At 38.8% G+C, this 41,197-nt stretch carries 42 protein-coding genes, 2 tRNA genes and 1 pseudogene; 21 read left to right on the forward strand and 24 right to left on the reverse strand.

Annotated features, from left to right (window positions below):
• Positions 1–391 precede the first annotated feature (391 nt).
• A complete protein-coding gene (gene patD / locus AN486_RS14325) occupies positions 392–748 on the reverse strand; it encodes a heterocyst frequency control protein PatD (RefSeq protein WP_168634821.1) in 357 nt (118 codons plus the stop codon).
• A gap of 291 nt (positions 749–1,039) precedes the next feature.
• On the opposite strand from patD, the gene AN486_RS14330 reads away from it, so the two are divergent.
• Entirely contained in the window at positions 1,040–3,313 is a 2,274-nt protein-coding gene (locus AN486_RS14330) for a bifunctional (p)ppGpp synthetase/guanosine-3',5'-bis(diphosphate) 3'-pyrophosphohydrolase (protein ID WP_168634822.1), read from the forward strand.
• A gap of 90 nt (positions 3,314–3,403) precedes the next feature.
• Here the strand turns inward: AN486_RS14330 and AN486_RS14335 are convergent, their stop codons facing one another.
• On the reverse strand, positions 3,404–4,762 hold the full coding sequence (locus AN486_RS14335; protein ID WP_053538615.1) for a cysteine desulfurase-like protein: 1,359 nt from the start codon (positions 4,760–4,762) through the stop codon (positions 3,404–3,406).
• 74 nt (positions 4,763–4,836) lie between these two features.
• On the reverse strand, positions 4,837–5,727 hold the full coding sequence (locus AN486_RS14340) for a DUF4922 domain-containing protein (protein WP_053538614.1): 891 nt from the start codon (positions 5,725–5,727) through the stop codon (positions 4,837–4,839).
• A gap of 329 nt (positions 5,728–6,056) precedes the next feature.
• Here AN486_RS14340 and AN486_RS14345 point away from each other — a divergent pair, with 329 nt between their 5' ends.
• The gene (locus tag AN486_RS14345; protein ID WP_290601219.1) at positions 6,057–6,668 is read left to right on the forward strand and encodes a Uma2 family endonuclease; all 612 of its coding nucleotides are present in this window, start codon (positions 6,057–6,059) and stop codon (positions 6,666–6,668) included.
• 63 nt (positions 6,669–6,731) lie between these two features.
• On the opposite strand, the gene AN486_RS14350 is transcribed toward AN486_RS14345, so the two are convergent.
• Positions 6,732–7,235, reverse strand: a complete 504-nt coding sequence (locus AN486_RS14350) for a pentapeptide repeat-containing protein (RefSeq protein WP_290601220.1) — start codon at positions 7,233–7,235, stop codon at positions 6,732–6,734.
• Positions 7,236–7,249: 14 nt separating this feature from the next.
• On the opposite strand from AN486_RS14350, the gene AN486_RS14355 reads away from it, so the two are divergent.
• Positions 7,250–7,690, forward strand: a complete 441-nt coding sequence (locus tag AN486_RS14355; RefSeq protein ID WP_168634826.1) for a YraN family protein — start codon at positions 7,250–7,252, stop codon at positions 7,688–7,690.
• 52 nt (positions 7,691–7,742) lie between these two features.
• Here the strand turns inward: AN486_RS14355 and AN486_RS14360 are convergent, their stop codons facing one another.
• The gene (locus tag AN486_RS14360; protein ID WP_027402361.1) at positions 7,743–8,132 is read right to left on the reverse strand and encodes a hypothetical protein; all 390 of its coding nucleotides are present in this window, start codon (positions 8,130–8,132) and stop codon (positions 7,743–7,745) included.
• Positions 8,133–8,406: 274 nt separating this feature from the next.
• On the opposite strand from AN486_RS14360, the gene queA reads away from it, so the two are divergent.
• Positions 8,407–9,543 carry a tRNA preQ1(34) S-adenosylmethionine ribosyltransferase-isomerase QueA gene (gene queA / locus AN486_RS14365; protein WP_190382314.1) on the forward strand — a complete coding sequence of 379 codons (1,137 nt, stop codon included), beginning with the start codon at positions 8,407–8,409 and terminating at the stop codon, positions 9,541–9,543.
• 277 nt (positions 9,544–9,820) lie between these two features.
• Positions 9,821–10,885 carry a tetratricopeptide repeat protein gene (locus AN486_RS14370; RefSeq protein ID WP_242032223.1) on the forward strand — a complete coding sequence of 355 codons (1,065 nt, stop codon included), beginning with the start codon at positions 9,821–9,823 and terminating at the stop codon, positions 10,883–10,885.
• A gap of 116 nt (positions 10,886–11,001) precedes the next feature.
• Here the strand turns inward: AN486_RS14370 and AN486_RS14375 are convergent, their stop codons facing one another.
• Complete coding sequence (locus tag AN486_RS14375) at positions 11,002–11,697, reverse strand: TrkA family potassium uptake protein (RefSeq protein WP_027402359.1); 696 nt, start codon at positions 11,695–11,697, stop codon at positions 11,002–11,004.
• Positions 11,698–11,891: 194 nt separating this feature from the next.
• Complete coding sequence (locus AN486_RS14380; RefSeq protein WP_027402351.1) at positions 11,892–13,247, reverse strand: TrkH family potassium uptake protein; 1,356 nt, start codon at positions 13,245–13,247, stop codon at positions 11,892–11,894.
• Positions 13,248–13,529: 282 nt separating this feature from the next.
• Between AN486_RS14380 and AN486_RS14385 the strand changes: the two genes are divergently transcribed.
• From AN486_RS14385 to rpiA, 4 genes are all read left to right on the forward strand, one after another.
• A complete protein-coding gene (locus tag AN486_RS14385; protein ID WP_290601221.1) occupies positions 13,530–14,372 on the forward strand; it encodes a methyltransferase domain-containing protein in 843 nt (280 codons plus the stop codon).
• 165 nt (positions 14,373–14,537) lie between these two features.
• Positions 14,538–15,479: a homogentisate phytyltransferase gene (locus AN486_RS14390; protein ID WP_290601222.1), complete on the forward strand. Its 942-nt coding sequence runs from the start codon at positions 14,538–14,540 to the stop codon at positions 15,477–15,479.
• A gap of 4 nt (positions 15,480–15,483) precedes the next feature.
• Positions 15,484–15,945, forward strand: coding sequence for a tetratricopeptide repeat protein (locus AN486_RS14395; RefSeq protein ID WP_053538607.1), 462 nt, complete (start codon positions 15,484–15,486; stop codon positions 15,943–15,945).
• 164 nt (positions 15,946–16,109) lie between these two features.
• The gene (rpiA, locus tag AN486_RS14400; RefSeq protein ID WP_027402347.1) at positions 16,110–16,820 is read left to right on the forward strand and encodes a ribose-5-phosphate isomerase RpiA; all 711 of its coding nucleotides are present in this window, start codon (positions 16,110–16,112) and stop codon (positions 16,818–16,820) included.
• A gap of 686 nt (positions 16,821–17,506) precedes the next feature.
• On the opposite strand, the gene AN486_RS14405 is transcribed toward rpiA, so the two are convergent.
• Together AN486_RS14405 and AN486_RS14410 are read right to left on the reverse strand one after the other, a co-directional pair.
• Positions 17,507–17,580, reverse strand: a tRNA-Pro gene (locus AN486_RS14405).
• A gap of 122 nt (positions 17,581–17,702) precedes the next feature.
• Positions 17,703–18,068: a DUF1818 family protein gene (locus AN486_RS14410; RefSeq protein ID WP_168634828.1), complete on the reverse strand. Its 366-nt coding sequence runs from the start codon at positions 18,066–18,068 to the stop codon at positions 17,703–17,705.
• A gap of 245 nt (positions 18,069–18,313) precedes the next feature.
• On the opposite strand from AN486_RS14410, the gene recA reads away from it, so the two are divergent.
• Positions 18,314–19,390, forward strand: a complete 1,077-nt coding sequence (gene recA / locus AN486_RS14415; protein ID WP_053538605.1) for a recombinase RecA — start codon at positions 18,314–18,316, stop codon at positions 19,388–19,390.
• Positions 19,391–19,902: 512 nt separating this feature from the next.
• On the opposite strand, the gene AN486_RS14420 is transcribed toward recA, so the two are convergent.
• The 3 genes from AN486_RS14420 to AN486_RS26685 form a co-directional block, all read right to left on the reverse strand.
• Complete coding sequence (locus tag AN486_RS14420; protein WP_053538604.1) at positions 19,903–20,538, reverse strand: HAD-IA family hydrolase; 636 nt, start codon at positions 20,536–20,538, stop codon at positions 19,903–19,905.
• Positions 20,513–21,487 (reverse strand): tRNA epoxyqueuosine(34) reductase QueG, encoded by a 975-nt coding sequence (gene queG, locus AN486_RS14425; protein ID WP_168634829.1) that lies wholly within the window; start codon positions 21,485–21,487, stop codon positions 20,513–20,515. The genes AN486_RS14420 and queG overlap by 26 nt, the downstream gene beginning before the upstream one ends.
• 227 nt (positions 21,488–21,714) lie before the next feature.
• A complete protein-coding gene (locus tag AN486_RS26685; protein ID WP_053541223.1) occupies positions 21,715–21,915 on the reverse strand; it encodes a hypothetical protein in 201 nt (66 codons plus the stop codon).
• A 268-nt stretch (positions 21,916–22,183) separates the two neighbouring features.
• Between AN486_RS26685 and pgsA the strand changes: the two genes are divergently transcribed.
• Genes pgsA through AN486_RS14445 form a run of 3 tightly spaced genes read left to right on the forward strand, consistent with a single transcriptional unit; the run spans position 22,184 to position 24,659 of the window.
• A complete protein-coding gene (gene pgsA, locus AN486_RS14435; protein WP_027402315.1) occupies positions 22,184–22,696 on the forward strand; it encodes a CDP-diacylglycerol--glycerol-3-phosphate 3-phosphatidyltransferase in 513 nt (170 codons plus the stop codon).
• A gap of 21 nt (positions 22,697–22,717) precedes the next feature.
• On the forward strand, positions 22,718–23,995 hold the full coding sequence (locus AN486_RS14440) for an AAA family ATPase (protein WP_190382321.1): 1,278 nt from the start codon (positions 22,718–22,720) through the stop codon (positions 23,993–23,995).
• A complete protein-coding gene (locus tag AN486_RS14445; protein ID WP_231939854.1) occupies positions 23,973–24,659 on the forward strand; it encodes a DUF4276 family protein in 687 nt (228 codons plus the stop codon). Before AN486_RS14440 ends, AN486_RS14445 begins: the two co-directional genes overlap by 23 nt.
• Before the next feature lie 98 nt (positions 24,660–24,757).
• Here the strand turns inward: AN486_RS14445 and AN486_RS14450 are convergent, their stop codons facing one another.
• Complete coding sequence (locus AN486_RS14450) at positions 24,758–24,928, reverse strand: ssl1498 family light-harvesting-like protein (protein WP_053538602.1); 171 nt, start codon at positions 24,926–24,928, stop codon at positions 24,758–24,760.
• A gap of 344 nt (positions 24,929–25,272) precedes the next feature.
• Here AN486_RS14450 and cas8a1 point away from each other — a divergent pair, with 344 nt between their 5' ends.
• The 4 genes from cas8a1 to AN486_RS14470 all read left to right on the forward strand — a co-directional run bounded on the left by cas8a1 (position 25,273) and on the right by AN486_RS14470 (position 28,329).
• Positions 25,273–26,091: a CRISPR-associated protein Cas8a1/Csx13 gene (cas8a1, locus tag AN486_RS14455; RefSeq protein WP_053538601.1), complete on the forward strand. Its 819-nt coding sequence runs from the start codon at positions 25,273–25,275 to the stop codon at positions 26,089–26,091.
• Positions 26,088–26,573 carry a CRISPR-associated protein Cas5 gene (gene cas5, locus AN486_RS14460; RefSeq protein WP_290601225.1) on the forward strand — a complete coding sequence of 162 codons (486 nt, stop codon included), beginning with the start codon at positions 26,088–26,090 and terminating at the stop codon, positions 26,571–26,573. The genes cas8a1 and cas5 overlap by 4 nt, the downstream gene beginning before the upstream one ends.
• A gap of 488 nt (positions 26,574–27,061) precedes the next feature.
• Positions 27,062–27,628: a hypothetical protein gene (locus AN486_RS14465; RefSeq protein WP_234413344.1), complete on the forward strand. Its 567-nt coding sequence runs from the start codon at positions 27,062–27,064 to the stop codon at positions 27,626–27,628.
• Positions 27,629–27,744: 116 nt separating this feature from the next.
• Entirely contained in the window at positions 27,745–28,329 is a 585-nt protein-coding gene (locus AN486_RS14470; protein ID WP_290601227.1) for a Uma2 family endonuclease, read from the forward strand.
• Between the two features lie 57 nt (positions 28,330–28,386).
• Here the strand turns inward: AN486_RS14470 and AN486_RS14475 are convergent, their stop codons facing one another.
• Positions 28,387–28,563: a hypothetical protein gene (locus AN486_RS14475; RefSeq protein WP_199308373.1), complete on the reverse strand. Its 177-nt coding sequence runs from the start codon at positions 28,561–28,563 to the stop codon at positions 28,387–28,389.
• A gap of 347 nt (positions 28,564–28,910) precedes the next feature.
• A tRNA-Val gene (locus AN486_RS14480) sits at positions 28,911–28,983 on the reverse strand.
• A gap of 156 nt (positions 28,984–29,139) precedes the next feature.
• Between AN486_RS14480 and AN486_RS14485 the strand changes: the two genes are divergently transcribed.
• From AN486_RS14485 to AN486_RS14495, 3 genes are all read left to right on the forward strand, one after another.
• Positions 29,140–29,724, forward strand: a complete 585-nt coding sequence (locus AN486_RS14485) for a metal-binding protein (RefSeq protein ID WP_290601230.1) — start codon at positions 29,140–29,142, stop codon at positions 29,722–29,724.
• 4 nt (positions 29,725–29,728) lie between these two features.
• On the forward strand, positions 29,729–30,529 hold the full coding sequence (gene mazG, locus AN486_RS14490; RefSeq protein ID WP_290601231.1) for a nucleoside triphosphate pyrophosphohydrolase: 801 nt from the start codon (positions 29,729–29,731) through the stop codon (positions 30,527–30,529).
• Between the two features lie 165 nt (positions 30,530–30,694).
• The gene (locus tag AN486_RS14495) at positions 30,695–31,813 is read left to right on the forward strand and encodes a transglutaminase domain-containing protein (protein ID WP_290601233.1); all 1,119 of its coding nucleotides are present in this window, start codon (positions 30,695–30,697) and stop codon (positions 31,811–31,813) included.
• A gap of 114 nt (positions 31,814–31,927) precedes the next feature.
• Here the strand turns inward: AN486_RS14495 and AN486_RS14500 are convergent, their stop codons facing one another.
• From AN486_RS14500 to AN486_RS14515, 4 genes are all read right to left on the reverse strand, one after another.
• Positions 31,928–32,311, reverse strand: coding sequence for a hypothetical protein (locus AN486_RS14500; RefSeq protein ID WP_168467311.1), 384 nt, complete (start codon positions 32,309–32,311; stop codon positions 31,928–31,930).
• A gap of 287 nt (positions 32,312–32,598) precedes the next feature.
• Complete coding sequence (locus AN486_RS14505; protein ID WP_290601236.1) at positions 32,599–34,452, reverse strand: AAA family ATPase; 1,854 nt, start codon at positions 34,450–34,452, stop codon at positions 32,599–32,601.
• A gap of 232 nt (positions 34,453–34,684) precedes the next feature.
• Complete coding sequence (locus AN486_RS14510; protein ID WP_290601238.1) at positions 34,685–36,562, reverse strand: ArsA family ATPase; 1,878 nt, start codon at positions 36,560–36,562, stop codon at positions 34,685–34,687.
• A 249-nt stretch (positions 36,563–36,811) separates the two neighbouring features.
• On the reverse strand, positions 36,812–37,492 hold the full coding sequence (locus tag AN486_RS14515; protein ID WP_271822646.1) for a GvpL/GvpF family gas vesicle protein: 681 nt from the start codon (positions 37,490–37,492) through the stop codon (positions 36,812–36,814).
• 197 nt (positions 37,493–37,689) lie between these two features.
• On the opposite strand from AN486_RS14515, the gene AN486_RS14520 reads away from it, so the two are divergent.
• Positions 37,690–37,959, forward strand: a complete 270-nt coding sequence (locus tag AN486_RS14520; protein ID WP_367142439.1) for a gas vesicle protein — start codon at positions 37,690–37,692, stop codon at positions 37,957–37,959.
• Between the two features lie 435 nt (positions 37,960–38,394).
• Here the strand turns inward: AN486_RS14520 and AN486_RS14525 are convergent, their stop codons facing one another.
• From AN486_RS14525 to AN486_RS14545, 5 genes and pseudogenes are all read right to left on the reverse strand, one after another.
• Positions 38,395–38,754: a gas vesicle protein GvpG gene (locus tag AN486_RS14525; protein WP_039203147.1), complete on the reverse strand. Its 360-nt coding sequence runs from the start codon at positions 38,752–38,754 to the stop codon at positions 38,395–38,397.
• An 11-nt stretch (positions 38,755–38,765) separates the two neighbouring features.
• Positions 38,766–39,101: pseudogene (locus tag AN486_RS14530) on the reverse strand (GvpL/GvpF family gas vesicle protein); the annotation flags it as partial.
• Positions 39,102–39,127: 26 nt separating this feature from the next.
• Complete coding sequence (locus tag AN486_RS14535; protein ID WP_039203149.1) at positions 39,128–39,595, reverse strand: gas vesicle protein K; 468 nt, start codon at positions 39,593–39,595, stop codon at positions 39,128–39,130.
• A 95-nt stretch (positions 39,596–39,690) separates the two neighbouring features.
• Complete coding sequence (gvpJ, locus tag AN486_RS14540; RefSeq protein WP_234413342.1) at positions 39,691–40,389, reverse strand: gas vesicle protein; 699 nt, start codon at positions 40,387–40,389, stop codon at positions 39,691–39,693.
• Between the two features lie 343 nt (positions 40,390–40,732).
• The coding region (locus AN486_RS14545; protein WP_290601247.1) for a hypothetical protein at positions 40,733–41,197 on the reverse strand (465 nt) is incomplete at its 5' end.

Raw genomic sequence — 41,197 nt, forward strand, 5'->3', positions numbered from 1 at the left:
GACAAGTAGAATTATTAACAGCTTTTTCTATTGTTATAATTATTCCTGCCCCTTCGATTTCTTGAAAATCTAACACTTTCATATCTGGGAGATTGAGAATTTGATCTACAGAAAATTTCATAGCTATCACCAAAACTTTTGTATTTTATAATTATCATTATATCATCATTGCTATCTGAACATATTTAAAATCTTGTAATCTCTTGCTGGTACTGAAGTCTGAGACTTAATGAATATAAATTTTAGGTACTAAATTTTAGTTATTTGAGTTTCCACCATAAAAGTACCGCAAGAGCCACTTTAGTAAACTTTAGCTATTAGCCCGGAAATTCATTTCTGGGCGGGTGTGGAAGCCAAACAAATAAGGTAACTAATGGCGTGAGACAAATTCCTACTTTGATTCCTGCGCTTCCGTAGGTTGAGTAATAGCTTGACAATATCTAATTAAAGTATCAATGCGTTCTTCAATAGTTTTCAACCTAGCTTGCAATGTCGTTAATTGCTTTGCTCCTTGGAGAAACATCATATCTACTTCCAATAGTCGCAACTGCTTACTTATTTCGGTTTTATAGGATTGTTCTCGTGAATTAGCATCAACCAAAGGAACAATTTGCTGGCTAAAAAACGCCTGTAATTTGGCTAAATGCGGACGTAACTCCCCAGCATTGAGTTTACCTGCTGTTACATTAGTCCGAAACTCGTCTAGAAATGTTGCCAATTCCTGATATTTATCACAATTAAAAGACATCTGTTGCTAGTTAAGATAGTATTAATGTCAAGAAAATTTTCTTATATCCCCAAGCTTTCCATTGTTCCTGCTCAAAATCACAAGTCTCAAATTTTATTTGGAGGCTTGATTTACCGTCAATAGGTTTTTGATTATGTTTGAAACAAACCTACAATGGATGATGACCACAGGCAATTAGGACATCATCTCTCCAACCTTGTCTCTAAACCTTCAGTCAACAGCATCTATTTATAGAAATGCTGTTATTTTTGCTTATCTCTGAACCTATCCACAAATTACCTTTTTTATTTTATGAGTAGTGTAGCCGTCAAACCTCCTGTTGATGTTGTTCTCCCAGACTGGCTTAACAAATGTTTAATCGCACCTCCAGCGCCAATACTTACAGAGGAGGAAGACCGAACGTATAACGGTAATGCCTTAATTTGTCGGGCTTTTCAGTTTGCATATCAACTACATGGTGGTCAAATTCGGAAATCGGGAGAACCTTATATTGCCCATCCGGTTGCTGTAGCGGAAATACTCCGTGAACTAGGTGGTAGTCCTGCTATGATAGCAGCCGGGTTACTTCATGATGTAGTTGAAGATACAGAAGTTACAAGTGAAGATATAGAAGCACGGTTTGGTCCAGAAGTCAGGTTATTGGTAGAAGGTGTTACCAAGCTGTCGAAAATTAATTTTACTAGCAAAACCGAAAGTCAGGCGGAAAATTTCCGGCGAATGTTTTTGGCTATGGCGCAAGATATTCGTGTCATTGTGGTGAAACTGGCAGACCGTTTGCATAATATGCGGACTCTCCAATATATGTCAGAAGCTAGTCGTCAACGTAGCGCCCAGGAAACGCGAGATATTTTTGCACCTTTGGCGAATCGCTTAGGGATTTGGCAAATTAAGTGGGAATTAGAGGATTTAGCATTTAAATATTTAGAACCAGAGGCTTATCGAGAAACTCAGCAATGTGTCGCGGAAAAACGCACGGCACGGGAAGAAAAGTTACTCAAAGCTACGGATACTTTACGCCGTCGGTTACTCAAGGCGGGGATTAATTGTTTGGAAATTAGCGGTCGTCCTAAACACCTTTATAGCATTTATCAAAAAATGCAGCGGCAGCAAAAGGAATTTCATGAAATTTACGACTTGGCGGCGCTGCGAATTATTGTCCAAAGTAATGAAGAATGCTATCGCGCTTTAGCTGTTGTTCATGATTCTTTTCGTCCTATCCCTGGTAGGTTCAAGGACTACATTGGATTGCCAAAGCCAAACCATTATCAGTCTTTGCATACGGGGGTAATTGGCTTGACTGGTCGCCCGCTGGAGGTGCAAATTCGGACTTTGGAAATGCACCATATCGCGGAGTACGGAATTGCTGCCCATTGGAAGTATAAAGAAACTGGGGGTTCTGAGAATACTTCCGTCACAGGCTCTGATGAAAAGTTTACTTGGTTGCGCCAGTTGCTAGATTGGCAAAGTGATTTAAAAGATGCTCAGGAATACTTAGATAGTGTTAAGGATAATCTATTTGAAGATGATGTTTATGTCTTCACCCCAAAGGGGGATGTTGTTCCTTTAAGTCCTGGTTCTACAAGTATTGATTTTGCTTATCGGATTCATACGGAAGTGGGAAACCACTGTGCGGGAGCGCGGGTTAATGGTCGCATTGTGCCTTTGTCAACGCGCTTGCATAATGGCGATATTGTGGACATTATTACTCAAAAGAATAGTCATCCTAGTTTGGATTGGTTAAATTTTGTTAGCACTTCAGCGGCGAAGTATCGAATTAAACAGTGGTACAAGCGATCGCGCCGGGAAGAAAATATCGCCAGAGGACGGGATTTATTAGAGAAGGAATTGGGGAAAACTGGTTTTGAGAATTTGCTCAAATCAGATGCTATGCACACTGTCGCGGAAAAATGTAATTATCACAGTGTGGAAGATTTACTTGCCGGTTTGGGTTATGGGGAAATTACCTCGAATTTAGCGCTGAACCGTTGGCGAGAAGTTGTGAAAGCTAGACAACCAGTAAGTGATGTTGTCCCATTTATCCCCAAAGAACCAACGCCAAAATCCTCACGGGATACCCCACTAATTACTTCCCGTGCTAGTGATTCCCCGATTATTGGTATGGAGGGTTTGGTTCATCATATTGCTGGCTGTTGTAACCCCATTCCCGGTGAAGCAATTGTGGGTGTAGTCACACGAGGAAGAGGAATTTCTATCCACCGCCAAGGCTGTCATAATGTAGATCCTATTGAGTGTGAGCGGTTAGTACCAGTGCGCTGGAATTTGGCTATGGAAAACCGCAGCCGTCCCCATACTTATCCGGTTAATGTGCAAATTGAGGCTATGGACAGGGTGGGAGTATTGAAAGATGTATTGTCACGCTTGAGTGATCAGGGTATTAATGTTCGTCATGCTCAAGTGAAAACTTGTTTGGGACAACCTGCGTTGATGGATTTGGGAATTGATGTCCGCGATTGTTCTCAGTTGGAACATTTATTTGTGCAACTCAAGAAAATGAGTGATATTCTCAATATTCGCCGTGTTTGTGAGACTGAGGACTGCGGTTAGTGGGGTGTTACAGCTATTTTCATTATCTCACGCAAAGGCGCAAAGGCGCAAAGGAAGAAAATATATGAAAATGGCTGTGATTTAAGGTTGTTACGCGATTTCATTGAGGGTTTGTAGAAGTTGATCTATTTCTGCGGCTGTGTTGTAATGGGCTAGTCCTATTCGTAATAAGCCGCCTGATGTTTCTACGTCTAATTTTTCGGTGAGGTTGGTTGCATAGAAGTTTCCGTACCAAGCGAATATTCCCTGTTCTCCTAATATTTTGGCTATGGTTGCTGGTGTTTTTTCTGTCATGCGAATGGATACTGTTGGTGTGCGCCATGTAAATTGGCTGGGTTCGGTAATTCCATAGAGGGTTAAACCAGGGATTTTTAATAATCCTGAAATCAATTTTTTACTTAATTCTCTTTCGTATTGTTGAATGGCTGACATGGCTGATAATAATGCGGCTCGACGACTATGATAGGCTGATGCTAATTTGTGGTTTGGTTGGGCTATTTCGGTTAGGAATCGAGGACAATGGAAGGTGGTTAAGCCTTCTCTATCGGCTTCTATTAAGGAGGAAAGTAATTCGTTATCTAAGGTTGGGGAAACATGACAACCTAATTTTGCTAAATAATTAATTGCTGCTACTAATCCTGCTAAACCTTCATGATTTAATGTTCCTGTTTCCCATCTGGAAGGGACTTCTTCTGATGCGGGTTTAACTTTATAAGGGGAAAATCTGGTTAAATGTTCTCTTTTTCCGTAAAGAATTCCTAGATGGGGAGCGAAGAATTTGTAGGCGGAACAGGCGAGAAAATCACAGTCTAAATGATGAACATTTATTGGTGCATGGGGGGCGTAATGGACGGCATCAACATATACTAAAGCTCCGAAACTATGGGCAATTTTAACTATTTTAGCAATATCATTAATTGTGCCGACGGCGTTGGAAGCGTAAGTTACTGCTACTAGTTTGGTGCGGGAATTTATCTTTTTTTCTAAATCGGTTAAATCTAATGTACAGTCGGCAATATTAATATTAACTGTCCGAATAATCACACCTTTTTCTTCTAAAGCATACCAGGGAGAAATGTTGGCTGCATGGTCTAAGTCTGTAACAATTATTTCATCACCGGGTTGGAGTTCTCTACCGATAGCGCGACTCACGGAGAAGGTGAGGGTGGTCATATTTGCGCCAAATACTACTTCATCATGATCGCATCCCAGAAAGTCGGCGATCGCCGACCTGGCAGAAATAATCAAGGCATCGGTTCGCATACTGGTAGTAAAAGCACCGTGAGCATTAGCATTTGACCTGACTAAATAATCACTAATTGCGTCTAGTACACCACCGGGTACTTGTGTGCCACCGGGTCCATCAAAGAAAATTGCTGGTTTTCCGTTGATTGTTTGTGTGAGTGCGGGAAACTGGGAACGAATCCATTTTATATCCAGAGATTCCATGATTTTTCCTCTTTTTGATGATTTTTGTTTCGCGCAAAGGGAGAAATATATTAATTTATATTGTAGTCTAAGATTCAATGTTGTTGTAGAGGAAAAGCAACATGATTTAAAAGGTTAATAGGGCTAATATTTTTTAATAGTTGCATTTGTTGTTGATTTTTGACTAACAATGCCCCTGCAAACCCCAATGAGTTCACAGAAATTGATTCAAATTCTTCAAATTTTCTGGGAACAATTAACATCCATTCTCGTGTCATTAAAAGATTATATGCTCCTGATTGGATATTATTTTCTAGGGGGTTAATTCCCAAGGTTTGTAGTAATGTATGATATTTTTTGAAAGTTATTTCGGCACTTTCTCCCAAGTTAATTTCAGTGGAAGCGTGTACAAAGGGAAATTCTGGGATAGTTCCCAGGGAATTATCTAATTTTGCGGCTTTTACAAGTGGTGAAATGGGAATATCTGTTTCTGCAAAAGGGACAATTTGTAAATGTTTATGTGGTTGACTCGCACCAGCAAGTTTACCACCGTTATAAAATACTAACCCATCAAATTCTGCTAAACAAGCCCACATAGCTGTAAAATCTTCTAGGGTAAGTAGGCTTTCCTGTGGTTCAAAAGCGCGGGTAATTATCAAAAAGTGATAATCAACAACATTGAATTTATTTAAAATACAAACGTGAGTAGGGGAGATATCCGCCACAAATAAAGCTTCTTCATAAGGTAAAAAAGGATTAAATTCTTTACCAGTTTTAGCAGTTTTTTGATTTTGTTTTTCTTGATCAGCTTTTTTGCGATTGATATTTTCTAAAATTCTGACAACAAACTTGATTCCATCTTGTTCAAAAATTTCCACCTCTGTGGGAATAGATTTTAAAGCTCCAGATTTTAAAGCCAGTTCGGTGGTTTTTTTGAGACTTGTCCATAATGTACCGGGTTTAAGTCGGATTTCCTGCTGGTGCATATTTTATAGGAGATAACTAACAATTTTATATCATAAATTGGTTACATAAAATCAATAATTTCGGCTCTACATTTCGCTTTATGTAAACATTTATTGTAGGTTGGGTTGACGCAAGGAAACCCAACAACTCTTACTATCTTAACGCCAATGTTGGGTTGAGGTACGTTCATGAAGTGTGGCGATAGCTTGAGTGGCGACGTAGGAGCCATAGCCATAACCCAACAAATGCATCGGGTTGCGCTGTCGCTTAACCCGACCTACAAAAAATGGACAAGATATTGTATAGTATAATTAAAATCAGCAAATTATCACCATTCAAGAGGTGAATCATGGTTCAAACCTTAACCAAATCAGTCAGCTTTGAGGAGTTTATCCAATCCTATCCAGAAACAGGATCACGTTATGAATTGCACAATGGAAAAATTGTAGAAATGAACCCACCAGTAGGAGATCATGAATTCGTAATTGGTTTTTTAGCCCGTAAGATATCAGGAGAATTAGATAGACTTAATCTTTCTTACCTCATACCTAAAACAACATTAATCAAAACACCAAAATCTGAATCTGCCTATTCACCTGATATTTTATTACTCAATCCTGCCAACTTACCTAATGAACCTTTGTGGAAAAAAGAATCAACCATTACTCAAGCTGCTTCAGTTCCTTTAGTGATAGAAATTGTTAGCAGTAATTGGCAAACAGATTATACTCATAAAACCAACGATTATGAATCAATGGGTATTCCTGAATATTGGATAGTTGATTATGGTGCTTTCGGTGGTAAGAGATTTATTGGTAATCCTAAACAACCAACTATTTCTATTTATTCTTTAGTTGATGATGAATACATAGTTAATCAATTTAGAGGTGATGATTTAATTATATCGCCATTATTTCCAGAACTCAAATTAACACTTTCACAAATTTTACAAAATATATAAATACTGTAAGCGTCAGATCCCCGAATTCTCAAAGAAGTCGGGGATCTGATCTGTGATCTGAATCTAAGAACAATATAAGGTATCTCTTGTCTCCCTTCCTGTCACGGGATTAGTACCTTTTGCCACCATACATAGTTTCTTTTGTTCATCTCGACGCAGTAGTACATCAGTAAAATCTGCACCCTCGATTATAGCACCATCAAATTTGGCACCAGCTGCAAATGCTCCTTCTAAAACGGCGTTGGTTAAATCGGCTCTAATTAACCGCGCTGAATCAAGTGTAGCATTAGTTAGGTCTGCTCCCTGTAAATTTGCTGATTCTAGATTGGCGGCGAAAAAACTAACACCTCTTAAATTAGAGTGACTAAAATTACTGTAGCGAAGATTTGCTTTAGTAAAACTAGAATCTGTTAAATCACGTCCAGAAAAATCAGCACTGATAAGAATTTCTTTGTTATATTCCAGTGCTACAGCAGAAGGGACAAAAGCTGCTAAGACTGTGGTGGAAATCATCACCCAAAGTAATAAACTGAGTATACTTATCCAATTGGGATGCTTAGTATTCATGGTATTGTTAATTAATGGCTAATCCTTCTCCATTTAATTATGCAGATATTGGTAACATAGGTGAAGACCTAGTAGCCAAATGGTTACAATCTACAGGTTGGGAAGTTTTGCAGCGGCGCTTTTGTTGTCGTTGGGGAGAAATTGATATTATTGCCCAATATCAAGACACAATGCTGGCGTTTGTTGAAGTGAAAACCCGGAGTTCTGGTAATTGGGATGAAGGGGGAAAAAATGCCATTACTCCCCAAAAACAAGCAAAAATCTGGCGGACTGCGGAAATATTTTTAGCTGAATATCCACAAAAAGCTGATTATGCTTGTCGCTTCGATGTGGCACTTGTTCATTATCAATTACAAAGTAAAAAGATTATTAGCGAAGAATTTTTAGAGCGTTTATCTATATCTGGATATGAATTTAAGCTGCTACAATATATTGAGGCAGCTTTTGAACAGTAATAATCATGATTGCAAAATTATTTTTACGTTGTGACACTTAATTTAGCATTGTTTAAGCGAGTGTTTCTGGACAATACCCTAAACCTCGAACAAACTGTTGTCTAAATGCTTCAATTTCTTCTCTTTCCGGGCTACCATGAGAAACAACTGCTACTTGGTAACGACGCATTACGTCTATGGGTGTTTGTCCAGATTCCAAACTCCAAAATGCCATTTGGACTCTCATTGGTGGCTGATAGCTAATTCCCAATTCACTCAAGAAAGCTCGAAAATCACCATCTTGTTGATCTGAGACTGTTTCTTTGAGTTTAATTCTGACTACCCAACCATTAATTTGATGAATCACGCTCACAAAGGAAACGGGAAGTTGTGGTCTACCATGTAAGTATTGAACGATTCTCAGGGTGAGTGTGGCATTGCCTAGATAGTACAAGTATTCCATCATAGTGTTATGGGATTCAATTTAGTTCTACCTATCTATCTTCGTTAATGGGGTGGAGTTCCCGGTAGGGTAAAAGCACCCGTTATTCTATGGGGAGATTTACCCAATAATTCAGGAGTCAGGAGGTAGGGGCGCAGGGCCTGCGCCCAGTCAGGAGTCAGAATGAAGAAGATGGAAAGAAAAGGCAGTAAAAGTGATGTATAGCGGTTACAGTAAGTTTTGTAGCTCATTTAAGTGCATACTATTATAACAATTTAACAATTACTTGATTAATATGAAGCGACAAATAATACAAGATAAAGCGAAAACACAAAATGTTAATTTAGATTGTTCGTTGTCTAGTTATGACTACGAACTTCCACCAGGACTAATCGCCCAAAACCCTGCTGTTCCTAGAGATAGTTCTAAGTTATTGGTGGTAAATTCTCCCGAAACTGCTAAAACTATACCACCTCTACATCACATTTTCCGTGATTTGTCGGAATTGCTGAAACCGGGTGATTTATTGATTATGAATAATACAAAGGTAATTCCCGCTCGGCTATATGGCTGTAAGGATACAGGTGCGGGGGTGGAGGTGTTGCTATTGGAGGAACGAGGGCATAATTGCTGGTTGGCTTTGGTGAAGCCTGGAAAGCGCTTTAAGGTGGGTAGTGAGATTATTTTTACAGCGGGAGGAGATGGGAATAAACAGGAATTGAGGGCGACAGTTGTTGAGTCAGATCCAGAAACTGGGGGGCGATTATTACAGTTTGATTTGCCCCCAGCAGTTCCTTTAGTGCAGGTGTTAGGGAAGTTTGGACAGATTCCCCTACCTCCTTATATTACGGCTTCTACTGCGGCTGATGAACAGTATCAGACGGTGTATGCAGCTCAACAGGGAGCGATCGCCGCCCCAACAGCAGGATTACATTTTACACCGGAATTACTAGAAAAGCTGCGTAATTGTGGGATTAATCAAGCCTTTATTACCCTTCATGTTGGTATCGGTACTTTCCGCCCAGTGGAAGTAGAAGATGTCACTACCCACGCCATGCACGAAGAATGGATTGAAGTTCCTGCTGATACCGTTGAGCAAATTCGGGCTACTCAGGCTGCTGGGGGACGAATTATTGCGGTAGGGACAACAGCGGTAAGAGCTTTGGAAGGTGCGGCGCAATCTGGGGATTTACAGCCCTTTGTCGGGAAGACAAATTTGTTTATTTATCCGGGCTATAAATGGCAGGTTGTGGAGGGGTTAATCACCAATTTTCATTTACCCCGTTCTAGTTTATTGATGCTGGTTAGTGCTTTAATTGGTAGAGAAAGATTATTGGATCTTTACCAGCAAGCAATTAGTTCTGAATACCGCTTCTACTCTTTCGGTGATGCTATGTTGATCTTACCAGAAGGGAAAAGTATTCAATTATGAATTTTTGATGAAGTGATGGATAATCTAATTTAGATAAGTAGGTAGGCGTTAAAAAATATAAGATAGACCTAACCTCCCAGCCCCCTTCCCTACCAGGGAATGGGGAGTCAAAGCCTCTCCCCTGCAAGGGAAGAGGTTTGGAGAGAGGTCTTATATTTAATTATGCCCAGTTACTTAGATTAGATTCAGTATAACCAAAGGGTAGTAAGTCATGTATCAAAAATGCCATAAATATCCGTCTTTTAACATAGCTAGGGCTACATACAAGCAAGTGTTAATGAGTATCCTTTCTACTTCTTCTGCATTTTTAATCTTGACTTTACCTGCAATTATTAATTCTCCCAACAGTCAGGTATCAGCAGCAGAAGTTGTTTCCCAAGATTTAGAAGCAGCTATATCTTTTCAACAGGGAGTGACATTTTATAATCGTCAAGACTATCAAGGTTCGGAAATGGCTTTTCGTAAAGCCTTAGAGCGAGATCCTAATATTGGTGCAGCCCGAAATTATTTAGGTAATATTCTTTTACAACAAAATCATTTAGATCTAGCTATCCAAGAATTTGGAGAAGCCATTAGATTAAATCCCAATTTGGGATCAGCTTATTATAATTTGGGTGTAGCTTTACAAAAACAGGGACAAAAAGAAGCCGCTATTACAGCTTATCGTCAAGCCTTAGTGGTAACTCCCACATTGGCTGATGCTCATTATAATTTGGGGGTTTTATTCTATGAACAAGATCAGCGTCAAGATGCTATTTCTGCTTATGAACAAGCAATTAATTTAGATAGAAATCATGAAAATGCTTATTTCAACTTAGCAATTGTTCAACAACAAGAAGGTCAAGTAGAATCGGCGATTTCCGCCTATCGGGAAGTTTTAAAAATAGATCCTGAAAATTCTGTAGCTTACAATAATTTAGGTAGTCTTTTAGTAAATCAAGGTAAAATTGCCGAAGCAATTAATATTTATAAAGCAGCAATTCTGCAAAATCCTAAAAACACCTCTGCTCACTATAACTTAGGAGTAGCTTTATATAATCAAGGTGTCTTTAAGGAATCCGCTCAAGCATTAAGACGCGCTCGTCAACAGTACGTAACAGCAGGAAATACTGAGCAAGTTGCCAAAACTGAACAAATCATCCAACAAATTGCCCAAATTTTAGCACCCAAAAAATCGCCTGTAAATCAACCCGGTAGCGCAACGGCAGTTACTACTCCACCAGTTGAACAAGCACCTGCAAATCTTCCCCCTGTTGAAGACTTACCTGCAAATACTTCGACAACTGAGAAAACTACTTTACCGAATTTGACACCAGATAAACAAATCACAAATCCAAAATAATTTGTCATTTATCATTTATCATTTGTCATTTGTCATTTGTCATTTGTCATTGAAAAATTATTATTCCCTGTTCCCTATTCCCTATTCCCTATTCCCTATTCCCTGTTCCCTGTTCCCTATATTGGTAAACGATTAATATCTTTATTACAACCAATTACTACCATTGCAGAACCTTTTTCTAAACGTTTAGTTGGTTCGGGATTAATGATAAATTTACCATCATGACTTACAGCCAACATATTTAAACCGTAGCGGTTACGCAGTTGCAGTTCAGCAATAGTTTTCCCATGAAATTCATCAGGGACAATTAACTCCACAATACTGTTATCTGGGTCAAGATCAAATCTTTCTAAAATTCCCGGTTTAGTGAGTGTTCTTGCTAAAGCACAACCAGCTTCATATTCAGGAAATACTACATGATCTGCGCCCACTCGTTGTAATAATTTGCGGTGAACTTCACTAGAGGCTTTTGCAACTACGTGAGGTACACCACCTTCTTTCACATTTAAGGTAGTAATAATACTTTCCTGAACGTAGTTACCAATGGCGACAATAACGGTATCAAATTCAAAAATTCCGGCTTCTTTCAGGGCTGCTGATTCAGTTGAATCGAGTTGCAAAGCATGACCAACTATTTCTTCATTCAATGCTTCGGAAACCCGTTTTTCATCAACATCTGTAGCTAATACTTGATAACCTAAATTATGCAATGTTGAACAAACAGAACGACCAAAACGACCTAATCCAATTACAGCAAATTGGTGGTTATCTTTACGTAAACTGCGAAGAAATTTTAAGGATGAAAGGTTCATGATTTGTCAGTTGTCAGTTGTTAGTTGTTCGCTAAATCCTACAGCACTTCCCGATGTTATGAGGTACAAGAACCCCACCCCTAACCCCCTCCAGTATCAAAAGCTTATCCTTTTCTTCCCCCCGCTGCGGGGGGATTTAGGGGGGTGCGATGAGGGGACTAAGATGCACCTCATAAGAGCGGAAACCGCTGTAATTATCCAACAAGGAGATTTTCTTCGGGATAGTGAATTCTGCTAGGACGAGGATCACCTAGTATAGATGACATCAATAATAAAATACCAACGCGACCAATATACATGGTGAGAATTAAAATTAATTTTGCTGCGGTAGAAAGAGTAGCTGTAATCCCTGTGGAAAGTCCGACTGTACCAAAGGCTGATACTACTTCAAAAAGAATTTGAATAAAAGCCAATTTGGGGTCGGTAATACTAATTAAAATGGTGGCAAAAATCACTGTTGCTAATGAACCGAACACCACCCCCACAGCTTTTAAAATTAAAGAAATGGCAATTTTACGATTATATAATAATACCTCTTCTTTGCCTTGGAGAATTGCCTTTGTACAACTGGTCAGAACTCGTAAAGTAGTGGTTTTGATTCCTCCTCCTGTACCTCCTGGACTTGCACCAATAAACATCAGTGCAATCATAATGAATAATCCCGCATTAGTCATTTTCCCAATGTCAATGCTGTTAAAACCAGCGGTTCTGGTACTGACTGACTGAAACCAAGCGGCTAATATTTTATCAGATAAACTTAATTGTCCAAAGACGCTATCGTTTCTGATTTCTATAAAGAAAATTGCAATTGTTCCTAGCACTAATAATATTAAAGTTGTGCTAGTAGCAACCTTAAAATCTAGAGAGAATATTAAACAACTTGTCTTTCTAACGAGGCGATTACCTTGATAGGTAAAGCTGTCTCGCAACCACAAATACATATCCAAAATTACTTGATAACCAATACCTCCAAAGATAATTAAACAGCCAATTGTGATAATCACTAAAGGAGAAGATTGATAGCCAATTAAATTATCTTTAAATAAACTAAATCCAGCATTGTTCCAAGCACTGACACTGTGAAAAATAGCTAACCAAGTTCCTTCTTGCCAACCTTTTTCGGGAACAAAAGCTATCATTAATAAAAATACTCCCGTGAGTTCAAACAACAAGGTAGTCGCAATAATAGAACGGATAATTTGAGAGCTACCACTCATGCCTGGACGGTCTAAAGCTTGTTGAATTGCTACTTTCTGTCTGAGGTCAAACTTTCTACCAATTAATAACATTAAAAATGTGGTAGTTGTCATATAACCTAAACCACCAATTTGGGCTAATAGAGCAATAAATAACTGACCTAGAAAGGAAAATTCAGTCCCAGTATCTACCACTGCTAATCCTGTGACACAAACCGCTGAAGTTGAAGTAAATAGGGCAACAATTGGGTCATTCCAATTACCGTTACCAGTTGAAAAAGGCATTGTTAAGAGAATTGCTCCCAAAAGAATGACAGCAATAAATCCCAAACAAATTGTCCGCGCAACAGTCATAAGTGATTAAAAATGAAGAAATTTCATGCAGTTAGGTTATTTTTATATATTCCCAAGGTAGAATTAATGAGTTATTCCCTGGCGTAAAAATATCCCTATAGCGGTTATTGGTTGAGTGAAATACAAGAACCCCACCCCCAACCCCCTCCCCGCAAGCGAGGAGGGGGCTTATGACTGTATTTCATTCAAGTGCATACCGTTATATCTAATTAAAAACATAGATGGTAGCCTAAGAATAAGTTTTTTTTGCAGTTTCTTCTCATCTTTATTATTATTAAATTCATGAGTCAAATACTTTACAAACAAATTCAGGAATTTTACGATGCTTCTTCCAGTCTGTGGGAACAGATTTGGGGGGAACATATGCACCACGGTTATTATGGCGTAGATGGTAAACAGGTGAAAGAACGCCGTCAGGCACAAATTGATTTAATTGAAGAATTGTTAAAATGGGCTGATGTTAAGGGTGCAAAAAATATTCTTGATGTCGGCTGTGGGATTGGTGGTAGTTCTTTATACTTAGCTGAGAAGTTTGGGGCAAATGCCACGGGAATTACACTGAGTCCTGTACAAGCTGCTAGGGCTACTGAAAGGTCTTTGGCAATGAATTTGAGTCAAAAAACTAGATTCATGGTTGCTAATGCTCAGGAAATGCCTTTTGAGGATAATTCTTTTGATTTGGTCTGGTCACTGGAAAGTGGTGAACATATGCCAGATAAAACTAAGTTTTTGCAAGAGTGTTATCGCGTGTTAAAGCCCGGTGGAACTTTGATTATGGTGACATGGTGTCATCGGAATACGGATAAGTCACCACTGACAGCAGATGAACAAAAGCACTTGGAGGATATTTACCGAGTCTATTGTTTGCCTTATGTTATTTCTTTAGCGGAGTATGAAGCGATCGCTTGGCAATTACCATTAAATAATATTCGCACGGCTGATTGGTCAACCGCAGTTGCTCCTTTTTGGAATGTTGTCATTGATTCGGCATTTACACCCCAAGCATTTATCGGTTTATTAATGGCTGGTTGGACTACAATTCAGGGGGCATTATCTTTAGGTTTAATGCGTCGAGGTTATGAAACTGGATTGGTTCGGTTTGGATTATTACGCGGGACAAAATAAGTCCAATTCTGTTTAAAGATGTACTCAATTTAAGGATAAACGAACCACAGAGGCACAGAGGACACAGAGAAGAAAAAGATAAGGTTAGGAAATTCGGCGCAGTTTCATAAAGAAATGGTATAAGTTCAATTCCTTTAGGTGCTTACGAACAAAAAAGAGCAAAAAATGAATCAATTTTATAAACAAAGTTCTGCTATTTTTCCAGGAAGTTGGTTTTATTCTTTTTGGAAGTTTTCCCGTCCCCATACAATTATGGGAACAACTTTGAGTGTCTTGGGTTTATATTTAATTACCCTGGGTGTCACTTCAACAAATTTTTCTAGTTTGCATATTAGTCAGATTTTAGCAACATGGGTTGCTTGCATAAGTGGCAATATTTATATTGTTGGTTTGAATCAATTAGAAGATATTGACATTGATAAAATCAATAAACCTGATTTACCTCTAGCATCGGGGGAATTTACGAGAGGACAAGGACAATTAATTGTTATTATTGCTGGTATTGTTGCCTTAGCTTTAGCATGGCTAACTGGACCGTTTTTAATGGGCATGGTGACAATAAGTTTAGCAATTGGTACGGCTTATTCTTTACCGCCAATTCGGTTAAAACAGTTTCCTTTTTGGGCTGCTTTGTGTATTTTTTCGGTGCGGGGAACAATTGTTAATTTAGGTTTGTTTCTGCATTTTAGTTGGGTATTGCAAAGAAGCCAAGGGATTCCGGGTGCAGTTTGGGCTTTAACTGTGTTTATCTTGGTATTTACATTTGCGATCGCTATCTTCAAAGATATTCCTGATATGGAAGGAGATAGATTTTACAATATCACAACTTTCACCCTCCAACTCGGACAACAAAAAGTATTTAATCTTGCACTTTGGGTATTAACAATCTGTTATCTCGGCATGATTTTAGTAGCGTTATTCCATCTTGCGGAAGTCAACACTATCTTCATCTTAATCACCCATACCGTAGCTTTAATTGTCATGTGGTGGCAAGGTGCAGGAGTTGATTTACAAGATAAACAAGCCATTACTAATTTCTATCAATTTATCTGGAAATTGTTTTTCATTGAATACCTAATTTTTCCCGTCTCCTGTTTATTAGCTTAAACTCATGTTAGAAACATTTCCTACTTCTGATCTGATAGCCATTTCTGTAGTTATTTTTGGTCTTGCCATTCTTGGTTATTTGAGTATCAAAACATTGATTACCTCTAACTTATTTCAGAAAGGCATCAATTTTTATCAAGCCAAAGATTTTGAAAATGCCGAAATAGTTTTGAGAAAGGTTATTGCCATCAACTCTACAAATGATATGGTACGTTTGTTATTAGGGGATATTTTAAATCAGAAAGGACAAATTGCCGAAGCAAAAGCATTATTCTGTGAAGTAATTGATAGCAGTCCTAAAAATCCCGATGCTTATTTACGTTTAGCAAATATTCTCATGCAGGAACAACAGGAAGTAGAAGCTAAAGCTAATTTACTTCAAGCGAAAGAATTATTGCAGAAACAGCGTCAACCAGAAAGGGCGAAAAAGGTCAGCCTTTTGTTAGATAAAATGTCTAACCTGTGATTTTTTAACAACAAGATCCCCGACTTCTTAAAGAAGTCGGGGATCTGACTTATCTCCCCGTGTTTGCCCTGATACTTGTATTTGAAGAAATAGGCAGTAGGAAGAAATCCGGGTGTTCTGGTAAGATGAGTGAACCGTTTAATTGATTTTTCAGGAGTTAAAGAATGTCCATACCAGCAGATCCAGTTAAATTGATGAAGCAAGAAGTTGGCAAAGCCGCCGCCAATTTGGTAAAATCAGGTTCCATAGTTGGTTTGGGGACAGGTTCAACCACAGCTTACACAATTCAATATTTAGGAGAACGCCTCAAATCAGGTGAACTCAAAGATATTGTCGGTATCCCCACCTCATTTCAATCAGAAGTATTAGCAAAAGAGTATGGCGTTCCTCTCACCACTTTAGACGCTGTAGACCATATTGATATCGCTATAGACGGGGCAGATGAAGTAGATCCTCATAAAAACTTGATTAAGGGCGGTGGTGCTGCACATACCCGCGAAAAAGTTGTAGATTACCTAGCAAAGCAATTTATTGTTGTCGTTGATGGTGGTAAATTAGTAGCCCGCTTAGGTTCTAGTTTCGCTGTACCAGTTGAAGTTATCCCTATGGCTATTACCCCCGTTACAAATGCCATTAAAGCACTTGGTGGTAAGCCAGAACTACGCATGGGTGTGAGAAAAGCAGGACCTGTAATCACTGACCAAGGTAACATGGTTTTAGATGTCACCTTCGATAGCATTGATGACCCTGTAAACTTGGAAAAAACACTGAATAATATCCCCGGTGTTCTGGAAAATGGCATTTTCGTCAATTGTGCAGATATCGTTCTTGTAGGTGAAGTTATTGATGGTAAACCTGTAGTTAGACAACTTTAGCTTAAACAGTAGAAGCCTCTCACCTCCCTATCGGGTAGGTGATGAGAAATAAATTATCCTGATTAACGAACCACGGAGGCGCAGAGGACACAGAGGAATAAGGGTTTGAGAGATTTTTGCGTTAGGTGGTTTATCGGTTGTCAAGAAATTGCTTCCTTTCACTCGCAATGACAACTCATGCAGCACAGGTTTATTAGAGATTTCCAATCAAAAAAATATCCCAAAATTTCTTGTGGTGCGGGACGAATTGCCCGCTAATCATCAAGGACGGGCAAGGATGCCCATCCCACAAAATTGGATCATTTTTTTGTGGAGTTCTCTTAGCCCTCTCATCGCTTGCGGGGAGGGGGTTGGGTTTGGGGTTCTTGTTCCGGGTTTGATGACAATTTGCTGTAAATTACGAGTTAGGAAAAAGGAGGAAGAAAAGGAACTCTTTTCTCATTACCTTTTTCCCAACTTGAGATCAGTATAAATTTACACATATAATTATAAAAAACTAGAGGAAGAGCGATCGCAATTTTTTGTCTGATAGCGTAGCGTAAGCCATAGTTCTGGGCGGATTATGTTTAGAATGAAATAGCCCTGATCACTCTGGCTATTCCCAAAGCACCATTAAGGACTTTGTAAATGCGTAAGTCCTAATAGAAATCATTCTGTGCAGTTCTCTAATTGAAAGTTTCCGTCAATCGGAACGTAGGGATTTGAACCCTAGACCTCCACTACCCCAAAGTGGCGCGCTACCAAGCTGCGCTACGTCCCGTAAATGTGAACTTGAGATTTTAGACTTTTGGCGTGGGGATGATTCCAAATGTATGAATCTAAAATTAATTAAGTCACTCTCCTAAATATATCACAAGATCAAGAAAAATAGCAAGGGGTGATTCAAAAAACTTTTAACATTCCGACGGCTGGCAACAATTCAGCTACGGCTGAAGCCTCCCATTTACCTTCTGTCCCCCGTCCTGTATTGAGGATGAAGCGCAGATTGTAGGCATGAGCATAACCTTCCACCTCCATCCATAATAAATCACTTTCGGCTTCACAGGCAATTTTTTCCTCATCCATTAATTCTGTAGTTAGATGCTTCATGGTATCCGCAAGCTGATTAAATAGACGACAAAATTCGTTTAATTCTGCTTCGGTTAATTCTATTGCCCAATCTTCTGTGCCGACTAAGCCTTTAAATTCTGGTGCATCTGGATTCCAGCCTATGCGCCAACCAGTGCCGCTTTTGATGACTCGTTCCATACTGATTTATGCTCAAACTGCTGCTATTAATTGTGGAAATTATACCAGTTGGCTTTACCGATACAGTTAGTCTTTCACAATCTTAAATCTAAAATGCTATAATTTTTCAGCGATCGCCTTAGGATCTTGGCAAACATAATTTTGTAAACATTCCTAATTGGCACACTTTCCGGTTAGGATAGTATATCCGTTCTATTAAAACTCCTGTCCAGTAATTTTGGAAAATCCTATACTTAGAGGCAAAAATGGCAGCTAATACTGAGACTTCTGGCAAGCAAAAAGCGTTAAATATCGTCCTGGGACAAATTGAGCGCAGTTTCGGAAAGGGAGCAATTATGCGCTTAGGTGATGCCACCCGGATGAAGGTAGAAACAATATCCACCGGGGCGCTCACTCTAGATTTAGCCTTGGGTGGTGGTTTACCCAAAGGACGGGTAATCGAAATCTACGGACCAGAAAGTTCTGGTAAAACTACTATTGCCCTCCATGCCCTCGCAGAAGTGCAAAGAAATGGTGGTATAGCGGCATTTGTAGACGCTGAACACGCATTAGACCCTACCTACGCCGCTGCATTGGGTGTAGATATTGATAACTTACTTGTTTCTCAACCAGACAATGGTGAATCAGCATTAGAAATAGTTGACCAACTTGTGCGTTCTGCGGCTGTTGATATTGTTGTTATTGACTCCGTTGCCGCTTTAGTTCCCCGCGCTGAAATTGAAGGGGATATGGGGGATATTCACGTAGGTTTACAAGCTCGGTTAATGAGTCAAGCCCTACGGAAAATTACTGGTAATATTGGTAAATCTGGATGCACAGTTATTTTTATTAACCAGTTGCGGCAAAAAATCGGTGTCACCTATGGTAGTCCAGAAACTACAACGGGTGGTAATGCGCTGAAATTTTACGCTTCCGTGCGCTTGGATATTCGCAGAATTCAAACTTTAAAAAAAGGAACTGATGAATTTGGCAACCGGGTCAAAGTCAAAGTAGCGAAAAATAAAGTTGCACCACCTTTTAGAATTGCCGAATTTGACATTATCTTTGGCAAAGGAGTTTCTACCATTGGTTGTTTAGTGGATATAGCCGAAGAAACTGGTGTTCTTCTTCGTAAAGGTGCTTGGTATAGCTACAGTGGTGAAAATATTTCCCAAGGTAGAGATAACGCGATTAAGTATTTAGAAGAAAAACCAGAATTTGCTGCCAAAATTAAAGAACAGGTTCTGGAAAAACTCGATAAAGGGGCTGTAGTTTCTGCTAATTCTGTAGTTCAACCCCATGATGTTGAGGAGGAAGAAGAGATTGAGTTAGAAGAGGAATAAACAACATTAGGGACAATTCAATAAATTGTCTCTACGCCTTTTTTAAGTTTATTCAAGTTTGAAAATATATTCAGAGGCTTCAATTAAGTAGGTAAACAAAATAAAAATGAGGGGTATTGCGTTTTGTAAAATGGCTGAAACCCAATCAGAATCTCGCATTGAGACAACTTTACATACCGTTATATACCTTTAAATTTTTCTGTTCACCTACTTAGTCTAGTACAGCATGGTGCAAATAAAGCAACCATTCTTAATAGCCATTATGGGTTGGGGTAAATAAATTTCATGGTCTTATTGATGAATCGTTTTTTGGCGCAGACCCTGCGCCCCTACTTTCTGAATTTTTCATGGTCAGAATCTACTAGTACAGGTTGGCGTAAATAATATGACTATTAAAAGCTCCGAAAATTTGATTGATTACAAGGCTTGAAAATGGTTCATTCACTTAAACTGCACGGTACTAGAGAGTTTCTTAGTATACAAGGTCTTATGATTTATTTTTTGGAGTTCCCTTAACAGCTTTTAATTACAGCCAATAATTCACTGGGATGATGAATTAAAAAATCTGGGTTTTGTTTGCTGAGGGCTTCGGAAGAATTAAAACCCCAACTGACAGCAATAACTTTGATATTGGCTTTTTTAGCAGATTCTATGTCTCTAGTTTCATCACCGACATAAATTACTGCTTCAGGGTTGAAATGTTTTTGTCGCAACACATTATTAATAATTGTGGTTTTACCAAAAATAGTTACTCCTGAATAAATAAAGTCAAACAAATAATCTAAGTTATGACATTTAAGAAATTGATTGACGTTTTCTTGAGAGTTAGAGGTAATAATTCCCAGTTGATAACCTTGATTGTGGAGTTCTATTAATGCGGTATTAATTCCCTCAATAGGTTTTAATTCTGGGATTTTATGTTTTAATTCTCCTTTTACTTTTTTAACCATAAAAGGAATTTTGAATAGGGAAACACCAGAATATTTAATAATTTCTTTGGCTGTTAAATTTCTCAATAGGACTAGTTCTTGCGAATTAATCGGCACATATCCAAATTCCAAGGCTAAACGATTGGCAATAGTTACAAGAGCATCCACTGTATCAGCAATCGTCCCATCGAAATCAAAAATTATTACTTTCTGGGTCATTATTATGCCTGGATTTATCAAGATTAGCGCGAGCATTACGTCGTAACATTTCTGGTTTAATGCGTCGCAAGGCTGATGCTGTGAATCTTTTATCCCACTCCTCATTGGATATTTGGGCTAATTCTACCAGCTTGGGAGCTAAGTTTCCAGGATAGGGTTGAAAATCCTTGACATTAGTTGCTTGAGCAAATCGCTGATTCCAAGGACAAATATCTTGACAAATATCGCAACCTGCGATCCATCCTTGTAAATTGGGTGTGATGTCTGCTGGTAGTTCTTCGGCGCGGTTTTCAATGGTATGATAGGCAATGCAGCGATTAGCATCCACGATAAAGGGTTCGGTAATTGCACCTGTCGGACAGGCTTGCAAACAACGAGTACAGGTGCCACAATGTTGGGTGGATGGGCGATCGCTTTCTAGTTGCAGATTGGTTAATATTTCTGCCAAGAACACCCAAGAACCGTATTTTCTGGTAATCACATTCCCGTTTTTAGCAATCCAACCAATGCCGGCTTTTTGCGCCCAAACTTTATCTTGGACTGGCCCTGTATCTGCATAATAACGGGCTTTGACATTTTCGCCCAGGGATTCTAGCCAATTGGCTAGTTCTTTGAGCTTTTTGTGGATGACTTTATGATAATCTCGACCCCAAGCATAACGGGAAATTTTGCCATATTCATCCCCCTGGGGACGTTGATGGGGGGTATAATAATTTAAGGCTACAGATATGAGCGATCGCACTTCTGGCATCACTAAATTAATATCCTGACGCTTGGGATTTTTCATCCATTCCATGTCGGCGTGATAACCCATTTTTAACCAAGCTTGCAATTTTTCTGTCTCTGTCGTCTCTAAATCACCGACAGCAGCAATCCCTACTTCGTGAAATCCCAATTCTTTGGCTTTTGCTTTGACTGCTGCGCTGTCTATTGAGATATATTCATTCATTTTTAACTATTATTGATTTTATGACGATGGTAAAGTAGGTGAACACAATAAAACCAAAGTGTGTAAAGAAAAGTAAAATCGCCCAAAGCTTCTTCACTCTTGCCTCTTGCCTCTTGCCTTCCCAAAACAACAATTTTCAATGCTAACCTACTAATATTTTGAGTGGGTTATCTGTTGTTAACCCACTATTTTAACTGATTTCAATAACTTCTTACTCAAAATTCCCTTTAAGAATCTTCTGGAAACACCCATTTTGGGGGTTCTGTCATTTTTTTCCGCAATCTTTCTTCAGCTATTTCTAGCATTTTGTCTAAAGAAGTTTCTTCGATGAATTTTGAAGCTGATTCTCGATACTCAATATTGGGACATTGATCACCTAAAACACACCCGTTGACACAGGCTTCAGCACAGTTAATTTTTTGTTCCACCATCAATTCCTCTCTAATGTGGGTGTTTTTATTTTGTAAATAAATTTTACAACAACACTTGGTAAGTGTAATTCGGGTGCGTCTTTCCAGTAACTCTTTCATCACGCTTTTAAAGTTGGGGGATAAGTGCTGCACCACTATCAGCATAGCACGCATATAATCAACACTTTCAAGCTTCAGAGTTACATATCTTGATAACGTATCCCATGTTGGGGGATATTAGTACCTAACCTATATAATTAGTGTTGGTTTGTAATTTTAAATTGTGATGACTCTACCTAACTGGATTACTTTTTCTCGATTGCTGGGAATACCTTTTTTACTTTATGGTTTATATAATCCCACAAATGAAGCCAAATGGATATGTTTAACTATATTTTTAATTGCGGCTTTAACTGATTGGTTAGATGGATATTTAGCCAGAAAACTCAACCAAATTAGCGAATTAGGTAAGTTTCTTGATCCTTTAGTAGATAAATTATTGGTACTTGCACCATTATTAGTATTAGTAGAATTAGGAAAAATCCCAGCTTGGGCAGTGTTTATAATTTTAGCACGGGAATTAGCGATCGCCGGTTGGCGAGTTAATCAAACCACCATCACCGGGGCAAATATTTGGGGTAAACTGAAAACAGTGAGTCAAATCATTGCCATATCTTTACTAATTGCCCCCTTATCACCAACTTGGCAAACTCCGGTTTTAATTACCTTTTGGATATCTGTAATATTGACAATTGTTTCAGGAGTTATTTATCTAATTCCTCAAAAAATTAGCGAGTAAAATCAAAGTAGAGCAAATTAAATGTCGAAGATAGAAGGCTTTAGAGTTAGAAATTACAGAGTTATTCGTGATATCACTTTGGGGAAATTATGGAACACACAAACTGCCAAGCCATTAACACCAATGACAGCCGTTATTGGTAAGAATGGTGTGGGAAAAAGTACCATTTTCGACACTTTTGGTTTTCTTGCCGATTGCTTAAAAAATGGAGTAGAAGAAGCTTGTTATGCTCATGGTCGTGGTGGCTTTGAGAAAATTCTCTCTCAAGGACAACAGGGAAGTATTGAGTTTGAAATCTATTATAAAGAAGATGGTAATGCCCGACCAATTACTTATGAATTAGCAATAGATATTGACTCATCTCGAAGACCTTATGTAAAAAAAGAGAGACTCAGACAACGCAGAAAAGGACAAGGTAAGGGACAACCTTTTTCTTTTTTAATTCTCAATGAAGGCAGAGGAATCGCATGGAAAGGTGAACAAGAAGGCAAACAAGATGATTTTGATGTGTCAGATTTAATGGATAAAATCCAAAGGGGTGAAGCAGAAAAAGAAAGCAAAGAAACCGAAGTAGTTGAACTTGACGATAAGCGAAAACTGGGAATTGCTACTTTAGGTTCACTTAAACAACATCCCCGAATTTCTATGTTTAGAAGATTTATTGAAGGATGGTATTTAAGCTATTTTACACCAGATGCTGCCCGCAGTTTACCTCTAGCTGGACCACAAAAGCATTTAAATACTCATGGAGATAATTTAGGTAATGTAGTTCAGTTTATGGAAAGAGAACATCCAAAAAAGTTTCAATCCATACTGGAAAAAATAGCCAACAAAATTCCCGGTGTCAACAAGATTAGCACTTCCCCAAGTCCAGATGGAAGACTGCTTTTATGTTTCAATGACAAAGGGTTTCAAGACCCATTTTACTCTCAACAAATGTCAGATGGTACACTCAAAGTATTTGCGTATCTTCTGATGTTGGAAGATCCATCACCACCACCATTTTTGTGTATCGAAGAACCAGAAAATGGACTTTATCATAAACTTTTAGAAACTCTAGCTAGAGAATTTCGAGAACACACTACAGGTCAAAAAGGTGGATCACAAATATTTGTGACAACACATCAACCATATTTTGTAGATGCCCTTGAACCTGAAGAAGTTTGGATATTAGAAAAGGGCGAAGATGGATTTGCTAAAATTAAGCGGGCTAGTGAAGATTCTTTGATTAATAATCTTGTTTCTGAAGGGTTGCCCCTGGGTGGACTTTGGTACAGTGACTACTTGGACGCAAGGTGAATATATGCACTTTGAGATATTAGTTGAGGATGTTTCCGGCAAAACTACTCTTGAGATTCTTGTTCCAAAAATTATTAACCCCGAACAACACACATTTAATATTCATGCTTATAAAGGAATAGGGCATATTCCTAAAAATCTCATATCTAATTCTGATCCCAAAAAACGAATTTTGCTCGACCAATTACCGCGACTTATTCAAGGCTATGGTAAAACATTTGCCAGTTATCCTCCTAATTATCACGCTGTTCTGATCATTATTTGCGATCTTGATGACAGATGTTTGAGTGTTTTTCGCCAAGAATTACTTAATGTTGTAGACTCTTGTGAACCGAAACCAAAAACGCAATTTTGCATCGCTATTGAGGAAGGCGAAGCATGGTATTTAGGTGATTTAGCAGCAGTAAAGGCGGCTTATCCAACTGCTAAACCAGCAATCCTAAATTCATACACCAATGATGATATTTGTGGCACATGGGAGAAGTTAGCCGACGCAGTATATCCCGGTGGTTGTCAAAAGTTGTCTAAACTTCCTTATCAGGTAAGGGGGAGAGAGAAAACAACTTGGGCGGAAAAGATATCTCCTTTTATGGACATTGATAATAATCAATCATTAAGCTTCTGTTATTTTCGAGATCAGCTTCGACGGTTAAGTGGGCAGTAAAGCAAGAAATGGCAATAAAAAACCCTGGCGAAACTGACCAGGGTTGATTAGGAGAAAATTTGAATGACGATTAGATACAAATACCGAAGCGGGAAATTTTAGCTAACCCCCAAAGTAATTAGAACTATAGAAGTTAAAAGTAATATTGCTACTGCGCCTTGAAAAGCATACTTATTTTGTTGTGCCTTACTAGGAAATTCTGCGTGGTAAAGTTTTGGTTCTTTGGCGTAGTTGTTAAGAATGCCTTTTTCATCCGTTGTGGTATACATAATTTTTTTCTTTGGTTTGTTACTTTATGTAAACTAATATAACAAGATTGTTACAAAGTGTCAATAGAACTTGACAAAAAAATAATAGATGCTACTGATAAGACCCACTTACAGCAAATTGTCATCAAACCCGGAAGAAGAACCCCACCCCCAACCCCCTCTCCGCAAGCGATGAGGGGGCTAAGATGTACCTTATATGATTGGAAATCGCTGTATCTGGAATCAGAGAAGATATCCTTATTTAGCGGGTCAAGCTTTTCATATAGGTCAAAATTTTTATCAATTAACCTAAGCAAATTTTTATTAAAGTTAATCCGATTCGCTCCCTGATTGCTGATAATTTAGTGAAAGGAATCCCTTGGTGGTCTGATTTTTGGGAAAAATTGGTAATAGAGGATTTACAAGGATATTTATTTAACCAGTTGTTTTTCAATCGAGAAGGATTCATCATAATGGCAGAGAATAGTGAAGAAGATAAGCAGCATCTTATTTTTATTAAGGTATTTCAGCAAGCAATGAAAGGAACCTTTGCTAAAATGTATGCCAAAGTAGAGGCAGGAAAAGACCCTCCAATTAAGAAGAAGGTTGAACGATTAAGGGCAGAACTAAATTATTGTTATGATGACTTGTCATTTAAGGAATATTTGTCTGATTTTTTAGTAAGAGGGGGATTAAATAAGTATTTTAATCAGCATCAAGAAGAAATTTCACTACTCATTAAAAAAACACCTTGGCAAGAATTAATAATTTGGTCATTGTTAGCGATCGCTAGTTATAAACCCAAGGATAAACCCACCATTATTGATGATAGTTCATTACTAAACAATCAACAACTAGAAGAAATGTATCCTTTCTGTCCCGATAGTTTGGTATTTCAACGGACAACTCATTTTGCTTCATATATTTCCTATTGTTTTGAATATTGCGATCCTCAAAGTAAGGCAGCAAAATTTACACAAGAGTTTATAGATGAAGTGGAATGCGGACAGATTGACCCCAGTACATTATGGATTGGGGGAGCAATTGTTAAGGATTTACAGCAATTGGATAATTTTGATAATTCCCCTTTTAAGAAGGCGCATATTTATCGTAATCGAAATGAACTGATTGAAGCCTTGAAAACAGTCATTAAAAGAGACTTGGGGTTAGAAAAATCAAAATGATTGCGCCATTAATTCTCTATTTGGATGTTCCATTTGCGACTTTTAGGGAATCCCATGCAAGGGAAATGGGAAAAACCTATCCTGTGCCTCCTCCAGCAACAGTGTATGGGATGTTGTTATCTTTGGTAGGGGAAACGGATGTCTATCGCCACTGTGGGGTAGAATTGGCGATCGCTATGTTATCTAGTCCCAAAAAGTCACAAATTTTGCGTCAAATGAGAGGGTTTAAGAATACTGATTTTAGCCATCCAGAGAATGTTATTCCCTGTTATCAAGAAATTTCGTCTAATCTCAAGTGTTTAATTTGGGTTCGTTCTGATGAGGAGAAGATACAACCAAGTTTAAGGGAGAGGATACAGTTAGCGTTTGACCATCCTGACAGAGTAAAACGGTTTGGTTGTTTATTTTTGGGAGAAAGTGACCAGTTGATTAAAACGCTCAAAATTGTTTCGGAAGATTATCTAAAAGGGGTGAGACAATAGATAATTAGGGATAATAGAGGTAGGTTAACCTTACCCTATTGGGTTGATCATATGGGGTCAAGAAATACCCGATTTTTGAGGTATCGGATTGAGGAATTACCAAGTTTACCACCTCCTGATTTGGCGTGGACGATGATTCAATCTCCAAGTTGAAACCTCAGTTATTAGTGATTCGTGGCTTGATGCTGTTAGGCGTTGCTCAAATATCGAGATAAAATTACTGACTGCGATCGCATAAATTCTTGCTGTAGTATAACTTTTCCATGCCTAGTCCCTTGCTATGTCCTAAGTAGGTGAACAGAAAAATTTAAAGGTATATAACGGTATGTAAAGTTGTCTCAATGCGAGATTCTGATTGAGTTTCAGCCATTTTACAAAACGCAATACCCCTCATTTTTATGGCTCTTCGGTACTTGTTATGCTAAATTATTTTTTTAAATCCCAAGATCCCTGTTATATAAGGATTTTACATTAATTTATTGGTTATTTTGACAAATTTGGTATCAAAAACAATAAAATCCTTTATTTATATGGGTTGTGGGGTAAATAAACTCATATTTGGCATAACAGGTACGGAAGAACCACTTAAATTAGAGCAAATAGACAAGCTAAAAGTTTGGCTAGATGACTTTAGACCCTTTGACACAACAATGATCGCGGAACTCAAAAAGCTGTATGATGTCCGCTTTACTTATAACTCTAATGCCATTGAAGGGAATACTTTAACTCAAAGTGAAACCGAGTTAGTGTTAACTAAAGGAATTACAATTGGGGGCAAGACTCTCGATGAACATTTAGAGGTGATTGGACATAAAGAGGCGATTGACTATATTGAGAGTTTCGCCCAAAAAGATACAGAAATTAATGAATGGGAAATTAAACAAATTCACAATCTAATTCAGCTTTTTGGTTTGGTTTGTGATTCTGCTATCAGTTCGTTGGTGGAAACTTTAAGGTTATTGGTGACTGCTAGGAGTAGCAGGGAAAAGGGGCAGGTTTTTTATCAGGAAATTACTGATTTTATTGATAATATAGGAATCCGGTTTGATTCCTGATAGCGAAGCGTGGCGTTAGCCATATTTACTTGTGTGGTCAGGGAACAGGGAACAGGGAACAGGGAACAGGGAACAGGATAAAATAAAAGTATTAGCCATTACCAATTATAAAGAAAATGATTGCCGCTAAAGACAACAACCCCCACCTAACCCCCGAAGAATACTTTGCATGGGAAGAACAGCAACTAGAAAAACATGAATATATCAACGGTCAAGTTTACGCCATGAGCGGCGGTAGCATCAATCATGGTCGTATCGCCATCCGCTTTACTGCCACGTTTGACAGCCACCTAGAAAATACAGGCTGTATCACTGGAAATTCTGATATCAAAGTTAAGATTGTTGGCACTAATAACTACACCTACCCAGATGTTAGCGTCACCTGCGACGAACGGGACAAAACCAGCACCCAATATATTACCTACCCCTGCTTAATTGTTGAAGTTCTTTCCAAAAGTACCGAAGCCTATGACAGAGGTGGTAAATTTAGAATGTATCAAAATAACTCAGCTTTAATAGATTATCTGCTAGTCAGTTCCACCAGTATGGAAATTGACCTTTATCACAAAAATGATGCAGGAGACTGGTTAATTATCAACTACAAACCAGGTGACACCATCCAACTTAAAAGCATTAATCTTAACTTTCCCCTTGAACAAATCTATCGCGGTTTAAATCTTGAACCAGAGAATGGGGAATAATAAAAGCATTACCTAACTAATTACCTATTATCTATTAAGGAATGTGGATTAAATAACTTACAATTCTAAATGTTGTTGTGGTTTAGCATTAGCAACAGTGTTAACACTGTCGAAAATAACACCTTTACAAGCCCGACTTAGATGTGGAAACAGCCGATGCTCAATCGGATTGTACTTAGAAGTAATATCAAGTCTGGAAAATTGAACGATTTTTGATGCTAAGTAATTGGACAAAAATATTTACAGTCATTGAGAGCGAAGGGAAGCAATGACAACCCTTGCGATTGCTTCATTTCACTTCGTTCCATATGGCTAACGCCACGCAACGCTTACGCAATGACATTGTGGAATTAATTCTGTCTCACTACTTATGATCACACTTTCCTTGCACCTCATTTATCTTTCATACAGATAAAACTCTTCATGCGTCTGGGTTGTAGGTTTATTCAGCAAGCCCTACCTATTAGCTTCAAAAACTAAACCCATAACTCTGCCGGATTGTGTTGGAAGCATAAGCTTGCCGTCGCGGTAAAATTATGGGTAAGGTCACAAACTCCTATACAAGAGTAGATTTTTTAAAATGGGCAGTACCAGACTCGAACTGATGACATCCTGCTTGTAAGGCAGGCGCTCTACCAACTGAGCTAACCGCCCGTTTCTTTCACTCAATTAATATAGCATAGCTTTTCTAAATTTTGCAAGTCTTTTGAGAAAAATTTTTTTGCTCGATGGAAAAGGCTGATGGGAATGGAATTGAGCTATACTGACTCAGGATTTCACTGTTAATTTTATATTTTTAATTTTCCTAAGATGCCCTCTGGTCAAACGCACGATCGCATTACTATTTGGTCTATGCCTGTGGTGGCGGGTGTAACGCTGGGTTCCACTCACAGCAGTAATATGACTTTGTTGGTGGCGGGTGGGTTTATGTTTGGGGGGCTAATGTTTGGTCCTGATTTAGATATTTACTCCCGTCAATTCCAGCGTTGGGGTTTTCTGCGGTGGATTTGGCTACCTTATCAAAAAAGTCTGCGCCATCGGTCTTTTTTATCTCACGGTCCGATTATTGGTACAACATTAAGAGTGGTGTATCTGACGACTTTTTTGGCGTTGGTGGCGATTGTGGTTGTGATGATTTTCGCCAAGTTGGGAAATGTGGCTTGGAACTGGGGGGAACTGTGGGGGACTGTGGGGAAGACCATCTATATGTATTATGGAGAATTTTTTGCCCTCTTTGTCGGCTGTGAACTCGGTGCAATGAGCCATTCTTGCAGTGATTGGACTGTTTCTGGTTATAAGCGCTTTCAAAAACAGGGTATTCAAGGTTTACTCCCTCGTGGCAAAATTAAGAAACGTAAAGTTAGCTCCAGTCGTCGCAGTGTCAAAAAGCGGTAAAAAGATGGAAATTAATCAGACTTTAGAGGCGTTACAAGAGTTAATAAATGTGGTGGCGAAATTGCGATCGCCTTATGGTTGTCCTTGGGATTTAGCACAAACCCCATCAAGTCTAACTCCCTATGTGATTGAAGAAGCCTATGAGGTGGTAGACGCAATTCAAACCGGAGATAAAAAGGCTATTGCTGAAGAATTAGGTGATTTATTATTACAGGTAGTATTACAGGCGCAAATTGCCAGTGAAGCGGGTGATTTTTCTCTCCAACAAGTAGCTGAGGGCATTTCTCAAAAGTTAATCCGTCGTCATCCTCATGTATTTGGTGATGTGACTGTAGCAAGTATGGAAGAGGTACACAAAAATTGGGAAACCATCAAAGCTGCGGAAAAAGGCGAAACTATAGAAACCCAAAAACTCAGTGATCAATTGAATCGTTATCGCCGTAGTCTTCCGCCATTAAATGCAGCTATGAAGATATCTGAAAAGGCGGCTAAGGTTGGTTTTGAGTGGAACAATGTAGATGAAGTTTGGGGTAAATTTCATGAAGAGTTAGGGGAATTTCAACAGGCTTTAGCTGAAGAAACCAAAGAAAGACAAGAATCCGAATTAGGTGATTTACTATTTGCCATTATTCAAGTTGCCAGATGGCACAAACTTGATCCTAGTGCGGGTTTACAAGGGACAAGTCAGCGATTTATTCAACGATTGCAAAAAATGGAGGATGTGATTGAACGTCCGTTGACAGATTATAGTTTAGAAGAATTAGATGCCCTGTGGCAACAGGCTAAAGCCCAACTTGGTCACTAGGTGCTAAATAGCAATTGGTGATGTATTTGCGTGAGATAAATTAATATTTAGAACACATCTGAAAATAAATAATTGAGGGTATTTCACCGCTGGGGAGGTTTCTCAACACATTCAGGCGATCGCCTATAGTAATCAAAGCACATTTTAGAGATCAGGGAGAGTTTTATGCGTAAAAATTTTGCAGAACTTTTTCGTCAAGAAGTCCGTAAACGTAAGCAGCAAAAGAAAAAACAAATAGTCCTAATAATCGGAGTTAGTTTACTAACTCTGTTCTTAATTATATGGTTTATCTACTTATGGTTGCAAGGAAAAATAATCCTCAGAACAGCCCATTTAACTACTAGCATGATTCCGAACTTAATAACAACCGTCATATTAATTTTGGCAGTTGTCATTATTTTTCGTACCATTAAACATCCGTCATTCAGAAAGTATTGTCAGTCATTACAACTTGAGAAGTTTAGTTACTGGAAAAATCTAAAACATAAAAAGTTAACGGGTATTTCAGTATTAATAGTTTTGATTCACTATACTAATCCCTATGGATGGGGTAATTTAGTCAGTTATCTAATACACAGACCCAAACCTCCTCAAGTAAAGACAGCCTTGCTCCAGAAGAATTATACAACAATTCATCCACTTATTGCTAATATGCCATCTAGTGCGGAAAAAAACATCCAATCAGTGGCTAAGTATATTGTTGAAAATGAGCCAGATTCCTATTTAAGAATTAAAGCTGTACATGACTTTGTGATTAATTGGCTTACTTATGATGAAGAAGCTTGGAATAAAGGCATAAGACATCCCCAAGACCCACAAACAGTTTTTGACACTCGCAAAGCAGTTTGCGAAGGATATGCACGTCTTTTCGAGGCATTAGCAAGACAAATTGATGCCAATGTTGTTTACATTGAAGGAAGAGTTCGTCTAGATCTGATCCAAGATTCAATTCCTTTTTGGAAAAAACTTATTGAGTCTAAAGATAGTTTGACAGGTCACGCTTGGAATGCAGTTGAGATTGAAGGGAATTGGCAATTTGTTGATACAACCTGGGATGATGATGTTACTTCATATAGATCAGATTATCTGATGCGGTCCCCCAAATTAATGATCGAAAGCCATTTTCCTGATCAAATAAATTTGCCGCTTTTACATTTTTTAAATTGGCAGCTTTTACCTTTTTCTGAACAGAAAAATAGAGATAGCTTTGAAAAACAGGCTCTCGACCGTCCTATAAAATTTACCCACAATTACCAAACTCCAGACAGATATGGACACCGATAACTTTAGTGTTTATTTCCTGTTTTATCCCAATATCAAGTTAACACTTGAGAAAACAAATTTCTCAAACTCCCTAATGAGAAAACCTCAGCCATTGATGTTTTTTATTTATGGTTACTAACTCAAAATCTGAAGTGTAGCTTCATCAAATACTAACCCTCGACGGGCAAAATATTTATGAATGTTAATTTGCACAAATAAATCTTTTAGTTCTTCGGCAATTTCAGTTGGCGGATTTCCTGATAAAGCAATTGCAATTAAATGTTCTGCACTGTGAATTTCTCCACAGTCAATTGCTAAGGTTGCGGCACTACGACACAATATCGAGCGGGTTGGTTCTGCCGCAAAATTATCTGCTATTATTTCTGCTGCTAGTCTTTCTTTTTCAAAAGCTTGTCGGGATAATTGAGAAGCTAAATCTAAATTACTTCTAAGTTTAGCAACTTGTGCCATTTCGGCTAAATCCATAGCTTGTTGATGTAACTCTTGAATCTGACTCATTTTTTGACTATGAACGCTAAAGGGTTACTGAATTCAACCTTGGCGTGCAAGACTTGTACTGAGCTTACCGAAGTATGCCCGCACCACAAGATTTTTATCATTAATATCTGTAACTTATAATATCGGAAACTGCTGTAAAGCGATCGCTAAATCAATTCATAACGATTCTATCCAGTTGCAGCGACGCTGAAAACAATTACCAGTAGTATGGCCATTGCACTTACTTTTCTATGTTTTGTGACCCCCGGCCAAATTGCTTACGGACAGGGGTAACAGTGAGAATCTAACTAAGCATGACGTTGACTGACTAAAACCTGATGAGAATATTCAAAATCATCATTAGTAATTCTGATATCAGCCGGATTTGTCTGTCCTTGCCCTCGGAAACGGCGAATAGCTTCCACAGCAGCTTGATTGCACAGCAATACTAAATCAGCGCCATTCCAGCCTTCTGTGACTTCAGACCAATAGGTTAAATTTACATCTAACAATGGTCGTCCCTGAGTATACACTTGCAAAATATCTAAACGACTAGCTAAATCAGGTAAATCTACCTTAAGTTGTAAATCCAACCTTCCTGCCCGTAATAAAGCAGAATCAAGAGCATCAGGACGGTTTGTAGCCCCAATGACCAGAATACTTGCACCAGCCTCTACACCATCCAACTCAGTAAGTAATTGCCCCACTACCCGGTTACTCACACCAGAATCACCGCTGTAAGTTCCCCGTGCTGGAGCTAAGGTATCAATTTCATCAATGAATATGACACAGGGTTCTGCTTGTCGCGCCTTAGCAAATAATTCCCGTACCGCTTGCTCACTAGCACCTACCCAACGGGTAAGCAACTCTGGTCCATTGACACCAATAAAATTAGCCCTGGCCTGGGAAGCCACAGCCTTTGCTAATAGAGTTTTGCCAGTTCCCGGTGGTCCCCATAGCAAAATCCCCTTGGGAGCTACGGCTTTGGTTTGGAGGTAAAGTTCTGGATAAAGCAACGCCCCTTCTACTGATTCTCGCAAGGTTTGTTTAATCGTTTCTAAACCACCAATATCGTCCCACGCCACTTGAGGAACTTCAACTTCAACGCTGCGAAGTACAGCCGGCTTGATTTCCTTTAGCCCTTGTAAAAAATCAGTTTGATTAACCGTCATGTTTTCTGGAGCTTCCACTTCTATGGAAGGAACTTGACGACGGAGGGCGGTATAAGCGGCTTTTTGACAAACGGCCTTCAAATCAGCCCCCACAAATCCCACCGCCCGCTCGGCGATAAAATCCAGGTCAACCGTATTATCCAAGGGCATGGGGCGGGTGAGAATTTGCAGAATTTCTTTGCGGCCGTTGATGTCAGGAATGCGAAACTGCACTTCTCGGTCAAATCTTCCCGGTCGTCGCAGGGCTGGGTCAAGGTGGTCAGGGCGGTTTGTAGCCGCGAGAACAATCACCCCTGGGCTATGGGAAAAACCATCCATCAAGCCTAATAATTGGGCAACCAGACGCTTTTCAACTTCCCCTTCTACGGCACTACGGTCTGGGGCGAGGCTATCAATTTCATCAATAAAAATAATACAGGGAGCATTTTTGGCGGCTTTTTCAAAGATACCGCGCAGTCTTTGTTCCGCTTCACCGTAATATTTACTGATGACTTCTGGACCAACAATGGCAATGTAGTTAACGCCCAGTTCTTCAGCTAAAGCCCGGGCGGTGAGGGTTTTGCCCGTTCCTGGCGGACCAACTAATAATACGCCATGGGTGGGTTCTAGTCCTAATTTAGCCAGTAGGTCAGGGCGTTTTAAAGGAATAGCAATCAGTTCCTTGAGTTCTTTAAGAATTTCGCTCAGTCCACCGATATCTTTAAGAGCAATACCTGAAGTAGGATCGGGAGGAACAACTGGATCTGAGGGACCTGCACCAGAAGCTGGGGGGGATTGAGTGTTCATCCGACTTGTACCCACATCATTACCCATACTGCCCATATTACCCCCCATATTACTGGTACGAGGGATATTTCCTGTTCTGGGAATACTGCTTAGGGGTCGGGAGCTAAACTGGACATTGGTCTTGATTTCTCCGTTTTCTGCTTTTTCTTCCAGAGCTTTTACCAGTTCCACTAACTGCTCAAATCCCTTGAATAAATCACTCATCAGATTCCTCCAAAAATTGACTCTAAAAAAACCATTGTTTCTTGCAATACCTTGTCCATTTTTTGTAGGTCGGGTTAAGCGACAGCGCAACCCGACGCTCATGTTGGTTTATGGCTGATGCCTCCGGCGAGCGCAGGGATACGCCACACTTCGTGAACGTACCTCAACCCAACCTACAAATCAAGACTTTTTTCGATTTGGACAAGGTATTGTTCTTGGCTACATTATCCACTTAAAATAAAAGATTGGCGGCACCTTGAATTCTGGCCATGGGTTCGACAGATCTGGGTAACTTAGGTAAGCGAATAATTGTTTGCTGTGAAAATAAGCTGCTCTCAATCTCTACATCTTGAGTGTAGCGATTTTGTACCACATAACGCTGTTGAATTCCTATGGTTTTTAGAGATTCTGTTAAGCGAATATGTTCAGCTATAATTGCCGCTTCTCCCTGAATTACACCCACAAATTGGGTATGCTTTGGGTTTTTTAATTTCTTCTGAGCTTTAACCACTTGTTGGCGCAGATTTCGCAACCGCCCAATGAAATCAACTCGACCTAAGACATTCTGATATTTCATCCATAACTTAAATATCCAAGATAACCAATCTCCTAATGCAGTTGGCATTTCCAAAAATTGCAGAAGATGACCTGTGGGTGCTGTATCTAGAATAATCAAATCTTGCTGGTTGCTGTCTAATAAATCCATGATGGTGATTAGAGATAGCATCTCATCAATACCTGGTAAAGCTTGAGACATAATCTGCCGCCAAGCCTCTGGAAGATAAGCAATATTTATGGTTGTTTCCGTCTCTGTTCCTTCACCACTAATCATATCCGCCAATTCCCAAAGATAATCGGCACGAAATTGATCTAATATTTTCTCAGCATTAATTTCCTGTCCACTTAAATTGGGAGCTAATAATTTTGGTTCATGGCCTAATTTTTCACCAAAAGCATCTCCCAAGGAATGAGCAGGATCTATGGAAATTACGCGAATGTTTTTATCAGGATAACGATTAGCAAAAGCCCAGGCCATGGCTGCTGACACTGTGGTTTTACCAACTCCTCCTTTGCCACCGACAACAATCAATTGACAGCCTTCCGCTACAAAATCAGTAAAGCTAGGTAGAATTTTAGTCGGCCATTGAATTGGTGGTGGAGAAGCGAGTTCCACTTGATCAATATTTTGAATTTGTCCTGCTAGATTATCTAATGCTAACCCACCTAAAGGTGGGAATTGCTGTTGTGGTACTATGAAAACGGGTTTTTTTGGGGAAATTTTTAGGAATTTATTGATGAAATTTTGCTGTTCTGCATAGCGGTCTAGCTCTGTATCTGAATTTGCCAAAATTCGATTGATTATTATTCCCGCATAGGGAACATCTAGGTTTTTTAAACTTTCTATGAATCGCTCGGTTTCGGCAAAACACATAGGTTCGGAAATGGCGACAACTATACAACCTGTAAATTGATTATCCTGTAGCAGTCGTCTCCCTTCTGCTAATTGAAATTTTAGATCAGCCAAAAAGTCATCAACTTCATCAAGAGTATAGTTTTTTCTGGTCAAAGTTTCTGTGATCACCTGATGCTTTTTTTGGAATAACTCTAATGAATTTAAAATCACATCTAAGAAATCTTTCAATCGCAATAGGTTTAAGGTATGACCAGAAGGAGCCATATCAACTACTATGCGATCTACTTTTTTTTCAGACAGTAGACGTTGGATTTCTAGTAACCCCATTAATTCATTTAAACCAGGCCAGTTCAAATCCCAAACTGGGGCTAAATCTTGTCCGTCTGCTAGACTTCCCCGCTCAACCAGTAGTTCTAAAAATTCGCTATATTTGGCCTTAAATTCTAAGAGCAGTTTTTCAGCATCTAAAGCCTGAACACTCAAATTAGGCAAATCTGTTAATGGTGAAGCATAATCTTTCACTTCTACCAGTAATACATCTCCTAAAGAATGTGCCGGATCTGTAGAAAGTAACAAAATTGTTTCTTCTGGGAACTGTTTTGCCCAATAACGAGCAAAACTGCAAGAAGTGGTAGTTTTGCCAACTCCACCTTTGCCGCTAAACATGACCAAATTAAGTGAGTCGTACTGGTTCATAATAAAGTTAAAAAATTAACGAAAAGACTAAGTAAGTAGGTCGGCGGAAAAGTTTATAACTATGTAAGGAAAAGTTAAGAAGGAGTATGTTTGTTGAATTTAATACGTTTTGTACTTATCTTGCTCACGAGTTAAAAATACCCTTAAACGAGCGCCCATATTTTAATCACCTCAGTAGATTTATTTTCCGTATTTACTTATCTTTACATAGTTTGGTTTCTTTGCGCCGACTTACTTAATAAATAATCATTAAATAAAGTGGTAAGGAGGAAGACAATCTCCTAAAAGTAGATCCCACCTTGGACAAGCTTTCTGCCAGGTTAAAAACTGTTCTAAAAGTAAGGTCTTATCTTGACAACTAACTAAGAGGTAAATCTGTATTTGTTCCTCTTGTTCTTGAACAACAACGGGTAATTGATTAACTTTGGTGATTAAATCAATAAGATTTTGTTTTTCTGCTGCTTGAGCAATACTAAAGTTATTTTGGTTTTGATAGCGTTGCTTTTTAGCTAAGAAATAATCCTTACCTCCCCCTTCAGATGGTACTATTTCTTCTATCATTCGTGGGATCAATTTTAAAGTAAATTCGTTTTTACCATTGATCTTTTCTAGCTTATTCTGATATTCTTTTTCATGGGATTTTAAATGGTTTAGCAGATTATTTGTAGAAGTAAAATAAGTTCCAAACCGCAAGGGTAAAACTGTAATCTGTTGAAAAAGGTCACAAATTACTCGATCATGATGTAAAGCCATTTGGATAATTTTTTCATCATTATTTTCGAATGATTCTAAAAATATCCCCGGTTCGACAATAGCCGCAAGTTCAGTACCATTAATTAGCACTACTTGATTAGCAGCACCCTGTGGCAAAATCAAGGGAGAGCTAGGTATTTCCAAAAAAGCATAAGTGTAGAGATTTTCTAATTCCATATATTTCACCTAGATAAAAATATTTGCTGTTACGAAGTACCTAAAGTTCATATTCATTGAAATAAGGGATAAATTTTTTTCCAGATAATTTGGGGATTTACAATTACAAAAACTTGGTTATAATGATAAAAAATATTCAGGTATTTTTCATGAAAACAGTTAGTAATCGCAGTATTAGCAGAGCTAAAATTAGCACAATGCCTCGGCCTAAGTCTGATGCATCAAGTCAATTGGATCTTTATAAAATGGTGACGGAGAAACAACGTATTCAGCGAGATATGTATTCTATTAAAGAACGAATGGGTTTACTTCAACAACGCTTATATATCCTCAATCAACAGATAGAAGCGACAGAAAAAACGATTCATAAATTGCGTCAACCTCACTCAAATACTGCTCAAAATATAGTGCGTTCAAATATTTTTGTTGAGTCGAATAATTACCAAACTTTCGAGGTTGAATATTAAGATCTTAAATCTTGATAAATTTGGCAAAATATGAACACATTTTCCACATTTGACCCGCGAAAGCGGGTTCTTTATGATCAACTTAAACTTCATCTAAACATTGTACTAGTACAGAACGGCGTAAATAAACCAACCATTCTTAATCGCTAAAAAGTAGCCGAGACAGGCTTTTTAGGTATTTTTAATGGACGTTCGACTGCTCTCACACCTAAATCTCAGTCGAGCCGTTGGTTGACTAACGCTATTCTGTACTAGTTATATAACCATCCTATTTGAATTTTACTCAATATACTTAGATTGTAACACCGATCAGGAAAGGCTTGGACTTTCTCAATTTTTCAACAATCAAATAGGATTCCTATAGGATAATTCCCAATTACCGTTTTCTAAGGGTTTTGAAGATAAAAAGAGGTGGCTTACTTGCGCCCATCAATCCTAAGGTAACAAGACGAGATGTTGATCTTTATTAACTTCTGCTGTGAATTGAGGTGGATATTCAAAGTCTTCCTGTTCAGCTTCTAATTCTAAGCGTGCTTCCTCTTGTTCAGCTTCTAGTTCCAAGCGTGCTTCCTCTTCTAAGGCTTGAATTTTTAAAAGAATCTCTTCTTCTTGAATCTCGAATTCTTCCTCACCAATTTCGCCAATATCAAAGGAAAGTTGCAAGCTTAATAATTGTTTATGCAAATTTTCTTGGGCATCAAATTCAGTGTTAGTCCGCTCTTGGATTTGCTCTGCAATCCAGACAACTCCATTCAGAGGACCCATAATGGGCAGTAGTAACAGTTTCGTCAGCATCGTAATAACTCCTATGAATCAAGCTGGGCAAATGTGTAGGGAGCAGTAAAATTGTTGTAGCGAATACGTAAGCGATCGCCAAATTTCTGATCAATCACTTCAACACGTTCGCTAAATTCAGATTCACTTTCCCAAGGAATCAAAAAGGCTGCATTGTAAATCATTTCTTCCGTCATAGGGTCACTGACTACAATCTCCTGAGCGAAAGGATTTAGCTCCTGAGAGAAAACTTCAATTACAGCTTGTTTGCGGGCTAGAAGATTAACTTCAATTAATTGTCCAATTTGGATGACTTCCTCCATACTCAACTTTTTGCCTTCCATGTTGTCGCGCTGCTGCTTCAAATCCTAAATTTATGATTGATAAATTGGGATTACATTGGTTTTGATGTCAAAACTAAACGTAATTTAGCGTGAATAAGATCGATTTGAGCGATACCTAAATCTATCTCACCATCTACAACAATTCCAGTATTTAAAAGTCGATCTAATAGCTCTAATACAGAAGGACGACTACTGGGTTGACCTGGATAATAAGAACCGGAAGATGGTAAAAGAGTCCCAATCTCTCCCAAATTTATATTCAAATCTGCCGGGTCAACCTCAAACATCTCACACAAATGTAAGATTTGTTCTTCTAACTTTTGCAGACTGTCTGCTGCCCGTTCTAAGTCAGGTTCACTCAGTAAATCCTCTTCCATGCGCCGAATTACTTGAGCTTCCATCAACTGACGCACCAATTCCAATACAGTCAAAAGTAAAGGAGCTAAACCCGCTTCATTCTTGGGTTTAGAAGCAATGGTCAGTGAATTATTGAAGTTTTCAGCGGGAGTGCAAACCATTTTTATGATGCAACCTAAAGTTTTAAATGTCTTTGATGCAATTTGACTATTAAAGTTTCAAGAGTTTCAGATAGTTCAAGCCTGGATAGTTTAGGTTAGACATCAATCGCTGGATCTACGGATGATGAACTTTCTTCACTGGTTTGAGCTTGAAAATCGAGAATTTCCACGGTTGAACCCAAAGGTGATGAACTTTCTTCACTGGTTTGAGCCTGAAAATCGAGAATTTCCACGGTCGAACCTACAGGTGATGAACTTTCTTCACTGGTTTGAGCCTGGAAATCGAGAATTTCCATTGATGTATTTAAATATGGTGGAGTTCCCCCACTGGATTGAGCCTGAAAATCTAGAACTTCAATTGGTGTATCTACAGGTGATGGAATTTTTGCACTGGTTTGATACAAATCATCTTTAACATCTGCTGCTAAGGGGATTTCCTCTTTCACACTAGAAGATGTCAGTGAATTTAGCTTTGCCTCTAGACTCTCTAGACGATGCTGAAGTTGTTGATTTTCTTCAACCAAACGTTGAGCCTTAGTGCTGAGATAAGGATCGCTTTCCCACCAATTGATGCCCATTTCCTTGGCTTTATCCACAGAGGAAATTAACAAGCGAATCCGAATATGTACAAGTTCGGTGGATGCGATAGATATAGAAATATCGCCAGCAATCACAATACCCTTATCTAAAACCCTTTCGAGAATGTCCGCTAAAGTCGAACCTTGGGTAGATGTGTTAATAGTTCGACTTGAGTTAGTCTGAGGACGTGTTGGCAGCATTGGGGTAGAAGTCACAAATAATTCAACTCTTGAATGGTATAGGACTCATATCTATCTGACTTTACAGACTAAAAATTCCTGCTCTAAAGAAAATAAAGCATTGATTATTAGTTGGCAAAAATTAACTTTTTTTTGCATTTGCGCTAGTGGTCTGTCAGGCTAAAAATTGTGATTTTGAGGGAAAATAGAGAGCCTATAAACTATAAACCTCATCAACAAATAGAAATTTGACAGACCAATAGTCTTGGATTTTTGGAAATAATTTTTAACCCTTAGGCTTTGCCCAGGTTTAAAGCCGAGCAGAGTTGAGGCTTTAACTTTTTCGATAGGTTGCTTCTCAACATTTATTGAGTTACACCTATTTCCTTAATATTATATCAAATATTCGGCAGAAAAACTGACCAAGAAAGTGTTCATTCCGCAGCTCAATCGCTGGATCTACAGGTGATGAACTTTCTGCACTGGTTTGAGCCTGGAAATCGAGAATTTCCACGGTTGAACCCACAGGTGATGAACTTTCTGCACTGGTTTGAGCCTGGAAATCGAGAATTTCCACGGTTGAACCTACAGGTGATGAACTTTCTGCACTGGTTTGAGCCTGAAAATCGAGAATTTCCACGGTTGAACCTACAGGTGATGAACTTTCTGCACTGGTTTGAGCCCGGAAATCGAGAATTTCCACGGTTGAACCTACAGGTGATGAACTTTCTGCACTGGTTTGAGCCTGGAAATCGAGAATTTCCACGGTTGAACCTACAGGTGATGAACTTTCTGCACTGGTTTGAGCCTGGAAATCGAGAATTTCCACGGTTGAACCTACAGG

The sequence above is a fragment of the Anabaena sp. AL93 genome (assembly GCF_001672085.1).
GTDB classification, from domain to species: domain Bacteria; phylum Cyanobacteriota; class Cyanobacteriia; order Cyanobacteriales; family Nostocaceae; genus Dolichospermum; species Dolichospermum heterosporum.

Excerpts from the sequence above, each read along its gene's own strand:
- AN486_RS14450 (WP_053538602.1), bottom strand. The coding sequence starts at position 24,928 with ATGTATACCACAACGGATGAAAAAGGCATTCTTAACAACTACGCCAAA.
- AN486_RS14470 (WP_290601227.1), top strand. The coding sequence starts at position 27,745 with ATGATTGCCGCTAAAGACAACAACCCCCACCTAACCCCCGAAGAATAC.
- AN486_RS14535 (WP_039203149.1), bottom strand. The coding sequence starts at position 39,595 with ATGGTTTGCACTCCCGCTGAAAACTTCAATAATTCACTGACCATTGCT.
- recA (WP_053538605.1), top strand. The coding sequence starts at position 18,314 with ATGGCAGCTAATACTGAGACTTCTGGCAAGCAAAAAGCGTTAAATATC.
- AN486_RS14520 (WP_367142439.1), top strand. The coding sequence starts at position 37,690 with ATGCCTCGGCCTAAGTCTGATGCATCAAGTCAATTGGATCTTTATAAA.
- pgsA (WP_027402315.1), top strand. The coding sequence starts at position 22,184 with ATGACTCTACCTAACTGGATTACTTTTTCTCGATTGCTGGGAATACCT.
- AN486_RS14420 (WP_053538604.1), bottom strand. The coding sequence starts at position 20,538 with ATGACCCAGAAAGTAATAATTTTTGATTTCGATGGGACGATTGCTGAT.
- AN486_RS14485 (WP_290601230.1), top strand. The coding sequence starts at position 29,140 with ATGCCCTCTGGTCAAACGCACGATCGCATTACTATTTGGTCTATGCCT.
- rpiA (WP_027402347.1), top strand. The coding sequence starts at position 16,110 with ATGTCCATACCAGCAGATCCAGTTAAATTGATGAAGCAAGAAGTTGGC.
- AN486_RS14345 (WP_290601219.1), top strand. The coding sequence starts at position 6,057 with ATGGTTCAAACCTTAACCAAATCAGTCAGCTTTGAGGAGTTTATCCAA.
- AN486_RS14410 (WP_168634828.1), bottom strand. The coding sequence starts at position 18,068 with ATGGAACGAGTCATCAAAAGCGGCACTGGTTGGCGCATAGGCTGGAAT.
- AN486_RS14510 (WP_290601238.1), bottom strand. The coding sequence starts at position 36,562 with ATGAACCAGTACGACTCACTTAATTTGGTCATGTTTAGCGGCAAAGGT.
- AN486_RS14330 (WP_168634822.1), top strand. The coding sequence starts at position 1,040 with ATGAGTAGTGTAGCCGTCAAACCTCCTGTTGATGTTGTTCTCCCAGAC.
- AN486_RS14360 (WP_027402361.1), bottom strand. The coding sequence starts at position 8,132 with ATGGAATACTTGTACTATCTAGGCAATGCCACACTCACCCTGAGAATC.
- AN486_RS14380 (WP_027402351.1), bottom strand. The coding sequence starts at position 13,247 with ATGACTGTTGCGCGGACAATTTGTTTGGGATTTATTGCTGTCATTCTT.
- queA (WP_190382314.1), top strand. The coding sequence starts at position 8,407 with ATGAAGCGACAAATAATACAAGATAAAGCGAAAACACAAAATGTTAAT.
- AN486_RS14385 (WP_290601221.1), top strand. The coding sequence starts at position 13,530 with ATGAGTCAAATACTTTACAAACAAATTCAGGAATTTTACGATGCTTCT.
- AN486_RS14495 (WP_290601233.1), top strand. The coding sequence starts at position 30,695 with ATGCGTAAAAATTTTGCAGAACTTTTTCGTCAAGAAGTCCGTAAACGT.
- AN486_RS14500 (WP_168467311.1), bottom strand. The coding sequence starts at position 32,311 with ATGAGTCAGATTCAAGAGTTACATCAACAAGCTATGGATTTAGCCGAA.
- AN486_RS14340 (WP_053538614.1), bottom strand. The coding sequence starts at position 5,727 with ATGCACCAGCAGGAAATCCGACTTAAACCCGGTACATTATGGACAAGT.
- patD (WP_168634821.1), bottom strand. The coding sequence starts at position 748 with ATGTCTTTTAATTGTGATAAATATCAGGAATTGGCAACATTTCTAGAC.
- AN486_RS14390 (WP_290601222.1), top strand. The coding sequence starts at position 14,538 with ATGAATCAATTTTATAAACAAAGTTCTGCTATTTTTCCAGGAAGTTGG.
- queG (WP_168634829.1), bottom strand. The coding sequence starts at position 21,487 with ATGAATGAATATATCTCAATAGACAGCGCAGCAGTCAAAGCAAAAGCC.
- AN486_RS14355 (WP_168634826.1), top strand. The coding sequence starts at position 7,250 with ATGGCTAATCCTTCTCCATTTAATTATGCAGATATTGGTAACATAGGT.
- AN486_RS14395 (WP_053538607.1), top strand. The coding sequence starts at position 15,484 with ATGTTAGAAACATTTCCTACTTCTGATCTGATAGCCATTTCTGTAGTT.
- AN486_RS14350 (WP_290601220.1), bottom strand. The coding sequence starts at position 7,235 with ATGAATACTAAGCATCCCAATTGGATAAGTATACTCAGTTTATTACTT.
- cas5 (WP_290601225.1), top strand. The coding sequence starts at position 26,088 with ATGATTGCGCCATTAATTCTCTATTTGGATGTTCCATTTGCGACTTTT.
- AN486_RS14375 (WP_027402359.1), bottom strand. The coding sequence starts at position 11,697 with ATGAACCTTTCATCCTTAAAATTTCTTCGCAGTTTACGTAAAGATAAC.
- AN486_RS14440 (WP_190382321.1), top strand. The coding sequence starts at position 22,718 with ATGTCGAAGATAGAAGGCTTTAGAGTTAGAAATTACAGAGTTATTCGT.
- AN486_RS14505 (WP_290601236.1), bottom strand. The coding sequence starts at position 34,452 with ATGAGTGATTTATTCAAGGGATTTGAGCAGTTAGTGGAACTGGTAAAA.
- AN486_RS14515 (WP_271822646.1), bottom strand. The coding sequence starts at position 37,492 with ATGGAATTAGAAAATCTCTACACTTATGCTTTTTTGGAAATACCTAGC.
- mazG (WP_290601231.1), top strand. The coding sequence starts at position 29,729 with ATGGAAATTAATCAGACTTTAGAGGCGTTACAAGAGTTAATAAATGTG.
- AN486_RS14525 (WP_039203147.1), bottom strand. The coding sequence starts at position 38,754 with ATGCTGACGAAACTGTTACTACTGCCCATTATGGGTCCTCTGAATGGA.
- AN486_RS14370 (WP_242032223.1), top strand. The coding sequence starts at position 9,821 with ATGAGTATCCTTTCTACTTCTTCTGCATTTTTAATCTTGACTTTACCT.
- AN486_RS14335 (WP_053538615.1), bottom strand. The coding sequence starts at position 4,762 with ATGGAATCTCTGGATATAAAATGGATTCGTTCCCAGTTTCCCGCACTC.